This window comes from Ruegeria atlantica (assembly GCF_001458195.1).
GTDB lineage: Bacteria > Pseudomonadota > Alphaproteobacteria > Rhodobacterales > Rhodobacteraceae > Ruegeria > Ruegeria atlantica.
Genome location: NZ_CYPU01000074.1, coordinates 1 through 54,866 on the forward strand (window position 1 = coordinate 1; position 54,866 = coordinate 54,866).

Sequence of the window (54,866 nt, forward strand, 5' to 3'; positions counted from 1 at the left end):
CAGGTTGTGCCGGTGCAAGCCGATGACAAGGGCAACATCGACCTGAATGACTTCCGCGCCAAGGCGGAAAGGCATTCGGACCATCTGGCCGCCTGCATGATCACCTACCCCTCGACCCATGGCGTGTTCGAGACCACCGTTCAGGAGGTCTGCCAGATCACCCATGACCACGGCGGTCAGGTCTATATCGACGGCGCCAACATGAACGCTATGGTCGGCCTGTCGCGTCCGGGTGACATTGGCGGTGACGTCAGCCACCTGAACCTGCACAAGACCTTCTGCATCCCGCATGGCGGCGGCGGCCCCGGCATGGGCCCGATCGGCGTCAAGGCGCATCTAGAGGAACACCTGCCCGGTCACCCGGAATACGGCACCGCCGTGGGCCCGGTCTCGGCCGCGCCATTTGGCTCTCCGTCCATTCTGCCGGTCAGCTGGGCCTATGTGCTGCTGATGGGCGGCGCCGGTCTGACGCAGGCCACGAAAGTGGCAATCCTGAACGCCAACTACATCGCGGCACGCCTGCAGGATGCCTATCCGATCCTCTACACCTCGGACACGGGCCGTGTGGCGCATGAATGCATCCTCGACACCCGACCCTTGGACGAGGCGGCACAGGTCAGCGTCGACGACATCGCCAAGCGTCTGGTCGATTCCGGCTTCCACGCGCCCACCATGTCCTGGCCGGTGGCCGGTACCCTGATGGTCGAGCCCACGGAATCTGAACCCAAGGACGAGCTGGACCGCTTCTGCGACGCCATGCTGTCCATCCGGGCCGAAGCGCAGGACATCATCGACGGCAAGATCGACGCGGAGAACAACCCGCTGAAAAACGCCCCCCACACGGTGCGCGATCTGGTCGGCGACTGGGACAGGCCCTACAGCCGCGAACAGGCCTGCTTCCCCCCAGGCTCCATGGGCGTCGACAAATACTGGTCCCCCGTAAACCGCGTCGACAACGCATATGGCGACAGAAACCTAATCTGCACATGCCCCCCAATGGACGCTTACGAAGAAGCCGCAGAGTAAAATCAAAGCCCCCGTTGAAAAGCGGGGGTTTTTCTTAGGGTGCGAAGTCAACGGGTACGCCAAAGGGTGGCGTGTCCACGCTGGCCCCGGTCAGGGCGTGCAGAAACGAGACAAGGCTGCTGATTTCCGTTTGTGATAGTTTCACCGGAGCGATGTCGATCTTACTGCGCACGCGCTGCATCTCAAACTGGTCTTGCCAAACAACAAAATCTGCCTTTTGCAGCCATGGTACACTGGGTAATTGCGCCATTTCGGGTGCCCAGTTTGCGAAACTGGCCAAAGGGTCCAGGTGATGGCGGATCATGCTTTCAAGGTCAGGAAAGGCGCCGTTATGGCCGTAGGGTGCGGTCAAGGCAACGTTGCGCAGCATCGGAGTACGGAAGCGATAGGCATCCTCAAGCCGGTCACTTTCGCCCATCCGGCCCACGTCGCGAACATGGGGATCCCACTGCCGGGTACGGCCGGGACCAAATGGGGGTAGGGCCAAAGCGTGGAATTTCTGATCGGACATAAGCGGGCCAGAATGGCAGTCAGAGCATTGTGCTTTTTCGTAGAACAGGTTCATTCCGTTCTGTTGAGCCGGCGACAGGGCATTTGTGTCCCCGGCCAGATACCGATCAAATGAGCTGTCGGTGCTGCGCCATTCGGTGGCCATGAACGCTGCCAGCGCGTTGACGATTTGTGTGATCGAGATGTCTTCGGTCGTCTCGACCTCTTCAAACGCGGCGACCATTGCCGGGCCATAGCGCGGATCGGTGCGGACGCGTTTTGCCAAAATCGGCCAACCCTTGTCGATGCGATCATGGACCGCGCCCGTGACCTGGTTTTCGGCGACATTCCCGGCCATTTCGAATTGCGAGGTCAGTGGAAACAGCGCTTGCGCGGCCAGCAGCGAATTCAGACCGTCAGGCAACCATTCCTGCGCGGGTGAGTTGAACCCGTTGCCATACACGTCTGAAATACTCAGGCGGCCATCGTGGAATACCGTATGAATGTCTTTTGCCCCAAGGTTCCATAGACCCGGCGAATTGCGCGGAATACGTTTGCGGATTTTTTCCGCTCCGGTTCCAGGGGTTCGGTCTGGGCCGAGCCCATGACCACCCTCGCCAATACCCAGCGATAACCCGTCGGACGTGCCGAAATCCGGGTGATGGCAATGGGCGCAGGTGATGTTCTGATTGCCGGACAGGATCGGATCGTAAAACAGTTGATGACCGATGGCGGCCTGTTCCATATCAAAGGCGATGAAGTCATTATCCGTCAGCGGGCGCGGCAATTCCTGCGCCGCCGCCGCACCGACGAAAAGGAAAACAGCCCCATGCGCCAGTTTGTATTTGCCCTTTGCTGTCTTGCGACCCCGGCGCTGGCCGAACTGGAGCAGGCCCGCGATATGATGGAGGCAGGAGAATTCGAGGCCGCGCGCGAGGAGCTTTGGCCTGCCGCACGTTCTGGCAACGCCGAGGCCGAGGAGCTCATCGGTGTTATGTACGGCCTTGGATTGGGTGTCGAACAGGACTATGAGCGGGCTTTTGAATGGTATCTGCGCGCCTCGATGAAGGGGCATCCGGGGGCCCAATCCGGCGTTGGCTGGTACTATGAGTTGGGCCTTGGCATGCCCGCGCCTGATTTGGTGCGGGCTTACATGTGGTACACGCTCAGCGCCATTGGCGGCGATCCCGACGCGGCGATCAGCCTTGAGGAAGTGGTCAAGAAAATGTCGCCGGAGCAGATCGAAAAAGCGCATGTTCTGGTCAACGACTACAAAGGGTGGATGTACCCGTTTCGGTGAAAGGGCCGGGCCATAAGGCCCGACCCACAATCGATTAATTCAGGTCTGCATCGCGCGACGCATTGATCTCGCCTTCGGCGATGGACACGGCCTCGGTCAGCGCGGCAAAGATCTCATCCCCACGGGCCACGTTGGACTGGAACCACTCGTAAACCGGTGTTGCTGCGTCTTTGAACGCGGCTTTCTGTTCAGGTGTAGGAACGTACAGATCACCACCACCTGCGACGAAATCTTCATAGGCCTGGATCGATTTGCGTTTGGGCGATGCAAAAGTCGCTTGCTGCAGGGCATAGAACCCATCGACCACAACACGGCGCAGTTCTTCGGGCATCTCCTGGAACTTGGCGTTATTCATCCACCACAGTGCACCCATGTAGGCGTGGCCGTCCAGCGTGACGTATTGCAGACCGGCATCCGGGAACTTCATACCCATGATGTCGGTGATGCCGTTCTTGGAGCCTTCGACTACACCAGTCTGGAAGCTGGTGAACAGTTCCGGCCACGGGATCGGAGTAGGTGACGCGCCCAGAGCCTTGACGAGCTCCTGTGGCAGGTCGGCGACCACGGTGCGGATTTTCAGGCCTTCCATGTCGGCAGGTTCTGCGATCCGGCGTTGCGTGTTCGCGAAGTTCCGCCAGCCACCGGTATTGCCGATGGTCATCAGGCGGATCGCACCACCGGAATCCTCCAGCGCCATCTCGCGCATCGTGCGGGTGAAGTCACCGGACAGAACACGCTCGGCTACGCGATCATCCGCCATCAGGTAGGGCAGGTCGAGAACCTGCACATATGGGAAGATGCCCGACGCGCCACCAGAGGTGGAGATGTAGATGTCGATTGTGCCATCAGCCACACCCTGCAAGCATTCGGCGCCATTCGAACAGAGTTGCGTACCAATGAACAGCTCCACCTCGATCGCGCCGTTTGAGGCCGCTTCGACATAGTTCTTGAAGACGATCAGACCGTCATAGTCCTCGTCGTTTTCGTTTGAGTTTGCTGTCGCGCGAAGCGTGTAATCTGCTGCCGTGGCCGCGATGGCCGATGCGGCAACCAGCGACGTCGCTAAGGCTGCTGTTTTGATAAATCTTCCGAGCATGCGTTTCCTCCCTGTGATACTCAGTCAGTTTGCAAATCCCGTTATGCGCGGGATCGTCATGGATAGTGCGGGGATATAGGTGATCAAAAAGATCACTATGATTTCGACAGCCAGAAACGGCAGGATCGCCTTGGCGATTGTCTCGACCTTTTCGCGCGACACGGCGGCGGCCACGAACAGGACCAGCCCCATGGGCGGCGTGGCCAGACCAACGGTCAGGTTGACGCTCATGATGATGGCAAAGTGGATTGGATCGACGCCCAGGCTGGTGAAGATCGGCGCAAGGATCGGGCCAAGGATGATGATCGCGGGACCTGCGTCCAGGAACATGCCAACGACAAACAGCAGCAGGTTAATCAGGAACAGCAGGATCAGCGGGTTTTCTGACAGGCTGAGGATCAACTCGGCCAGTTGTTCGGGCGCATGGCTGAGACTGACCACGGTTTTGAAGGCCATCGCCGCGCCGACCAGCAACAAAACGACGGCCGAGGTCAGACCCGCATTGCTGAGAATTTCAGGCACCTCTTTCAGCGTCAGCGTGCGCAGGACAAAAAAGCCGATGAGGAACGCATAGCCGACGGCGACCGCCGCGGCCTCGGTTGGCGTGAAGATACCACCCAGAATACCGCCCAGAATGATGACAGGCGTCAGCAGTGGGAAGAACGCTTTGAGGCTGGCCTGTCGGCGCTCGCCCCACGTGTATTTCCGGCTGGCGACGGGAAAGTCGTACTTGTCAGCCATAACCTTGATCATCAGCATCAGGCCGACGCCGACCATCACGCCGGGCACGATGCCGGCCAGAAACAGAGCGGCAACGCTTTCACCCATGACATAGGCATAGATGATCATAATACCCGAGGGCGGGATGATCGGGCCGATCACCGAACTGGCCGCCGTGATCGCGGCGGCGAACTTGCGGGTATAGCCCTGTTTTTCCATCGCTGGGATCAGCATTGAACCCAGCGCCGACGTATCGGCCACGGCTGAGCCTGACAGCCCGGCAAACAGGATCGAACTCAGCACATTTACATGCGCCAGACCGCCCCGAAAATGGCCCATCAGGGCTTGGCTGAACTCAACCAGACGGATTGTGATGCCGCCGCGGTTCATCAACTCTCCGGCCAGCATGAAGAAGGGGATGGCCATCAGCGGAAAGCTGTCCATGCCGTTATAGACATTGCGATACAGCAGCGTGATGTCGGCCGTCTGACCGTTCAACCACAGAAGAATGCCTGGTGCAGCCAGCAATGCGAAAAAGACCGGCAGGCCGATCAGCAGAAACACCAGAAATGTGGGCAGGAACCATATCAGCATCTATTCGGCCCCCACAGGTGCATCGGCAATGTCTGGCAGCAGATGACCGCCGCCCAACAGGGTCACGACGGCGCGCAAGATCAGCTCGATATTGACTGAAATCAGCAGGATGACCCCAACCAACAGTGAGGCCATCATCCAGCTGCGCGGAATGCGGTACCACTCGTCAAACCCAAAGGATGTTGGCAGATACAGCGCCGCTGTCGCGAATTTGCCGCCAAACCCGGTCACCTCGGACCAACCGATTTTGACGGCCACCAGCAAAACGGCCAGCGAAACCAGCAGCAGCAGGATGTTCAGGGTTTGCCCAATCCCACGCGGCAGCATCAGGGGCACCATGTCGATGGCGACAAACCCGCCGCGCCGAAATGCCGTGGGGGCCATCAGGCCGGTCATCCACAGCATGCAGAACCGAGCGGCCTCATCCGGCCAGGGCAGCGCGTTGCCCAAAACGTATCTGAAGAACACCTGTATCAGGATTGCGATTACCATCAGTGCAATCGCAACGACACCAACCGCGCGGCCCAATCGCAGCACGGCTTCATTTACAAACGCGATCGGCGCAAGCACCGACGTCAATCCGCCCATGCGGATCCTCCCTTTTCAGCCGCGGGCTTTCACCGCGACAGTTATTCCGCGCTTACTGGTGCGCGAATTGGCCGAGCTTTCCGGCGTAGAAGGTCAATGCGTCTCCGTCCGCCATACTGGCACGCAGGACCTTTCCAATAACAATAACGTGGTCGCCGGCGTCGTGATAAGCGTGTTGCTCACATTCGAAACGGGCCAGACAATCGGGCAGCAGCGGGGTTCCGTTTTCACAGCGCTCGTGGTCGATGTCCTGAAGCGCAAACGCGTCTTTCGAGCATCCAAAGCAAAGCTCGGCCTGTTCTGCTGAAAGGACGTGAACACTGAAATGCCGTGCTTCTTGGAAATAACGGAACCGGCGCGAGTTGCGATCGCCTGCCCACATGACAAGTGGTGGGTCCAGCGAAAGGGACGAAAAACTGTTGGCGGTGATGCAGACCGGCCCGTCTGTGCTGTCGCAGGTGACAACAGTGACACCGGTGGCAAAACGACCAAAAGCGTCGCGCAAGGTTCGGGTATCGTCCCTGTGGGGAACGAATGTGCGGGTCATGTCCTTTGAGATTGCATTCATCATGGTACCTCATGCCCCAGTGCCGCCTCATACAGGCGGTACCAGCTTTCGCGATCCAAATTGACTTTCAGCGCGTCAGAGATGCGCTTGATCCGGTCCAGATTGTTGGTGCCCAAGACCGGAAGAATGCCTGCAGGGTGGGCCAGCAAAAACGCCACCGCCACGGCGGCGCGATCCACGCTGAATTCCTCAGCGATTTCGTCCGCTACAACCCCGACCGGAGGGTTTCCAGCCATCAGCAACCCGCCACCCAAGGGTGACCACGCCATCACCGGCTGGCCATGCTGCTGATGAAACGCCAGATCACCGTTGGTGAAGGGGCCGATTTCGCCCAGAGAAATCTCGATCTGGTTGGTCACCAATTGGGTTTTCATCGCCGATTGGAGCAGGCTCCAGTCCCAAGGGCGGAAATTGGACACGCCAACCGCGCCGACCTTGCCGCTGGCGACAACTTCGTCCAGCGCAGCACCGGTTTCGTGGTGGTCCATAAATGGATCCGGGCGGTGAATCAGCAGCAGGTCGATATGATCGATGGCCATTTCGGACAGCGATGTGTCAACCGATTTAAGTATATGCGCGCGCGACGTGTCATAGTATTTGCAGTTGGCGTCCGCATACCGACCCATCGGCGCGACGATGTCACATTTGGTGACGATTTCCATCTGCTGACGCAGGCCCGGTTTTGCGCGCAAGGCGTTGCCGAGGACAGCCTCGGCCGCGTAGCCGCCATAGATATCGGCCTGATCGAAGGTGGTGATGCCCTGATCCAGACACGCCTGTATCTTGGCTTCGACATGACCCGTCGAAGTGTCGTCGTCGTCGCCCAGCCGCCACATGCCGTACACAATGCGGCTCATGTCCAGCGAGTCAGATAGTTTCACACGTTGCATTAGCGACGAACTCCGTTGCCCAGCGGTGTGGCCGGGGTATTTGCAGGGACCCTTCCGTAGGCTTCGGGAAGGGAACAGGTTTTCAGATTAGGCATAACACGGCTGCCAAAATGGCGAGCTTCGTCCATGTGCGGGTATCCCGAGAAGATGAAGGCGCGGATGCCCATCTTTTGATATTCCTCGATCTTGGACATGACCTGATCGGTCGACCCGACCAGTGCTGCACCGCACCCAGACCGCGCGCGGCCAACGCCGGTCCAAAGGCCGGGTTCGACATAGCCATACTCATCAGCCAGATCGCGGTTCTTGGCCTGATGCGCGACGCCCAGTGATGTCGAATCCAAAGCACGCTCACGGATGGCGCGACCGTATTCGTCATCTAGTTTCGAGACGATGTAGTCGGCGTATTCCTGCGCTTCGGCCTCAGTATCGCGGACGATCATGTGGACACGCAGGCCGTAATCCAGTGTGCGGTTGTAGTTCTCGGCAACCGCATGGACGGCTTTCATCCGTTCGGCCAGTTGATCCTTGGTCTCGGGCCACATCAGGTAGACGTCGCAATGCTCGCCACACAGATCCAGAGCGGATGGGGAATAACCACCAAAATACAGCAGTGGGCCGCCGGTCTGATATGGCTTCGCCGGATCGGTCGTCAGCCCTGAGAAGTTATACACTTCGCCCGCATGATTGATCTCATCCTGCGTCCATGCCTGTTTCAGTATCTCCACCACTTCGCGCGAGCGCTGATAGCGATAGGCGCTGTCGGCTTTCTCACCCGGGAAATCGGATGAGATTATGTTGACAGTCAAACGCCCCTGCAGCATGTGATCCAGTGTTGCGATGGTGCGGGCCAGCATGATGGGCTGCATCTCGCCGCAGCGCACAGCGGCCAGCAAGTTGATCTTTTCGGTGATCGGCGCGCAGCCTGCCACAAAGCTAAGCGTGTCTTGCCCCACCTGATAAGATGACGGGCACAGGATGTTTCTAAACCCTTGCGCCTCGGCCTCTTTCACGATGCCTGAACAGTGATCCCAGCTGGATCGCAGGTCACCATCGGGAATTCCAAGAAACTGGTAATCGTCCGAACACAGCGCCGCGAACCATGAAACCTCGGCCGCATCCAGATTGGGTGAGGTGATGGGGACGATGGTCATCTGATTCGTTCTCCGCAGGACTGTGACTTTCCTCTTGCGTATCAATCACATTGATGTAGATCAATGGTGTATCAATTTTTCCTGCGACCGAGTGAAGCGCCAAAAGATGTCTTCTGCCAACCGAAACCCGAACGCCCTGCCGGTTTATGTTCAGATTGCCGAGCTTTTGATCCGCGACATCGCTGCCGGTCGCCTGATTGATGGAGAGCGTTTGCCGCCCGAACGGGACCTTGCCGCGGAACTGAAGGTATCGGTAGGGACCCTGCGAAAATCGCTGGCTGAGCTAAAGAAAAAAGGGATGCTGGAGCGTATTCAGGGTTCGGGCAATTATGTACGTGAGACTGGAACGCAAAACAGCGTCTATGCAATGTTCCGACTGGAGCTGCCTGAAGGCGGTGGGTTGCCGCGGGCGGATATCCTGTCAGTTGACCATCTGAAAAAGCCCGCAGATTTGCCGCGATTTGGTTCGTCGGACATGGGCTCGCGGGTGCGCCGAATGCGCTACCTGAATGATACAATTATCGCGGTCGAAGAAATCTGGCTGGATGAGTCTGCTGGTTTGATTGATCGACAGCTGCTGTCCGACTCGCTTTATCGGTACTACCAGCACCAGTTGGGATTCTGGATCACGCGTGCTGAAGACAGAGTTTCCCTCAGGATGTTGCCGGATTGGACGCCCCCTGATTTCACTAGGTCAGCCGGAGAAACGGTTGGCTACATCGAACGGTTCAGCTGGTCGGAAAAAACCGAACCGGTTGAGTTTTCAAAAACATGGTTCGACCCGGATCGGGCCACCTATGTCCAACGACTGAAGTAAAAGGAACTGCGTATGACCCGGACCATTCACTACGGGCTGATCGGATGCGGTATGATGGGGCAGGAACACCTGCACAATATTGCCCTGCTGGACGACACGCGCGTTTCAGCGATTTTTGAGCCTGACGCCGAGATGGCGAAGGCAGCGCAGGCGATTGCGCCTGATGCGGTGATGGTGTCTTCGGTCAAGGACTTGCTGGCGGTCAAAGATCTGGACTGCGTTGTCATCGTCAGCCCCAATCATGTGCACGTGGATCAGATCGAAGAAATCGCCCGGACGCGTCCCTTGCCGTTGCTGGTCGAAAAACCACTGTTCACCGATCCTGCAGATGTCGTGCGGCTAGAAGTGATCCTGCGCGACTATCCCCACCCGATCTGGGTTGCGATGGAATACCGCTATATGCCGCCCATTGCTGCGCTGATTGCTGAGGCTGAGGCCACGGGCGGCGTTAAGATGCTGTCGATCCGCGAGCATCGGTTTCCGTTTCTGGAAAAGGTCGGGAATTGGAACCGGTTCACCCGGAATACCGGCGGAACATTTGTCGAGAAGTGCTGCCATTTCTTCGACCTGATGCGTTTGATCCTGCAATCCGATCCGGTTCGCGTCACAGCCAGCGGCGGGCAGGCGGTCAACCATCTGGATGAGGACTATGAGGGCGAAACGCCCGATATCCTTGACCATGGCTATGTCATTGTGGACTTCGCCTCGGGCGCGCGTGCGATGCTAGAGCTGTGCATGTTTGCCGAGGGATCACGGTATCAAGAGGAAATCTCGGCCGTTGGGCCAGACGCTAAGATCGAAGCGTTGGTGCCAGGGCCGGGGCGGTTCTGGCCGGAACATCTTGGCACACCGCCGGTCCCGCAGATCATTGTCAGCCCACGCGCCCCAAAAGGTCCGGTCACCAAAGAGATCCCCGTCGATCCGCGCCTTTTGGCCGCCGGGGACCACAATGGTTCAACTTTCTACCAACATCAGGGTTTCTTAGCTGTGCTACGAGGCGAAAAGGCACAACCTGACGTCACCCTGAACGATGGCCTTTGGGCCGTGCGCATCGGTTTGGCGGCGCAACAGGCATTGGAAACCGGAGAGACTGTGCGCCTCTCGTCTTGATGCCGATAGGAAACCCGCGTTCCAGATACGCACATAATCGGGTGTCGTTTTTGGCACCCGATGCGTCTTTTCCGCTTGCTGGGCGTCGTTCGAGGCAATAGCTCTGTTCGTGGGACACCCCTCCCCAACGAGGGGCGTGTATCTGTAAGGGTAATACACATGAGCATTAAAAAACCGGCAACGCGGCCGGCAAATCCGCGTTTCTCCTCAGGCCCCTGCGCCAAACCCCCCACATTTGATCTGACCAAACTGGCCGATGCCGCGCTGGGCCGGTCGCACCGTGCTGCGGTCGGCAAGGACAAGCTGAAGGCCGCGATCGAAGGCACGCGCGAAGTGCTGGGCATTCCGGCGGATTACAAAATCGGCATTGTTCCCGCCTCGGACACGGGCGCGGTCGAGATGGCCCTGTGGTCGCTGTTGGGCGAACGGAAGGTCGAGATGCTGGCCTGGGAGAGCTTTGGTGCCGGTTGGGTGACCGACGTTGTCAAACAACTGAAGATCGACGCCGAGGTGAAGACAGCGGATTACGGTCAGATTGTCGATCTGGCCTCGGTCGATTTCGCCAATGACGTGGTGTTTACGTGGAATGGCACGACCTCGGGCGTGCGGGTTCCGAACGGCGACTGGATCGCCGATGGTCGTCAGGGTCTGACGATCTGCGATGCGACCTCGGCGGCCTTTGCGATGGACCTGCCCTGGGACAAGCTGGATGTGACCACGTTCAGCTGGCAGAAGGTTCTGGGTGGTGAGGCCGCGCATGGGATGCTGATCCTGTCGCCCCACGCGGTTGAACGGTTGGAAAGCTACACCCCTGCTTGGCCATTGCCCAAGATTTTCCGCCTGACCAAAGGCGGCAAGCTGATCGACGGTATCTTTACCGGGGCCACGATCAACACGCCTTCCATGCTGGCGGTTGAGGATTACCTATTCGCCTTGGACTGGGCGCGCTCGGTCGGAGGGCTTGAGGGCCTGATCGCCCGTGCTGATGCCAATGCCGGTGCTGTGCACGCGTTCTGCGACCAGAATGACTGGATTGCCAACCTGGCCGAGGATGCAGCAACGCAGTCGAACACGTCCGTGTGCCTGAAATTCACTGACGCACGCATTCAGAACGGTGCAACATTCGCCAAAGCTGTGGCCAAGCGGCTTGAGGCTGAGAATATCGCATTGGATATCGGCGCCTATCGAGACGCACCCGCAGGCCTGCGCATCTGGTGCGGTGGCACGGTTGAAACCTCGGATATCGAGGCGATGTTGCCCTGGCTGGCATGGGTCTTTGAGGCCGAGATCGTGGCGCAGACAGAAGCTGCCTGACCCTTTTTACCGGGCCGTCTCAGGCCCGCATTTTTCATGACATTCAAGGACCACAAACATGGCCCCCAAAGTACTCGTATCCGACAAACTCAGCGAAACCGCCGTGCAGATCTTCCGCGACCGCGGCATCGACGTGGATTTCATGCCCGATCTGGGCAAGGACAAGGACAAGCTGGCCGAGCTGATTGGCCAGTATGATGGTCTCGCCATCCGTTCGGCCACCAAGGTTACGCCGACCTTGCTGGAAAAAGCCCACAATCTAAAAGTGATCGGTCGCGCTGGTATCGGCACCGACAATGTCGACAAGGATGCCGCGTCGAAAAAGGGTGTGATCGTCATGAACACGCCGTTTGGCAACATGATCACCACGGCCGAACACGCTATCGCGATGATGTTCGCCGTTGCGCGGCAAATCCCCGAGGCCAGCACTTCGACCCATGCGGGCAAGTGGGAAAAGTCCAAGTTCATGGGGATCGAGCTGACCAACAAGACTCTTGGCGTCATTGGCGCGGGCAACATTGGCGGTATTGTCTGTGAACGCGCGCTGGGCCTGAAAATGAAGGTCGTCGCCTACGATCCCTTTCTTGGCGAAGAGAAAGCCGCCAAGATGGGTGTCGAAAAGGTCGAGCTGGACGAATTGCTGGCCCGCGCCGATTTCATCACACTGCACGTACCACTGACCGACCAGACGCGCAATATCCTGAGCCGTGAAAACCTGGATAAGACCAAGCCGGGTGTACGCATCGTCAACTGCGCCCGTGGCGGTCTGGTCGACGAAGAGGCGCTGGCCGAGATGCTGCAATCCGGCCATGTTGCAGGGGCCGCGTTTGATGTGTTCAAAGAAGAACCGGCAAATGACAATCCGCTGTTCAACTTGCCGAACGTCGTGTGCACGCCGCACCTTGGTGCTGCAACGACCGAAGCGCAGGAAAATGTTGCCCTGCAGGTGGCTGAACAGATCTCGAACTATCTGCTGACTGGCGCGGTGGAAAACGCGCTGAACATGCCCAGCGTCACCGCCGAAGAAGCCAAGGTCATGGGCCCTTGGATCAAGCTGGCCGGTCATCTGGGTAGTTTTATTGGTCAGATGACCGATGAACCGGTTAAGGCAATCAACATCCTGTATGACGGTGTCGCGGCTGAGATGAACCTGGCTGCCCTGAACTGCGCCGTGGTTGCCGGGATCATGAAAAAGTTCAACCCGGAAGTGAACATGGTGTCAGCCCCGGTTGTAGCGAAAGAGCGCGGGATTCAGCTATCGACCACCAATCAGGACAAGACCGGTGTCTTTGACGGCTACATCAAGGTGACTGTAGTAACCGATAAGCGCGAACGCTCGATCGGGGGTACGGTTTTCAGCGATGGCAAACCACGCTTTATCCAGATCAAAGGCATCAATATCGACGCCGAAGTCGGTGCCCATATGCTCTATACCACCAACGAAGACGTTCCGGGCATCATCGGCGCGCTGGGTCAGACCATGGGCGAGAACGACGTGAACATCGCTAACTTTACGCTAGGCCGTGCCGAAGCGGGCGGAGAAGCGATTGCTTTGCTGTACGTGGACGAACCTGTTCCGGCCGAAGCGCGGGCGAAACTGGCGGAAACGGGGCTATTCACTCAGATCAAACCGCTGGAATTTGACGTAGCATAAGATTCTGTCCGAAAATTGTGACCTTGGCGATGCCCGTGCAAAAAATGTGCGGGCATTGTCTTTTTTCTGCAACCGAGTTGTTGCACAAAGTGACTGACATATTCCAAGAGGTAGCGTTTTGAGCATCCCAATTTACGCGGTCGGCGATATCCATGGGCAAATGGGCATGCTGCAAAACGCGCTATCCCGGATCGAGGCGGATGGCGGGCCGGATGCGCGTGTTGTCTTTCTTGGGGACTATGTGGATCGTGGCCCGAACAGCCGGGAGGTTCTGGATCTGCTGATCGAAGGGCGCAAGGCGGGGCGGAACTGGGTCATGGCCAAAGGCAACCATGACAGGATGATGGTCCGTTTCGTGCAGGATTGCGAGATCGCAGACAAGCAGTTGCCGATCACTTTGAACTGGCTGAATCCCCGGCTTGGGGGCCAAGAGACGCTGGCATCCTACGGTGTCGAGGTCACGGACAATGACCGGATCTTTCAGGTTCACGAACGGGCCTGCGCCGCTGTGCCGCCGGAACATTTGGATTTTATCAATGCTCTGCCTGCCTATCATCAAGAGGGTGAGCTTTTGTTCGTTCACGCGGGCATCCGACCTGGTATCCCCTTGGCGCAGCAATCCGAGGATGATCTGGTTTGGATACGACAAGAGTTCTTAATCGAATCCAGCCCGTACCCTTGGCTGATCGTGCATGGGCACACACCCGTGGATACGGCGGAGCATTGCGGCAATCGTGTCAATCTGGACGCAGGGGCAGGTTATGGTCGACCACTGGCCACAGCAGTGTTCGAAGGGCGTCAGTGCTGGTTGCTGACGGAGGCCGGCCGGGTCCCGTTAGAGCCTAATCCGCGGTAAACATATCTTTGTAAAGCTCGCGCAAGGCGTTCTTTTGCACTTTCCCCATGGTGTTTCGGGGCAGTTCATTCAGCACGATCAGTTGGCTGGGGTGTTTGAACCGCGCCAGTTGGTTCTGAACGCGGGCCATAATGGCATCAAGGTCAGGCGCTCGGCCCGGTTCTGCAACCAGAATACCCAGAACGGTTTCGCCGAAATCAGCGTGTGGCACGCCAATTACGGCGCTTTCCAGCACACCGGGCTGGTCGTCCAGCACCAGTTCGACCTCCTTGGGGTAGATGTTGAACCCGCCCGAAATGATCAGGTCCTTGCCGCGACCCACGATGTGTACGTAACCATCCACGTCCACGCGCCCGAGATCACCGGTGATAAAGAACCCGTCTTCGCGCAATTCCGCGGCGGTTTTTTCGGGCATTTGCCAATAACCTTCGAAGACGTTTGGTCCGCGCACTTCGATCATTCCTATCTCGCCTTGCGGTAATGCCTCGCCGGTTTCAGGGTTGGTTACCTTTAGTTCGACACCCGGCAGCGGGAACCCGACAGTTCCTGCGCGACGTTCACCGTCATAGGGGTTCGAGGTGTTCATATTGGTTTCTGTCATCCCATAGCGTTCCAGGATGCGGTGTCCGGTCCGGTCCTCGAACCGTTCATGCGTCTCGGCCAGCAGGGGGGCCGAACCCGAGATGAACAGCCGCATGTGCCCGGCCAGATCACCGGTGAACCGATCATCCGCCAGCAATCGGGTATAGAAGGTCGGCACGCCCATCATCGAGGTCGCATTGGGCATCAGGCGCAGGACATCATCCAGATCAAACTTCGGCAGAAAGATCATCGAACCGCCCGAAGCCAGAATAACGTTCGTCGCTACAAACAGCCCGTGGGTATGAAAGATCGGCAAGGGGTGCAGCAGCACATCATCCAGCGTAAACCGCCATTCGTCCACCAGCGTCTCGGCATTGGACAGCAGGTTGGCTTGCGTCAGCATCGCGCCTTTGGAGCGCCCGGTCGTGCCAGAGGTGTAGAGGAATGCGGCAAGATCACCTTCGGTTCGCTTGACTGGTTCGAAGGCAGGAAGCATACCCAATGCCCGCCGCATCAAGCTGCCCGACCCATCTGCGTTGAGCGTCTCTAACCTTGCGTTTTGCGCCTCGGCGATAGGCGTCAGTTCCGCTTGTTTGGCGGCATCGCAAACCACCAGCGCAGCCCCACTGTTTTTGATGAAATAGCTGAGCTCGCCGGATGTATAGGCGGTATTCAGCGGCAAAAAAATCAATCCGGTTTGGGCGCAAGCCGCGTAGAGCGCCAGCGCTTCTGGTGACTTTTCCACCTGAACAGCAACTCGGTCTCCGGGCTCAAGCTCGTACCCGTTCAACGCGTTAGCGATTCGGGCTGCCGTGTCCAGAAAAGCCGCGTGGGTAATGGTCTGGCCGTCGGGCAGAAGAAGGAAAGGCGTATCCTTGCCTGCATGGATGCCAAACAACCGATCATAGAGTGGGTTACCCATCCCATATTTCCTTCGCGCAGGATCAGAATACGCTGAATCTGGCGTGGATTAGGGACACGGTAAAGCAGAAATCGCGGTCAGCTCAGAACTGAGTGGTCATCCGGTACCCTGCGGCGAAGTACATCTTTGCAAAGGTGACAGGCTCGCCCTCAAGCCATGTGATCCGTTCGCCCGTGAACACCGGCTCGCCGATGGGCAGATCCAGGAATGCGGCCACCGAGTCATCGGCGCGACTGGCCAGGAAACTCAGCTCGACATTGGTGAAGGGAACGGTCTGTATAAGCCATTCATTCGGGCCTATTGAGGCGAAGTCCGCATTCACCACCTGCGGAACCGAGTCTATAACGATCCACCGGTCTTCGTATTGAAACGGAGTATTGCCGTTAAAATGCATGCAGCGAACATGCATCACGCGTTGGTCCGGTTTCAGCGCCAGTCTTGCGCAAAGCCATTCGGGCGCTCGCTCGGCAACAGACGAGACCAGCGCATAGCGATAGATTCCGCCCAACGCCTCAACCTCGTCCCGCACCTTGGGTATCGTGAAACGGGCCTGCCTTTGCGGCGCGCTTAGAACCCGTGTACCGGCTTTGCGACGACGTTCCAGAAATCCTTCGTCCGCCAGCTCTCGCATTGCGCGGTTCACGGTCGTTCTGGTGCACGAGAATTCGACGGCCAGGTCCTGCTCGTTGGGCAGCAGCGAATCCGGCTGCCACTCACCCGACCGAATGCGCGCCAGCACGGTTTCCTTAATGTCCCTGTAGCTGGTGGTTTCGTTAGATTGGGTCATGGTGCCTCTGGTTACCTGAGTAGGTGCGTTTAGACGTCTGCCAAAAGATCGGCAATCGCCGACCGGTACGCGGGAATTATCCGATCTCGTTCGATGTGGCGGCCTTGCTGCACCATGTGGCGCCCTGCTGACCAAAGATCGGTCACCAATCCATCGGGTGCAGCAAAGCACAGACCGTCCAGCACCTGTTCGTCAGTTAGTGCGCAGATCGTGGGATGAGATCGGTCGATCGCCACAAGGTCGGCCAGCTTGCCGACAGTGATTTCCCCGGCATTTCGTCCCAATGCCTGTGCGCCGCCTTGTACGGCCCCTGTATATAACGCCTGGCCGACAGAGCCTTCGTTTTTGACCAAAACCGTCCGCGCATGGTCCCGCAGGCGTTGGGAATATTCCAAAGTCCGCAGTTCTTCAGGCAGAGAAATTCTGACGTTAGAGTCTGATCCCACGCCAAAGCGACCACCTTCTTCGACATAAACTGCACCGTTGAAAATACCGTCGCCCAAATTCGCCTCGGTAATCGGGCACAACCCGGCAACGGCGCCCGAACGCGCAACGGCGCGTGTTTCGGCATCTGTCATATGAGTTGCGTGGATAAGGCACCACCGGTTATCGACGTCGACATTGTCCAGCAGCCACTCGACCGGCCGCTGTCCAAGCGCGGCCTCTACATCGGCCACTTCCTTTAGCTGTTCGGCGATGTGGATGTGGACGGGACCATCAGGAGTGGCATTCAGAACCTTGCGCAAATTCGAAGGCGATGTTGCCCGCAGAGAATGCGGGGCGATACCGATCACAGAATCCGCATGCGGTGGGGCCAAGCGGCATTCGTCAACCAAATTCAGAAACTGATCCACAGAATTGCCAAAGCGTAGCTGACCGCCCGCCAAGGGTTGTTGTTCGACACCGCCGTAGGTGTAGAGAACCGGAAGGTGCGTCAGCCCGATTCCAGTTTGGGTGGCCGCGGCAAATATGCGCTGGCTCAGTTCCGATACGCGGTCGTAGCGTCCGCCGCCCGGCTGGTGATGGACATAGTGAAACTCACCGACCGAGGCATATCCGGCCTCTTGCATCTCCAGATAGACCAAAGCGGCAATGGCTTCGACGTGGCCTGGGGTCAATCTGTCCAGGAACCGGTACATCAAGGTGCGCCAGGTCCAAAAGCTTTCGCGCCCGGCGGCGCGCACTTCGGTCATACCGGCCATCGCGCGCTGAAAGGCGTGGCTGTGCAGGTTTCCCATGGCTGGCAGCAAGACATCAACCTGTGTGTCTCCGGATCGCGCGGTCGCTTGTGATTCCAGGCTTTGGATCTGACCGCGCGCGATTTCTACCCGCAAGTTACTGACCCAATCAGAGCCTAATAAAGCCGTTTTTGCATGGATGGTCATTGCATTTCCATTTTGTGTAGACTTTAAACTTTTATACGTATACGAAAAATCTAACGCCAAAGGGAGCCCAAAAGAATCGATATGGTCAAAAAATCTGTCCTTTTGAGCACGCGGGTGGCGACCATGGACGATGGCGTCGAACCTTATGGGATGGTTCAGGACGCAGCACTTGCTGTTGATGGTGAGAAAATTACCTGGATCGGACCACGGAATGCGCTGCCTGCTGACTATTCTGACTGGCCGACCGTGGACTATGGCGACCGGCTGATAACGCCGGCGCCAATCGACGCCCACACACATGTCGTCTTTGGTGGCAACAGGGCGGTCGAGTTCGAAATGCGTCTGAATGGTGCCTCGTATGAAGAGATCGCGCGCGCAGGTGGTGGAATTCTGTCGACTGTCACAGCGACCCGTTCGGCCAGCGAAGAGGCCCTGTTAGAGGATGCCTTGACGCGAGTGGACGCCCTGATGGCCGAGGGCGTGTCGTGCATTGAGGTCAAATCGGGCTATGGTCTGGACACCGACACAGAGCTCAAGATGCTGCGCGTCGTGCGCCGGATCGGCCAAGTGCGCCCGGTGCGAGTGAAAACAAGTTTTCTAGGAGCACATGCGGTGCCGCCTGAGTTTCAGGCGCGCGCCGATGCCTACATTCGCGATGTTTGCATCCCGACTCTGCGTTTGGCGCATGAAGAGGGGCTGGTGGATGCCGTTGATGGCTTTTGCGAGGGGATCGCCTTTGATCCGTCTCAGATCGCTAAGGTCTTCGATGTGGCGAAAGAATTGAACCTTCCCGTCAAGTTGCATGCAGAGCAGCTTTCGAACCTCGGAGGGGCAGCCCTGGCGGCTTCGTACGGGGCGTTGTCGGCAGATCATATCGAATATCTGGACCAGGCTGGCGTGGCCGCCATGGCACAGGCCGGAACCGTGGGTGTGCTGCTGCCGGGGGCGTTCTATACGCTGCACGAAACGCAGGCGCCGCCGGTTGAACTGCTGCGCCAGTATGGGGTGCCGATTGCGCTGGCGACGGATTGCAACCCTGGCTCGTCCCCTCTGACGTCGCTTCTGCTGACCATGAATATGGCTTGCACCTTGTTCCGTCTGACGCCGGAAGAGGCATTGGCTGGCGTGACCCGCAATGCGGCGCAAGCCTTGGGCCTGACCGACACTGGCACAATAACTGAAGGCAAACGCGCGGACCTGACGGTATGGGACATCACGCACCCAGCCGAGCTGTCCTATCGGATTGGCTTCAACCCGCTGCACGCCCGCATTTTCGGGGGTTTGTAATGAAGACCCTGTCGCTTGTGCCCGGTCAGGTCACGCTGTCGGATCTGTCCGAAGTGTATTGGTCGCAGCCCGCAGTATCGCTGGATGATGGGTGCAAACCCAAGGTGGAAGCTGCAGCCAAACGCATTCTCGAAGCGGCGGCCGGGGAAGACCCGGTTTATGGCGTTAACACCGGGTTCGGAAAGTTGGCCAGCCACAAGATCGCGGCCAAGGATACTTCGACCCTTCAGCGCAACCTGATCCTTAGCCATTGCTGCGGCGTTGGTTCTACCGTGCCTCGGCGTGTTACCCGGTTGATGATGACGCTAAAGCTGTTGTCTTTCGGACGCGGAGCATCGGGCGTGCGTTGGGAGCTGATCGACCTGTTGCAGCAGATGCTGGCCAAGGGCGTGACCCCGGTTATTCCCGCGCAGGGGTCGGTCGGGGCCTCGGGCGATCTTGCGCCCCTGGCGCATATGACAGCCGTAGTCATCGGTGAAGGTGAAGCCGAGGTTGACGGAACCATCCTGCCCGGGGGGGAAGCGCTAAAATCAGTTGGATTAGAGCCTATTCAACTCGGTCCGAAGGAAGGGCTTGCCTTTATCAACGGCACGCAATTCTCGACTGCTTTTGCGCTGGCCGGTCTGTTCGAAGCCTGGCGTGCAGCGCAAAGCGCGCTGGTCATCTCGGCCCTGTCGACGGATGCGATCATGGGGTCGACCGCGCCCTTGCAGCCCGAAATCCATACCCTGCGTGGGCACCGCGGCCAGACCGAAGCCGCCAGCGCCATGCGTGCCACATTGGCTGGGTCCGAGATCCGCGAAAGCCACCGGGATGGCGACACGCGCGTTCAGGACCCTTATTGCATCCGCTGTCAGCCGCAGGTCACCGGCGCGGCCATGGACGTCATGCGCCAAGCGGCCACCACGCTTGAGATCGAGGCGAACGCGGCCACCGACAACCCGCTGGTTCTGACTGAGGCGGGTGCCATCGTTTCAGGTGGAAACTTTCATGCCGAACCGGTCGGCTTTGCCGCAGACATGATTGCGCTGGCAGTGTCCGAGGTTGGCGCGATTGCGCAGAGGCGCATTGCCTTGATGGTCGACCCGACGCTCAGCTTTGATCTGCCGCCGTTCCTGACGCCTGATCCCGGGCTGAACTCGGGCCTGATGATTGCCGAAGTTACGACCGCCGCCTTGATGAGCGAGAACAAGCACCTTGCCAACCCTTGCGTGACTGACAGCACACCGACCTCGGCAAACCAGGAGGATCACGTGTCGATGGCTGCACATGGCGCGCGGCGTCTGACGCGGATGGTCGAGAACCTGAACTACATTCTGGGTGTTGAGTTGCTTTGTGCAGCTCAGGGGGTGGAGTTCCGCGAACCGCTGGCAACCAGCGAACCGTTGCAACGGGTCATAGATAGGTTACGGGCAGAGATCCCAACACTGAACGAAGACCGCTATTTGGCACCCGATCTAGAAACATCCAAGTGCTTGGTGGCTGAGGGTGACATCCTTGGGGCAGTGGGTGCCCAGATGCCGGGGCTGTTCTGATGCAGGTGTTCAGTGTTCAGCGCGGGGACGGTCCCATTGTGCTGGGCCAGCCTCATGGCGGAACTTATGTGCCAGACGAAACAGCGGTCCGTCTGAATGACAACGGGCGCGGTTTGGCCGATACGGATTGGCACATAAATAGGCTCTATAAAGCGATATTGGATGATGTCACTGTCGTGCAGTCGCATGTTCATCGCTACGTCATCGACGCCAATCGTGATCCGTTAGGCGCCTCGCTATATCCGGGCCAGAATACCACCACCCTTGTGCCTCTGACCGATTTCGACGGGCAGCAGATCTGGAATGACGGGCAATCACCATCCGAGGATGAAGTCGAAGATCGACGGCGCAAATACCACGCACCTTATCACGCTGCCCTTCTGGATGAACTGAACCGTGTGCGGGACCAGCACGGAGTGGCGATCCTGTTTGATTGCCACTCGATCCGATCGCTCATCCCGTTTCTGTTCGAAGGCGAATTGCCGGTGTTCAACACTGGAACCAATGATGGGCTGACGTGTGACACGGCCATTGAGCAAGCGGTGCACGACGTGGCGAGCAAGGCCCAAGGGTTCACTTCGGTACTGAATGGCCGGTTTCGCGGGGGATGGACCACTCGCCACTATGGTCGCCCTTCTGATGGCATACACGCTATCCAGATGGAGATCGCGCAGCGGGCTTACATGGACGAGACATCCCCGTGGACATGGCGCGAGGACCGCGCTGCGAAACTGCGCCCCCATTTGATAACCATGCTGACCCGCCTCAACGATCTTGCCCTCTCGGGCGCATTGACCAGACAAGGAGCCCAGAAATGAGCGATCCGCGCAAAAACACCCGCGATATCTATCCACCGACCGGCCCGGAGTTGAACGCCAAAAGCTGGGTGACCGAGGCCCCGCTGCGGATGCTGATGAACAACCTGCACCCGGATGTGGCCGAGAACCCGCATGAGTTGGTGGTCTATGGCGGCATCGGTCGCGCGGCCCGCACGTGGGAGGATTTCGACACTATTGTTGCCGGTTTGAAGGATTTGGAGGAAGACGAAACGCTGATCGTCCAGTCCGGCAAGCCGGTCGCGATCATCCGCACGCACAAGGATGCGCCGCGGGTGCTGATCGCCAATTCCAACCTCGTGCCCCATTGGGCGACTTGGGATCACTTCAACGAGCTCGATAAGAAGGGCCTGATGATGTACGGCCAGATGACCGCTGGTTCGTGGATCTATATTGGGACGCAGGGTATCGTTCAGGGCACCTATGAGACCTTTGCCGAGGCAGGGCGTCAGCACTACGACGGTGACCTGACAGGCAAGTGGATTCTGACCGGAGGTCTGGGTGGAATGGGCGGCGCGCAACCGCTGGCGGCCGTGTTCGCAGGCGCCTCATGTCTGGCTGTTGAGTGTAACCCGGACAGCATCGATTTCCGCCTACGGACCAAATACCTCGACGAAAAGGCCGAAACGCTGGACGAAGCGCTGGAGATGATGGACCGCTGGACCAAGGCTGGCGAAGCGAAGTCGGTTGGTCTGCTAGGCAATGCGGCAGAGGTTTTCCCCGAGATCTATGCTCGGATGCAGGCGGGCGGGATGCGTCCCGATATCGTCACCGACCAAACCAGCGCGCATGATCCGATTAACGGTTATCTGCCATTGGGCTGGACTATGGGAGAGTGGCGCGAGAAGCGTGAAACAGATCCTAAATCGGTGAAAAAAGCCGCTCGCGCTTCGATGAAGCAGCATGTCGCGGCGATGGTGGATTTCTGGAACGCGGACGTTCCTACGCTGGATTACGGCAACAACATCCGGCAGGTCGCTCAGGATGAGGGGCTGGAGAACGCCTTTGCCTTCCCCGGCTTTGTACCCGCCTATATCCGCCCGCTGTTTTGCAAAGGCATCGGCCCGTTCCGCTGGTGTGCTCTGTCGGGCGACCCCGAGGACATCTACAAAACCGATGCCAAGATGAAGGAACTGTTCCCCGAGAATGAGCACCTGCATCGCTGGATCGACATGGCGCAAGAGCGGATCGCGTTTCAGGGTCTACCTGCGCGTATCTGCTGGATTGGATTGGGTGACCGACACCGGGCTGGGCTGGCGTTCAATGAGATGGTCGCCAATGGCGAGCTAAAGGCGCCGGTGGTGATCGGACGCGACCATTTGGACTCGGGGTCTGTGGCCAGCCCCAACCGCGAGACTGAGGCGATGCTGGATGGCTCGGATGCGGTCAGCGATTGGCCGTTGCTGAATGCGCTGATCAACACAGCGAGCGGGGCGACATGGGTGTCTCTGCATCACGGTGGTGGCGTCGGAATGGGCTTCAGCCAGCACGCGGGCGTCGTGATCTGTGCCGATGGCACCGAAGATGCCGCGCGTCGGTTGGAAAGGGTTCTCTGGAATGACCCGGCCTCGGGCGTTTGGCGCCATGCGGATGCTGGGTATGACGTCGCGAAGGATTGTGCGCGGGCCCACGGGCTGCGTCTGCCGGGTATTTTGGGCTAGTTCGAAACAGACTCTGGCGAAAATGCTGCACCTGCGATATGCGCAGGTGAGCTTGCCGGAGATCGAATATGTACGTTGCCACCCTGTTGACCAACCCCGATGTGTCTAATCTGGATTTGGCGTTGGTCAATTCCTTGCGGAACGCATGGGGCGGTGGTGAGATCGTTTGGCTCAGCCCGGATGAAACTGCAGAGTTTTCCCTGGCCGAAATGCCGGGCAACCGGTGGGATGTCTGGGCGGACCTGCAGCAAATGGGCGTGGATCTGGTTGTCCAACAGTCTGAGGGTCGCCGTAGCAAGATGCTGTTGGCCGATATGGACAGCACCATGATCCAACAGGAATGTATCGACGAACTTGCGGATGCGGCCGGCGTCGGCGAACGCGTCAAGGACATTACCGCACGTGCGATGAATGGCGAGTTGGACTTTGAGGGCGCGCTGACCGAGCGGGTCGGCCTGCTGAAAGGTCTGGATGAGGCGGTGATCGGCAAAGTACTGGACGAACGCATCACTCTGATGCCGGGCGGCAAGGAACTGGTCGCGACGATGCGCCAGAACGGAGGCTATGCCGCCTTGGTCTCGGGCGGTTTCACGGCGTTTACCGCAAAAGTGGCCGAGGTGCTGGGCTTTGACGAGAACCGTGCCAACACCCTGCTGGCCCAAAACGGAAAACTGACCGGGGATGTACTGCGGCCCATTTTGGGGCGTCAAGCCAAGGTGGATGCCTTGGAACAGATCACCGCGCGACTGGGCTTGCGTGAAGAAGACGTTATTGCCGTAGGCGACGGGGCCAACGATCTGGGGATGCTGCACCGCGCGGGAACAGGGGTGGCCCTGCATGCCAAGCCCACGGTTGCCGAGCAATGCGAGGTTCGGATCAACCATGGCGATCTGACGGCATTGCTGTACGTTCAGGGCTATAGCCGCTCGGAATTTGTGTCCGCTTAAAGGTCTTCCCTTTATTTAACTTACGTGTTAAATAAAGACTATGAACACTCTGATAAATGCTTTTTCTGCTTTGTCCGATTCCACTCGGTTCTCGATCGTTGAGCAACTGATGCAGGACGGAGAGCTGCCTGCCGGTGACCTGATCCAAGGGCGCGGTATGTCGGGCGCAGCGATTTCGCGTCATCTGAAAGTGCTGCGCGAGGCCGGATTGGTGCAACAGCGCGCCCACGGCACCCAGCGGATGTATTCTATCCAGCCTGACGGGCTGCGGGCGATTGCGGAATGGACGATCTCGAAACGTCAGTTCTGGGAAAACAGCCTCGATCGTCTGGGCGACCTGATTGAAAGGGAAAACTCATGGCCGACCTGAAACTGGAACGCGAGTTCCCGACCACCCCCGAAAACCTGTTTGCCTGGATAAGTGACGGGGCGAAGCTGTTGCAGTGGTGGGGGCCCGAAGGGGTGCATGTGCCCGAGCATGACCTGAATTTCTCACGTACGGGGCCTTGGTATTCGATAATGAAGAATGCAGAAGGCCAGACTTTCAAAGTGTCCGGTTATGTCACCCATGTTGATCCGCCCAATTCGGTTGGGTTCACTTGGGCCTGGCATGACAATCAGGATCAGCGCGGGGCGGAAAGCCACGTGACGTTTTCGGTCGTTGCGACCGAAAACGGCGCGCGGTTGGTTCTGGACCACCGCGAACTGGCAGATGCCGAGGCTGCAGCGAACCACAACATGGGCTGGACATTGTCGCTGGCCAAGCTTGAGGCGCAGTTTCGATAAGTTTTCATTAGGGAGGAAATAAAATGCCACAATATTTGTTTGTCTATCACGGCGGAACCACACCAACCGACCCCGCTGAAGTAGAAGCAACTATGGCTGCCTGGGGTGCATGGTTTCAAGGCATGGGTGAGGCGCTGGACATACCCGGCAATCCGGTTGGTCAATCCTATACGGTCAGCAACGGAAGCGTTGTTGACAATGGCGGTGCAAATCCGGCGTCCGGTTTTACCGTCATTAAGGCCGACAGCATTGATGCCGCGACCGAAATGGCCGAGGGCTGTCCCATGGTGGTCAACGGTTCAGGCTCGGTCGAGGTGGCCGAGGTGCATGAAATCGAAATGTAACCTTTAGCCGGGGAACCCCGGCGCAGGTCTGATCTCGCCACATTCCAGCCCGCGACGGCTGTATTGCATGGCATTCATGAATTTGCGGGTGGCCGGGTGATCGGCCTCCAGCACACCAAGGCTTACCAGAATCGCGGCGATTGCGCATTCGCTGGCGCGGGTGGTGCCATCAGTGATTTTCAGCGCAACACCCATTCGTTTCTCCGGGATGATGGCAATGAACACCGCCTCAGCCCCGGTTTTGATTGCGGCGCGACCGTCCATAGCGCGCATCAGTTCTGTACAGGCGCGGCTTTCGCCCGCCACAAGTTCGGGGTGCTTGATCATAGCCGCCGAAAGCTGTTGCGCTGCGTCGCTGGCACGGTCCGACCGATCTGCGGCCGAGGCAAACCACGCCATCGAACGCGCCAGTCCGACCAGTGACGTCGCAAAGTTCGGGGCCGAACATCCGTCGATTCCAAAGGCAGGGCTGGTTTCCCCAGTGGTTTCTTCCAGCGCGGACAGGCAGGCTTGCTGTACGGGGTGGTCGATCTCAAGGTATTCCGGTCCCGCACCCATGTGCTGCGCGACCGTCAGAAACCCGCAATGTTTGCCCGAGCAATTGTTGTGGATCTGGCAGGGCGTGTCATCGGCAAGTATCAGCCCGTCGCGCGCGGCCATGTCCTGCGGTTCTTGCGGGCCGCAGCGCAGATCGTGTTCGGTCAAGCCCAAGTGATCCAGCCAGGCAGTAACCCTGTCGGTATGGATATGTGCGCCGCTATGCGAGGCACAGGCGAGGGCCAGATGCTCGGAGTTCAGGCCATATTTGGCGGCTGCACCCGATGTGATCAGCGGCAGCCCCTGGATCATTTTTGCAGACGACCGAGGGTAAATCACCGCGTCCGGATCGCCCCAACTGCGTACAATTTGACCGCTGTCGTCGCAGATCACTGCATGGCCAAGATGCAGGCTTTCCAGTAAGGGGCCTCGCCATAGTTCTGTCATTGGTACCGGCTGCGTCATCTGGCCCCTCCATTATATGCGCAAAAATCTGCCAATCGCCCTTTCGCCTGTGGCGAAACCTGCGTTAGTGTGTGTATGTCGACAATCATCGGAATACGCAACTTACAGACGAACCGACAGAGTTCGTATGCGGTCTCGATGGGTATGAGGTATTAGGTCGAGCTAGGAGGCTGGACAGATGGGATTAAAACTCGTCCGCACAATTGCGGGTCTGTGCGTGGCAGGAATGGCCACAACCGCAATCGCTCAGCAGGCGACCAGCACCAATCGGGTTGCTGCGAAGACCGACTGGAGCGTTTTTGTGGAGAAAGATCCCACAGAGTGCTGGAGCGTATCCGCGCCCAAAGAGACTGTGAACACCAAAGGCGGACGCGTGGTTTCGGTGCGCCGCAGCGACATCCTGTTGTTCGTGTTCTACCGCCCGAATGCCGAAGTCAAAGGTCAGGTGACCTTTACCGGCGGCTATCCTTTCGCGGCAGGATCGACGGTCACCCTTGAGATTGACGGCACCGAGTTCGCTTTGATCACCGAAGGTGAATGGGCCTGGCCGGCAACCGAAGGCGAAGACCTGAAGGTCGTCGCAGCGATGAAGCGCGGCACCGAGGCCGTTCTGACCGCCCGGTCCGAGCGCGGAACCCAGACCAAAGACACATTCTCGCTGTTGGGTTTCAGTGCTGCGATCGAAGACGCCGAAAAGCGCTGCACCCAATAAGCCAGGACAATAGGTTTACGCAGCCCCGTCATTTGGCGGGGCTTTTTCGTGGGCGACCATACGTGTCATCCGATCTTTACGCCACGTCCACCACCCCAAATTGATCCGCATCAAGGCAAGCGATCCATCTTTCTGAACCAATCAGTTCAAATTTATGGAAGGAGCTTATCCATGCTGAACAAACCTCTTGCTGTCGTGTTGGTAGTCGCCGCCGTGTTTTTGAGTGCATGTGAAAAAAACAACGAAACATATCCGGTTTCTGGCGAGCAATGCGGCCCGAAAGACCCCGTGCAAACTTTGGACGCGGATGATTGCGACATCCTACCTGCAGGTATCTGACATGTTCACCTGACCTGATTCCTCGCAATCGTAATGCAGATAGTTCGGTCGCATCGGTTTGGCCTTTGCGGCCGACTTGCAATTGGGACTACGGCGCAACGCGTGCTACGGTGGCCACATACAAGGGTTCATATGTGGAAACGGATAATGCGTTACGTCTTGATTGCAGTGCTTTTCTCTTCGGCCGCGTGGGCAGATCCCAGTCTGGAATGTTTCGACGCAGGTTCGCAGGTCGAAATCGGAGCCTGCGTTGGGGAGATGGAGAAACGCGTGAATATGGCTGTTGAGACAAGCTATGGCTTCGCCATGCAGTCCGCAGTTGAGTTGGACGAGGTCACAGACCGTGTGGTCGCACAACCGGCACTTGAGGCTGCACAAGAGGCATGGAGAGGATATCGCGATGCGCAATGTGAAGCAGTGGGGGCCTCATACGGTGGCGGCTCTGGTACCGGTATTGCCATTGCGTCCTGCCGCGTTGATCTGGGCCGGGCGCGTGCGGACGAATTGCTGCGCATGGCAAATTAAATGATACGAATTCTTTTGATCTTTGCACGCGATCCTATATAGAGGCGCATCCCAAGCCCGAATTCGTTGAGATAGCAACATGTCGCCCAAAGCGCCGATCACTCAAGATGTCATGACCATCCCCCGCAAATTGCCCGAGGGGAAGATCAACCTTGTCGGGTTAACCCGTGATCAGTTGCGTGACGCTCTGATCGAACATGGCACGCCGGAAAAGCAGGCCAAGATGCGGACCGGGCAGATCTGGCAGTGGATCTATCAATGGGGCGTGCGCGATTTTACCGAGATGACCAACCTCGCCAAAGCGTATCGTGCGCAACTGGCTGAGAATTTCGTTGTGGAAATCCCCGAAGTCGTGACACGGCAGGTGTCCGAAGACGGCACTCGCAAGTACCTGTGCCGTATCGCGGGTGGCCATGAGGTTGAGGTTGTCTACATCCCCGAAGAGGATCGCGGGACGCTGTGTATCTCGTCTCAGGTGGGCTGCACGCTGAACTGTTCCTTCTGCCATACGGGCACGCAAAAACTGGTGCGCAACCTGACGGCTGCAGAAATCGTCGGTCAGGTGATGATGGCCCGCGACGATCTGGACGAATGGCCGACCCCTGGTGCGCCAAAGGACGAAACACGCCTGTTGTCGAACATCGTTCTGATGGGCATGGGTGAGCCGCTTTACAACTTCGAAAACGTGCGCGACGCGATGAAGATCGCCATGGACCCCGAAGGCATTTCTCTGTCACGCCGTCGGATCACCCTGTCGACGTCCGGCGTGGTGCCGGAAATTGCGCGCACAGCTGACGAGATCGGCTGCTTGCTGGCGATCTCGTTCCACGCGACAACGGATGAAACCCGCGATTTTCTGGTGCCCATCAACAAGCGCTGGAACATCCAAGAGCTGCTGCAGGCGCTGGCAAGCTATCCCAAGGTGTCCAATTCCGAGCGGATTACTTTCGAGTACGTGATGCTGGATGGTGTGAATGATAGCGACGAAGATGCGCATCGCTTGATCGACCACATCAAAAGCCACAACATTCCCGCCAAGATCAACCTGATTCCGTTCAACGAATGGCCCGGCGCGCCTTACAAGCGCAGCTCGAACAACCGCATCCGCGCGTTTGCGAACATCATTTATCAGGCAGGATATGCCTCTCCCATTCGCAAGACGCGTGGCGAGGACATCATGGCAGCTTGTGGTCAGTTGAAATCGGCCACAGAGCGCGCCCGCAAGTCGCGCAAGCAGATCGAAGCCGAAGCGGGATTGCAGAGCTGACAAGCCCAAATTTCGTGCAAACTACGCCAAGAAATTAATTTTCTGGCCGCTGTTATTTGTATGCACAATTTGATATGTTTTGGGGGCTGAAACCGGCTGCCTAGGCCTCACGCTTGCGCACAAAGCAGTGAGAGTCGCATTCCGGTCGTGGCGCGTTTGTTCATGGTCGCTATCATTTTACACGTAACTTGCGGCGTTCAGGCGAACCTTTTGAAGCAGGTGGGCCAAATACATGTTTGTACGATTTATAAGACTGTTTCCGACATCTCTTGCGGCTTTGTTTGTGGTGGGGCTTGCTGCGCATCAGGCTGGCGCTCAATCCAGTGGTGAGGATGCTCACCTTGCCATTGAAAATCCTGCCGAGCTGTCCAAAGAAGAAGCCTTAAGCATCTACAAGTCTCTGCAGCGACGGATGGAGCGTGGCTATGCCGCCGCGCAGTTGGATTTGCTGATGAACTATCAGGCATGGCCGCTGTTCAACGACGCGCCTTACATCTCGGCAACCCATGGGCAGCGCTATGTGAACAGCTATGCCAACCGTATGGCGCACAACTATGGCACTTTGGCCGAGGGTGAAAAGCTGCCGATGGGGTCAGTGCTGGCCAAGGACAGCGTCACGGTAACCGACGAGGGCAACGTCCATCCCGGTGCCCTGTTCGTGATGGAAAAACTGGCCCAAGGTACGAGCCCGGAAACAGCGGACTGGCGTTACATCATGGTGATGCCGGATGGGTCCCTGTTTGGTGACACGATGGGCGCGCGTTCGGACGCTGTCGTCTATTGCCATGATTGTCACGAAGCGGTGGCTGATCGGGACTACACGTTCTTTGTTCCCGAAGAGTATGTTGTCGGCAACTAAGCGCAGGTTACTTGCGACCGAACCGGGCCGTTCCAATTACCTCGATCAATGTCTGACGCACCGGCTCCGGTTGCGTTTCTACCGCATTCAGTACCTCTCGTAACTCGGCCCGAAGGCCGTGCATCTGGTCGATCAGTGAGATCATCATCGACAGCGCATCAGGCTCCATCTCGTATTGGTCGTGCAGCTCGCACGCCAGCTCCAACCGCGCCACGTCGAGGGTGTGATACACCAGCCCCTGCTCGGTTTGCTCGGGAATGACGATTTCGGCAGCCAGGTATTCGGTCAGGCGGGTCGAGGTCAGGCGGGTGACGGTTGCGATCAGCTGCTCTTCGGTCAGGGTGCGGGTCATGACGGCATTCCTTTCCGCGGATCATAGCTGTGGGTTTCGCGCCATGTCTCCATGAATTGCTTCAGATCATCATCAATCTGGTCCGGCATGGACACGGTCAGTTCGATCAACTGATCGCCGCGATCGGACGAGCCGCGCTTCCTGACTCCCTTACCACGCAAACGCAGGGTTTTACCGCTGCTGGTGCCTGCGGGGACACTGACATTGACGCCACCGTCAATGGTGGGCGCGGGCACCTTGCCACCCAGAATGGCCTCATCAATCGTGATCGGTAGGGTGATATGAATGTCATCGCCCTGACGATCAAAGACCGGGTGTTTAGCCACTGACACAGTGACCAAAGCATCGCCGGGCGGGCCTTCGCCAAAACCCGGATCGCCTTTGCCACGCAGGCGGATGGTTTGTCCATCGGTGATGCCCGCAGGAATCTTCACTTCGATCCGGTCACCATCTGGCAGCGTCAGCTTTTGGCTGGCGCCGAACACCGCATCCAGGAAACTGATCTGCAGGTTGTAAGCGCGATTGTGGCCCGGCGCGTGAAATTCGTGCGTGCGCTGCTGGTATCCTCCGCGGCCACGCATGAATTCGGCAAAGATGTCTGACATGTCATCCGGGTCTGCTGCGCGCCCACGATAAGGGTTCCCGGCGGCCTCGGCATATTCGCGATAATACTGCTGCTGGGGACGTTCCTGACCCGAGGCATCAATTTCGCCACTATCGTAACGCGCGCGTGTGTCCGCATCTTTCAGCAGGTCATAAGCCGAAGCGGCGGCCTTGAACTTGGCTTCAGCCTCGTCATCCCCGGGTTTCAGGTCCGGGTGGCACTCTTTGGCGATGCGCCGATAAGCCTTCTTGATCTCGGCGGCGCTGGCGTCTTTGGCGACACCAAGAACGGTATAGGGATCGTCGCTCATCACATCTCTCGTCGATGGGGGTGGGTCTGATCTTTATGAATGTGTTTTATCATGCGATTTCAATGACCCAAAAGGAAGTGGCTTTTGAAACCGCTCGCAAATTCCTTCGAGTCTGTTAACATCTGCATGTTTCTAATTGATCATTCACGGAGAACCCCATGACGCGCAGAATAAAATCCGCACTGGCCCTGTTGGCCGGGAATGCCATCGGGTTGTTGCTTTCGACGCTATTGTTGTCGGGGTTTGCGATCAAACCGATATCATTCATCGTCGTGGTGATCGTGTTCACTCTGGTGCAGGTGGTGGCCGAGCCGCTGATCCTGAAGCTGGGTGAGAAAAAAGCCCCCTCGATCAAAGGTGGGATTGCCTTGATCGTAACGTTTGTCGGTCTGTTGGTGACGGATCTGATTACGGCAGGGCTGACAGTTGGCGGCGTTGCCAACCTGTTAGCGGCGACCCTGCTCGTTTGGCTGGGCGCGTTGATCGCCAGCGTTCTGCTGCCGATCTACGTGTTCACCGAATTGCGCGAGCCAAAGAAGTAATCACAGCGCGTTCAGGCTGCTCTCAAACGACTGCCACAATTCCTCTATTGGTTCACAGCCGACAGACAATCGGATAAAGGCCGGATCGACGTCATCGCCCCAGCGTACGCGTCTTTCGGCAGAACTGTGAACACCGCCGAACGATGTGGCCGGTCGCAGCATCGGGCAGGTGTTGATAAAAGTTTCGGCCTTTTCCTCAGTCTCTAACGTGATCGACAACAAGAACCCAAACCGGGACGTCTGCGCCTTGGCTAGAGCATAGGAAGGGTCATCCGACAGGCCGGGATAGCGGATCTGTTTCACGGCCTCATGGTCTGCCAACCGTTCCGCGAGCACTTGCGCCGATGCACACATCCGGTCGAAACGAACGTCCAGCGTTTCCAACCCGCGATGCAGCAGCCATGCCTCATGCGGGCCGGGGATCGCGCCGGAAACGCGCCGCCATTCTTCGACCCGTTCCATGATCTGCGCGTTGCGGCTGGCGACATGACCCATTAGCAGGTCCGAATGCCCGCCCATTGCCTTGGTATCCGAAGCGACCACCATGTCGATGCCCAAATCCAACGGGCGTTGACCTAATGGGGTCATCGTTGTGTTGTCGGCAATCGTGAGACCGCCCGCCGCGCGAACGGCAGTGGCGATCGCAAGCAGGTCCATCATATCCAGACCGGGGTTCGAGGGGCTTTCCAAAAAGACCACGTCAAACCCGTCGAACCCGCCTTCTGCGAACGCCGTCGTTGGACGCTCAGTAACCGAGACGCCCAGATTGGACAGGAACCGATCGGCCAGCAATCGCGTGACATAATACCCGTCCGAGGGGATCAGGATATGGGATCCGGCTTTGATCGTCGCGAACAAAGCGGCAGAAATCGCCCCCATGCCCGAAGGAAAGGTCAGGCAGGGCGCGTCTTCCAGATGTGTCAGAACATGTTCCAGATGCACCCATGTCGGGTTGTCGACCCGGCCATAGGTCGGATGCCCGTCCGGTGCGCCGGGCAGGTGGTACATGCTGCTTTGCGTCAGCGGCAGGGCCACCGGATCGCCCTTGTTCAGTGCGTTCCCACGCAGGTGCAGCATCTCACCGGTTTTTGGCGGCTTCATGTTTCAGCGCCCCGGTATTTCGTCGCGCGGTGGGGCCGGTTCCCAGTTATCGATAATGTCGACCGCCTCTTGTGCGGTGTCGACAAAGCGGAACAAATCGAGGTCCTCGTCAGAGATCGTGCCCGCATCAGCCAGCGCCTCCCAGTTGATCACTTTTTCCCAGAAAACGCGACCGAACAGCAGGAACGGTACACGTTCCATCCGGCCAGTCTGGATCAACGTCAGCGACTCGAACAGCTCGTCCATCGTGCCGAAGCCGCCGGGGAAGATGGTGATGGCGCGGGCGCGCATCAGGAAATGCATCTTGCGGATGGCGAAATAGTGGAAGTTAAAGCTGAGATCGGGCGTTACATACAGGTTCGGCGCCTGCTCGTGCGGCAGCACAATGTTCAGGCCAATCGAACAACCGCCAGCATCCTGGGCACCGCGATTTCCGGCCTCCATCACGCCCGGGCCACCGCCGGTGACGATCACGTTCTCGCGGCAACCGGTTTCATTGGATTTTTCGGTCATCAGACGGGCGAATTCCCGCGCTTCGTCGTAATATTGCGACAGGTTGGCCAGCGTCTGGGTTCGCGCGGTGTGTTTCTGCGACGGCTCAGGAATGCGTGCGCCGCCGAACATGACGATGGTCGAGGTGATCTCACGCTCGGTCATGATCATCTCGGGCTTCAGCAACTCCAGCTGCAAACGCACTGGGCGCAGCTCATCCCGGCACAGGAAATCATCGTCTGCAAAGGCAAGGCGATAGGCGGGTGAGCGCGTCTGCGGCGTGTCCGGCACCTCGCTCGCGGTCGAGCGGTCAGTCTGGGCGTCGCGGAAAGGGCTGAGGCGGTCTTCTCTCATGGGTGATGGTTCCCTGCTTGCGTGTTCATAAAACAGCTATAGGGTTCGCAGGCAGAGTGCCAGTCACGGAAGAACAAGAATGAATTGGAAGAGTGAAATTTCGGCCGCCGCCGAACGGATCAATGGGTATGCGCAGGTGACCCCGGTGATTGAAAGCCGCGTGCCCGGATTGGATTATCCGGTCGAAATGAAGCTGGAGCATATGCAGCACACGGGCAGTTTCAAAGCGCGCGGGGCGTTTAATACGCTGCTCAGCTTGGACGTGCCCGAGGCTGGCGTTGTGGCGGCTTCGGGCGGCAATCACGGTGCGGCGGCGGCGTATGCGGCACAAACGCTGGGATATCCGGCCAAGATTTTCGTGCCAGACCTTGCCGGACCATCCAAGATCGCCCTGATTGAACAGACGGGCGCAGATCTGACAGTTGTACAGGGTGAATACGCGAACGCGCTGAGCGAGGCCAAAGCGCATGAGGCAGCAACCGGGGCGATGCAAATCCACGCCTATGATGCACCGGCAACCGTAGCAGGGCAGGGCACGTGTTTTGCCGAATGGGAGGCACAGGGGCTGCAGGCTGACACCGTTCTGGTGGCCGTGGGTGGCGGTGGCCTGATTGGCGGAGCTTTGGGTTGGTTTGATGGGGCACGCAAGATCGTAGCAGTCGAACCGGAAACCTCCTGCGCGCTGAACGCGGCGCTGCAGGCGGGTGAACCGGTGGATGTCTCGGTCTCGGGGATAGCAGCCAATGCGCTGGGCGCGCGGCGGATCGGAGGGATTTGTTTCGATCTTGCGCAAGGAATGACATCTGTTCTTGTCTCAGACGAGGCGATTGCAGCCGCGCAAAAGGCGCTGTGGCAGACCCATCGCATATTGGTCGAACCGGCCGGGGCGACCGCGTTGGCGGCTTTGACCTCAGGTGTATATAAGCCAGAACCAGACGAACGCGTGGCGGTTCTGGTGTGCGGGGGAAATATTGCCCCGGACCCGCTGATGGGGTGAATTATCGACTTGTGGAAGGTGGTTAAGGATTTTATCGATAATCTATGACCACTACGATCGCCGACACAATTTACCAAAACCTCAGACAGAAGATTATCACCGGCGAATTGCTTGCCGGTGAAAAGTTGCGTCAGGATCACATCGCGCGGGCCTTTGAGACCAGCCATGTACCGGTGCGCGAGGCATTGCTGCGTCTGGAAGCGCACGGGTTGGCCCAAAGTGAGCCGCGCCGCGGTATGCGTGTTTCGGCGCTGGACCCGGCAGAAGTGCGCGAAGTGGTTGAAATGCGTGTCGCGCTGGAATCCCTGGCCTTGCAGCATTCGGTACAGAATATGACGCCTGGCGCGCTCAAAGAGGCGGATGACGCTCGGATCGCCTGTGATGCTGCGCAAACGATGCCCGAGTGGGAAGCGTGCAACCGTACCTTTCATCGCTCGATCCTGACGCCGTGCGGGTTGCCACGCCTGCTGCATGCAATCGATGACCTTCATATCGCCGGCGCGCGCCACCTGTTTGCCCATTGGCGTCCCAAGTGGGTACACCGTGCGGATGGTGATCACGCAGCCATCGTTCAGGCGCTCAAGCGCAAGGACGCGGCCACGGCGACGGCCATTCTGACCCGCCATATCCGCCGCGCAAGCTGAACACAGGTCAAGCTAGCCGCAAATCGTACCTTCTGCGTCGCATTGCACCGCGAGATGCAGTTGCGTATAGGCCAAACAAACGTGAACAGATTCTGCAGGGAGCCATCCGATGTCCAACGCGCAACTGGAAACCGCTATCGAAGCCGCCTGGGAGGCGCGCGACACCATCACGCCCGCCACCACCGGCGAACAACGCGAGGCGATCGAGGATACGCTGGCCGCGCTGGACAGCGGTTCGCTGCGGGTTGCTGAAAAGCTGGAAAGCGGTGATTGGCATGTGAACCAGTGGGCCAAGAAGGCAGTTCTGCTGGGCTTTCGCATCAAGGATATGGAAATCCAGACCGGCGGTCCGCAGGACGGCGGCTGGTGGGACAAGGTGGACAGCAAGTTCGCCGGTTGGGGTGAAAACCAGTGGCGTGCCGCTGGCTTCCGCGCGGTTCCGAACTGTGTTGTGCGCAAATCGGCCTATGTCGCACCCGGCGTGGTTCTGATGCCGTCCTTCGTGAACCTGGGCGCCTATGTCGACGAAGGCACCATGGTCGATACTTGGGCCACCGTTGGTTCCTGTGCGCAGATTGGTAAAAACGTACACCTGTCAGGCGGTGTTGGCATCGGCGGAGTTTTGGAGCCAATGCAGGCTGGCCCGACCATCATCGAAGACAATTGCTTTATCGGCGCGCGCTCCGAAGTGGTCGAAGGCTGTATCGTCCGCGAAGGTTCGGTTCTGGGCATGGGTGTCTTTATTGGCAAGTCCACCAAGATCGTGGATCGCGAAACCGGCGAAGTCACTTACGGCGAAGTGCCGCCATATTCGGTGGTTGTCGCGGGCTCGATGCCGTCCAAGAACAACGTCAACCTGTATTGCGCCGTGATCGTAAAGCGTGTGGACGAGAAGACCCGTTCGAAAACGGGGATTAACGAACTGCTGCGCGACTAAATCAAGTGCGGATTTGAAACGGGGCTGTAGCGTATCTCGCTGCAGCCCTTTTTTTGTTTATCCTTTGACTGGATAGCGGTCGGGTTCCTCAAACACGTCGATCACGCGGCTTCCGGCTTTGATTTTCCCGCCGTGTTCAACACCAGACGGGATCGAGTAACTGTCGCCGGGGCGATAGGTCTTAATTTCTCCGCCTATTGTCAGTTCAACCTCGCCCTCGACCACCGTGCCCCATTGCGCCTTGTGTGAATGCGGTGGCAGTTCGAAATCCTTGAGGAAGGTGAAGAACGCGACCAAACCCGCATCTGACCGGATGACGGCGGTTTGCACCACGTCCTCGGGGAATGGGACGTCGAGGCTAGGGAAGTCTGTAATAAAATTTGGGTAGGCCATGAAAAATCCTTTGCAGTTTGAAATGGGTTTTCGCGGGTACTATGGACGTGCTGGGGGCTTCCCGCAATTCCCGGCTGCTTGACCACGGACAGGCGCGCGGCTATGGCCCCCTGCATGGAAAAGCAAAAGAAACCGTCCCGTCAGCAAGTTTATACATTGCTCGTTCAGATTGGCCGCAAAGAAGGCGACGGCTTGCCCGAAGGCGCGACCGGAGCAGCGCTGATGTGTTTTGCTAGCGGCGTGGATGAGGCTGAAGCGGTGCGTGAAACCGTGGCGATCCTGAAACAGGCCGACACTGCGCCACTGGACGTTACCGGTTATGGAACTCTGGCCGAGCGTGAGGCGCAGGGGCACGACATCGACCCGGACGAACGCGACTTGATGCAGCGGGCCTTAGACGAAAACGCCGTTATCGTGGCGCAAATGACGCCGTTTTTCGGGGATGAAGAACCGGCTTAGTTTCGCACCCCGAACCATTTGCGGTAAATTTCATCATAGGTGCCGTCTTCGCGCAGCGCGAGCAGAGCCTGGTTCACGTCCTCGACCAATGGCGAGCCGGTTGGGAACGCGATCCCGTAATTCTCTCGCAGAAAAACACCGCCAGTCATCGATGCGATCCGACGTCCTTCATGCGCCGCGTAATAGGACAGGATCGGCGCGTCAAAGACAACGGCGTCCAACTCCTTATCCTGGAATGCGGTCAGCACATCATCCAGGTTTTCATAACCGGAAAATTCAATCTCGCGCCGGTTCAGGAAGTTTGCGGCAGTTGAGTTCGAGATTGTGCCCACCTGCTTGCCGTAAAGATCGTTGACTGAGTTCACGTTGCCGCTGATGGCATCCACGGTCATGACCGACGTGATGCGCGCTGTGAAGACCGATACGATGAACAGTGAGGACACCACCAGTACCACGCCCAGCAACCGTCCGAACGGAGTGCGCGGCATGCGTTCCTCGAAACCGCCATTGACCACAAGATTCAGCGCCCACCAGAATGACGGGAACCATGCCTCATTCAGCTTACGGTCGAAATAGGGCTGGGCTCGACGCTCAAACCCCCACATCAGCATCCCGCCGCCAAGCAGGATCGCAAAGGCCAGTCCGATGGCGATGAACAATTCAACGGACAGCAAAGCGTGCAGCAGCGATGGTCTGCGCGCTGCATCCGATGGCACCATGATCTGCAGACCGGCCTCGAATATGGGCTGGCTGAAATCCATCTGCGTTTCACGCGCAGCCGTGATCGAGATATTGGCCACAGCCAGGTCCGCGGTTCCTTCCTGCACGGCACCCAGCATATCGCTGAAGGCCTCGACCCTTGTGACCGAGTAGTCCCAATTCAGTGCCTCGGACAGGGCTTGCAGCAGGTCCATTGAAAAACCGGTTTGGGCCCCGTACTCGACATAGGAAAACGGGGGGCGGGTCACGGTCGTGACCGAAAGCGTCTGCGCCTGGCTTTGCTGTGCAAGAACGGCGAAAGTCAGGCAGATCCAAACGAGAAGCGCACGTATCATCGTCAATTCACCTGTTTCGCGGCCCTCTAACGCAGATTTGAAAGGCACGGCAAGGTGGCCGCAAGGTAAACCGCCATGTTTTATTGGGGTGTCATTTCAAGACTCGCGAAAAAAAGCGCCCGGAATCCGGTGGCGAGGGGTTGGCAATTGGTCCAATTCGTTGAATCTGTGCACGATCCCGCGATTAAACCAACCAAAAGGGCCCAGAAATGACAGATCCGGTGAAGTTGACGGCGGACCTGATCCGTTGCCCATCAGTCACACCTGAGGAAGGTGGCGCGCTTGTGTTGTTGGAGAAGCTTCTGTCCGACGCAGGCTTCGACTGCACCCGCGCGGACCGGGGCGATGTCAGCAATTTGTACGCGCGCTGGGGGGCGAAAGCCCATCCGCGCAGCTTTGGGTTTAACGGGCATACTGACGTTGTCCCAGTGGGAGACGAAGCAGCCTGGACGATGCCCCCCTTTGGTGCAGAAATCCGCGAAGGTGTGATGTATGGGCGCGGGGCCACAGACATGAAATCCGGCGTGGCGGCCTTTGCGGCGGCCGCTGTGGATTTCGTGCGCGACACCTCCCCGGACGGGGCGATTATTCTTGCGATCACTGGCGATGAAGAAGCGGACGCGGTGGACGGAACCACGGCACTGCTTGATTACATGTCCAAGGCCGGAGAACGCATGTCTGCCTGTTTGGTGGGCGAGCCGACCTGCCCAAACACAATGGGCGAGATGATGAAAATCGGGCGGCGTGGTTCGATGACCGCCTGGTTCACGGTGACCGGTGAGCAGGGGCATTCGGCCTATCCGCACCGGGCCAAAAACCCTCTGCCCGCCATGGCGCGTTTGATGCATCAGCTGGCCAGCCACGAACTGGACCAGGGATCGGACCATTTCGATGCCTCAACCCTGGCCGTTGTGAGTATTGACACGGGCAACGCAGCTACCAATGTGATCCCGGCGCAATGTACCGGGGCGGTGAACATTCGCTTTAACGATCTGCATTCGGGTGCCAGCCTCAGCGATTGGCTGAAAGCGGAAGCCCAAGCCGTGGCTGAAACCTACGATGTCGCGATCAACGTTCGGATCAAGATCTCAGGCGAGAGCTTTCTGACCCCACCCGGCCCCCTGTCTGATCTGGTCGCGAAAGCGGTCGAGACCGAAACCGGTGTGCGCCCCGAGTTGTCGACAACAGGTGGCACCTCGGATGCGCGGTTTGTCAAAGACCATTGCCCAGTGGTTGAGTTCGGCCTTGTCGGCCGAACGATGCATCAGGTCGATGAGTGCGTCGCGGTGGCGCAGATCGAACAGCTCAAGGCGATCTACACGCGCATCCTTCGGGACTATTTCGCCTGAACCATGCAGCGCACATTGGTCATCATGGTGAAAGAACCTCGCCCGGGTCGGGTCAAGACGCGGCTGGGGCGCGACATCGGCATGGTTGGCGCGGCGTGGTGGTTCCGTCACCAGACGCGTGTGCTGATCCGGCGATTGCGGGACCCACGCTGGCAGATTGTGCTTGCCGTCGCCCCGGATCGGGAAGGTCTGACCAGCCGCATCTGGCCCGTTGATCTGCCCCGCGCGGCGCAAGGGCGCGGTGATCTGGGCGACCGCATGGGACGCATGTTGCGCGGCATGCCGCAGGGACCGGTTTGTCTGATCGGCGCGGACATTCCCGGGATCACATCCCAGCATATCGCACGAGCCTTCAAGGAATTGGGACAGTCGGAATTTGTATTTGGCCCTGCGCCGGACGGTGGCTATTGGTTGGTAGGGGCTCAGCGGTACAAGGCGTTGCCGACAAGCCTGTTCCGTAATGTACGCTGGTCTACTGAAACTGCGCTGGCTGACACTCTGGCCTCAGTTCCGGGGTGCCGCGTAGGATTGCTGGACCATCTGCGCGACGTTGATACGGTGGCTGACTTGACGCCCTGAACTTTTTGGTCATGACGCGGTCGCATACCCGTGATAGGCCGGAGATATGACTCGCATACCTACCAAGCAGGAGGTCCTCGATTGGATCTCGGCGAACCCCACCCTGACCTCGAAACGCGATATCGCCAAAGCCTTTGGTATCAAGGGCGCGGACCGGATCGATCTGAAGCGCATCCTGAAAGAGCTAGAGGCCGAGGGGCATCTGGAAAAGCGCAAGCGCAGCTATCGCGATCCGGACCGCCTGCCACCGGTCAGCGTGCTGCAGGTGAAGGCTCCGAATGCGGATGGCGACCTGTTCGTGCGGCCCTTGGAATGGCATGGCGAAGGGGTCGAGCCGATCATTCTGCTCATCACCCGTGCCAGCGATCCTGCGCTGGGCGAGGGCGACCGCATTCTGGCCCGCCTCACGGTTGTGCATGAAGAAGACCACAATTACGAAGCACGACTGATCCGACGTGTCGGGACGAACCCGCGCAAGATCGTGGGCATCTTTCGCAAAGGGGCGGAAGGCGGACGGATCGTGCCCATCGACAAAGCCGGTCAGACCGAATGGCTGGTTGCTGATGGGGCCGTATTGGGTGCAAAGGATGGAGAATTGGTCGAGGCTGAACAGGCTGGGCCAAAGAACCGAATGGGCCTGCCGCGCGCGCGCATTGTGGAACGGCTGGGTGATCCATCGGCGCCCAAGGCTGTGTCACTGATTGCAATTCATCAGCACGGTATTCCGGATGATTTCCCCGACAAGGTGATTGCCGAAGCCGATAAGGCCAAACCGGTTGGTCTAAAAGGCCGCGAAGACCTGCGGGATATACCTTTGCTGACCATCGATCCATCAGATGCGCGGGATCATGACGATGCCTGTTATGCCCATGCCGACGATGACCCCAAGAACCCTGGCGGGCATGTGATCTGGGTCGCCATCGCCGACGTTGCCGCCTATGTGCAGCCCGGTACGGCGCTGGATCGTGAGGCGCGCAAGCGCGGCAACTCCAGCTACTTCCCGGACCGGGTGGTGCCGATGCTGCCGGATCGCCTCTCTGGAGACCTGTGTTCGCTGCACGAAGGCGTTCCGCGCGCCTGTATCGCTGTTCGAATGCAGATCGATGCGAATGGAAACAAGATTGGTCATCGCTTTGTACGTGGTCTGATGCGCTCGGCCGCCTCGCTGCACTATGCCGAAGTTCAAGACGCTATCGACGGCAATCCAAACGACCGCACAGGGCCTTTGTTAGAGCCTGTGTTGAAGCCGCTCTATGATGCCTATGCCGCGCTTAAGAAAGCGCGGGCGGAACGGCAGCCACTGGAGCTGGACCTGCCCGAACGCAAGATCGTTCTCAGCGACGCGGGTGAGGTCCAAAGCGTGGCCTTCCGCGACCGGCTGGACGCGCACAAGCTGATCGAGGAGTTCATGATCCTCGCCAATGTCGCCGCCGCCGAGACATTGATCGCCAAGCGACGCCCGTTGCTGTTCCGTGTGCACGAGGAACCGGCGCAAGAAAAGCTGGAAAGCCTGCGGGAAACCGCGCAGGCTGCGGGCCTAAATTTGGCCAAGGGTCAGGTGCTGCAGACCCGGCACCTGAATGCATTGCTGAACGCTGCCGCCGGGACCGAGGATGCAGAGTTGATCAACCTTTCAACTCTGCGCTCGATGGCACAGGCTTATTACAATCCCGAAAATTTCGGCCATTTCGGCTTGGCGTTGCGCAACTATGCGCATTTCACCTCGCCCATCCGCCGTTACGCGGACCTGATCGTGCACCGGGCGCTGATCACGGCGCATGGCTGGGGTGACGACGGGTTGACCGAGGATGAAATCGCGCGGCTCGATGAAACGGCAACGCATATCTCGGACACCGAGCGCCGCTCGATGATGGCCGAGCGGGATACGACGGATCGCTATCTGGCCGCTTATCTAAGCGAGCGTGTGGGCAATGAGTTCAGCGGTCGTATCAGCGGCATTGCCCGGTTCGGTGCATTTGTGAAGATGGACGAAACTGGCGCGGACGGCCTGGTGCCCGTCCGGTCACTGGGGCGCGAGTTTTTCCATTTCGACCGCGAAGCCGGCACGCTGATGGGATCAGACACCGGTTTGATCATCGCCATCGGTCAGCGTGTCACCGTGCGCCTGACCGAGGCCACGCCCGTTACCGGCGGGCTCGAGCTGGAGCTGCTGTCTATCGATGATCAGGCCTTACCGCGGGGGCGGGGCGGACCCGCCAAGCGGGGTACACGGCGCAAGGCGGTCAGTACCAAGCGCAAGAAGGACAAGATCAAGCGCAAGGTCGAACGCAAACGTCGTCAAAGGTGATAGGTCAGCGCCAGTGCGATCAGCCAGCCATGCCGGGTTTCATCAATCTGACCCGGGTTATCAAACAGAATGGCCCGGTTGCCGTCCAACCTATCCTCGCCCGGAAAGGCAGTGGTGAAATCACCGATTAGTCGGCTCTGACAATGCACGAACAGTGCAAAGGAAGCCGCTTTGTGCCCGCCCAGCCGGATGGTTGACCCTTTGGGCGCCAGGTAGGCGGGTTGACCCCACCGCAGTGCTTCATTCAATGGCTGGGCATTAGGCAAAGTCCCGGCTGTTGAAAACACCAGTTCACGCAAAGCAATCACGCCCGAACGCGTATATTCGGGGAATGCTTCAAGGGCGGCCTGAACGGCGGGATCATTAAATGGTGTCATGCAGCGGTATCGCCTGTTCCATTCGGTCGATGTAATCGTTGAGCAGCCTATCCTGTTTGATCCGCCGGGTCAGCGGGGTTTCCGCTGGTGTCGCGCGCATTGCGGCCAGCATTGGCCCAACGCTCATATCTGCCGAGGTCGGCTTGTCACCCAGAAGGTAGGGTGATTGCCACAGATAGGCGGATACCGCTTCAAGGTCTTGCTCTAGCCGATCCCGTCGCTCGACAGGTGAGAAACGGGCGACACCCTGGAACCCCAGCCCCTGAACAACCTTTTTCCGGATGGAGTTCGAAACAGGTGTGCGGATCAAAGCGGGAATGACCGAAAAGAAATTGTCGCGCAGAATTGGCCAGACCTCGTCATTGGCCCATCTGTCCATCACGACCTGAAAATAGATATGTTCCTCTGCCATGCGGATCAGCGTCCGTGCCTGCGCCTTTTGTATGTCGCTTAGCCCAGCGTCGAAGTTTGCGCCCTGCGCCTCAAGCCAATCGCGAATCAGGTCGCTGTCCGGGACAAGACGCCCTGGTGTGCGCAGAACCGGCAGTTTCTGGTGGGGCATCTTGCGAGGGTCCAACATATCAGACCGCTGCCAACGCTGGCCCGCGTGTTCCAGCATGTACGCGGCCTTGACGCAGAAGGGGCTAGCGCTGAACAGGCCAAAGGCCGATGGGTAGATCAGAAGGGTCAGCATTGGGGGCTCCGTATTTGGGACACCCAAAGAATAGCGTTGTCTGATGACAGTTTCTGTCATCAGGTGTAGTCTAACCTGTATTATGTCCCGTACCGCCCGCCTGTTCCAATTGATGCAAGCCCTGCGCTCTGGTCCGTCACCCAAGACGTCCCAACACCTGGCGCAGGATCTGGGCGTCTCGCCGCGCACCGTCCATCGCGACATTGAGTCGTTACGCGGGCTTGGGGCGGTGATCGACGGTGAGGCCGGTTTTGGCTTTACTCTGATCGAAGACGCAACACTGCCACCGCTTGGATTCAGAGATGATGAGCTTGAAGCGCTGGTGTTGGGGTTGCGAGAGGTTCAGGCCATTGGCGACTCCGGTTTAGCAGATGCGGCGGGCAATGCGTTACGAAAACTTCAGGGACGCCTACCCCAGCGCCAGTCGCACCGCCTGACCCATGCCGTGTTGACAGCGACGCGGTTTGATCGCCCAGCCAAGCCCACCATCGCGGTGGCTGACCTGCGGCAGGCCACATGGGACGAACGCACGATCGAGTTTGCTTACACCGATGCCAAGGGCGATGACACGCGCCGCAAGGTAAAGCCGCTGAGTATCGTCTATATGGACCGCGCCAGCGTTTTGATTTCCTGGTGCCATCTGAGACAGGATTTTCGCGTCTTTCGGTTGGACCGAATACACGAAATGTCCGTGACAGGCGAAAGCTTTAGACCAAACCGCATCCCTTTACTGCGTGAGGCACTTGCCGGAATTCGTGCGGAACACAAAGCAAAAGATCGCGAGGGGTCAAGCTGAACGCTTTGGAAAACGCGAATTTTGAGGTATTCTGAAGTCGAGCAGTAACCAGGAAAATTCGGAATGCGTAAATGCATAGGTGGCGTTATGACCGCCGCATTATGGGCATCCATTGTGCAGGCGGAATCTATCAATACTCTGGGCGGATCACAGGCCATACAGCTGGCGTCAGCTGGCGTGGCGATATCGATCCGGCCAGCTTTACGACCCTCAGCTAAGGAGTACCGGGTGTCGACGGAAGGAAACGCGCGGTTTCAGGCGTGGCTTGGAGCATTTCGTGAACGGGCGGTAGAGCAGGGCATTTCCACCGCTACACTGGACAGGTCGCTGGCGGGTTTAACCTACGATAAGGACGTGATCAGGCGCGACCGCAATCAGGCGGAATTTTCGAAACCAATTTGGGAGTATTTGGATTCTGCCGTCTCAGACACGCGCATCAGGAACGGCCGGGCGGGGTTGGAGCGACATCGTGATACGTTGGCCCGCATCGAAACCAAGTACGGCGTTGAAAAAGAGGTGGTAACGGCGATTTGGGGGCTTGAGACCTCATTCGGAACATTTCGGGGCAGCGACCACACCATCCGATCTCTGGCAACTTTGGCGTTTGACGCACGGCGCGCGCAGTTTTTCGAAACCCAGTTGATCGCTGCCTTGCAGATCATTCAGGCAGGCGACGTCAGCCCGCGCAACATGAGGGGCAGCTGGGCCGGGGCGATGGGGCATACGCAGTTCATGCCAACCTCGTTTCTGGACCATGCGGTTGATTTCGACGGGGACGGGCGGCGCGATATCTGGTCGGACGATCCAACCGATGCGCTGGCCTCGGCCGCCGCCTATCTGGCGCGGCATGGGTGGACCAAGGGGCAGCCGTGGGGCGTTGAGGTGACCCTGCCCAAAGGGTTCGACTATTCTACCGCAAGGCGGGATCACACATTGATGCCCTCACAATGGGTCGCACGTGGCGTGGTGGCGGCGAACAGCGCGCCTGTATCGGATCACGGGCAGGCGGCGATCCTGTTGCCTGCCGGAGGGCAGGGCGTCGCGCTGATGATCTTCGATAATTTCAAAGTCATCGAGAGATACAATGGTGCCGACGCCTATGTGATCGGCATCGGCCATCTGTCCGACCGTCTGGCTGGACGGGGGTCGTTCCAGACCGAATGGCCGTGTGGTGACCGGGTGTTGAGTTACACCGAGAAAAAGGAACTGCAATCCCGACTGACAGAGGCTGGATTTGATACCCAAGGCGTCGACGGGCGCACAGGGCCAAACACAGTCAAAGCTGTTCGGGCTTATCAATTGGCGCAGGGGTTACTGCCAGACGGATATGCCAGTCTGAACCTCTTGGAAGCGTTGCGGTGACAATGGAAAGGCGTTGATCTATTGCCTGGGTATGCGCCGCGGATACTCTCTCAGTTATTGGCTGTGCAACCTCCCGACTACCGGCACTCACTACGATAGACGGGAGGTGGACCCAGCAGAAGAGCGGGTCGCGACGCCGGTAGAGGTAATACAAATAACCGACTCGCATTCGCATACTTGAATCTGAGATACATTAAATCAAGATATTTTTCGCGCGATAGATTTTTAGTTGCCGCGCGATACAAGATTACTTCTTTTTGTCGATCGATTTGATTGGATCTAGCTGTGTTCAGCAATTGAGCTGGATCGATTGACGTGCAAATGCGATTTGGAAAGTGAAAAGGGGCGCATTCTAGTGCGCCCCTTAAATCCGGAAAGTAGCAATCTGGACTATGACGCTGCTTTCATCAGCCCCTGCGCGATGATCTCGGCCTGCGCCTCGTCTAGTGACTTGTGAATCCGCACGAACATCTCATCGATTTCCGCAGGAGTCAGGACCAGCGGGGGTGAGATGATCATCCGGTCGCCAACATGGCGCATGATCAGGTTGTTGGCAAAGCAGCGGTCGCGGCAGATGTAGCCGACCGTGCCGGGCTCGGAGGCGAATTTGGCGCGGCTGGCCTTGTCCGGCGTCAGCGCGATCGAGGCCATCATGCCGACGATTTTGGCCTCACCGACCAATGGATGATCGGCCAGGGCCTCCCATTTCTCTTTCAGATAAGGGGCGGCCACGTTGCGGACATGGTCGACGATGCCTTCTTCTTCGAGGATGCGCAGGTTCTCCAATGCGACTGCCGCAGCGACCGGGTGGCCGGAATAGGTATAGCCGTGATTGAACTCGGTGCCGCCGATCACCTCGGCAATCTCGTCATTCACGATGGATCCGCCGATGGGCGCATAACCCGAGCTGAGGCCCTTGGCGATCGTCATGATATGCGGTTTGATACCAACAGTTTCGGACCCGAACCAGTTGCCTGTACGCCCAAAGCCGCAGATCACCTCATCGGCGATCAACAGGATATCGTATTTGTCGCAAATGCGCTGGATCTCGGGCCAGTAGGTATCGGGGGCAACGATCACCCCGCCCGCACCCTGCACGGGTTCGGCAATAAAGGCCGCGACGCGGTCTTCGCCCAGTTCCAGAATGGTTTCTTCCAGCTCACGCGCGCGGGCCAGGCCAAACTCTTCCGGCGCCATGTCGCCGCCTTCTGCCCACCAGTTCGGCTGGTTTATGTGGTGGATGTTCGGGATCGGGATGCCGCCCTGCGCATGCATGCCCGCCATACCGCCCAGAGAGGCCGAACCGACGGAGGACCCGTGATAGGCATTGTGGCGGCTGATAATGATATTCTTGTCCGGCTGACCCTTCTCAGCCCAATAGGTGCGCACCAGGCGAATGTTGGTGTCATTTGCCTCGGACCCACCGGCCGCGAAGAACACGTGATTCAGATCCCCCGGCGCCAGTTCTGCGATCTTGGCAGCCAAAGCGATGGCCGGAATATGGGTCGTTTTGAAGAACGTGTTGTAATACGGCAGTTCACGCATCTGACGAGCAGCAACCTCGGCCAGTTCATCGCGACCGTAACCGATATTGACGCACCAAAGACCGGCCATGGCGTCCAGAATCTCTTCGCCTTCGCTATCGGTCAGGTACACGCCTTTGGCACGAGTGATGACGCGCGCACCTTCCTCGCCCAATGATCCGTTAGCCGAAAACGGGTGCATATGATGCGCCGCATCCAGCGCCTGCAATTCGGCGGTCGGCATGTGATTGGTGATGGTCGACATCAGATAAACTCCTGCATAAGGCGGTCACCTGTCACAATATGATCAAATTTTTTCGTGTCAATCGAATCGATCTGAATCAGGCGGAGATCAAAGCGTCCGACATCAATTCCATACCCTGCTCAATGTCCTGAGCGGTTGCTTTCGCGACCTTTTCCGCATCTTTCGCCCGCAAGCTTGCGATGATGTCTTTGTGCCGATCCGGCAGGCTATGTGTTCCGAACCGTCCGCAGACAACGCGTAGTGAGGGGCCGAACCGCAGCCAAAGCCGCTCGGCCAGATCGTTGAGAATCGGGGCATCCGCATGCGCATAGAGCGTTTCATGAAACTGGTGGTTCAAGCGCAAATAACCACTGACGTCGCCGTCTGTGATGGTCTGATCCAATCGCTGATCAAGCTTTTCGAGCTGATCGATATCAGCAGGTTTTAGATTCGCGGTTGCCCGTCTGGAAAGCTCTGATTCTATTGATATTCTGGCAAAAATCATCTGCTCGACATCGGTGCCCGACAACAAAGGCACGGAGACGCGCCGATTGCCCTGAAACACCAGCGCGCCGTCCGAAATCAGTCGCCGGATCGCCTCGCGGACGGGGGTCATTCCAACCCCGAGCGATTCGGTCAAACCCTGTATCGTGACGGGTTGTCCCGGGACCAGATCACCGTACATGATCTGCGATCTCAGGGTTTGGTACACCTGTTCATGCGCCGGTCTTTTTCCCTCATTCATCTTCGAGCTGGATGCTTTATTTTTGATCAAATCCAAGTGGTTTACCCTGTTTCGCGTGGTGTCGACTTGCCAGACGCCTGACCTCGTGAAACCATACGATGGATCGGGGGAAAACGCAAAACTTGATCAAATCAAAAAAAACGGGAGAATACCCGTACACTTGCAGGGAGAGAAATATGTCAATCAAAACGCTGACGATGACAGCGATTGTCGCGCTGGGGACTTCGGCGGCTTTTGCCGAAGAGGTGCGCGTCTACAACTGGTCCGACTATATCGACGAGGATCTACTGAAAAAATTCGAAGAAGAGACAGGGCTGACCCTGATCTACGACGTGTTTGACAGCAACGAAGTTCTGGAAACCAAGATGCTGGCCGGTGGATCAGGCTATGACGTGGTTGTGCCGTCGGGCACGTTTCTACAGCGTCAGATTCAAGCTGGCGCCTTTCAGGAACTGGACGTAGCAAAGCTTTCGAATTCAGGAAACCTATGGGACGTGATTCAGGAACGTACTGCAGGCTATGACCCGAACAACGCCTATTCGATCAATTACATGTGGGGGACGACCGGCCTCGGCGTTAACGTTGGTAAGGTTAAGGAAGTGCTGGGCGATGACGTTGCTCTGAACAGCATGGACTTGGTTCTGAAGCCGGAGAATATGGAAAAGCTGGCCTCATGCGGCGTCCATTTCCTGGACGCTCCGGCCGAGATTATTCCGATGGTGCTGCAGTATATCGGTGAAGATCCGGACAGCCATGACACCGATGTGATCGGTAAAGCCGAAGAAATCCTGGCTGGCGTTCGCCCGCATATCCAGAAATTCCACAGCTCGGAATACATCAACGCGCTGGCAAATGGCGATATCTGCATAGCTGTCGGTTGGTCAGGTGACATCCTGCAAGCGCGGGATCGCGCGGCCGAGGCCGAAAATGGCGTGGAAATTGAATACCACCCCTTCGCTGAAGGTTCGCTGATGTGGTTCGACCAGATGGCCATCCCGGCAGATGCTCCGAACCCGGAAGGCGCACACCAGTTCTTGAACTTCATTCTGGACGCCAACAACATGGCTGCCGCATCGAACTATGTGTACTATGCCAATGGCAACAAGGCTTCTCAGGAGTTCCTTGAGGAAGACGTGATTGGTGATCAGGCAATCTATCCGAGTGATGCCACGATGCAGAATCTCTACATCACGACGCCTTATCCCGTCAAAACGCAGCGGAGCGTGACCCGCCTGTGGACCAAAATCAAATCGGGCACCTGAACCGAAGTATCTGAGCAAGGCGGCCCGACCGCCTTGCCCTTTCAATCAGACCGTCGAACGGGGGCCGCCTTGAACACAAACGTCTTTGCGCCGTGGGAAGATCCACAGGCGAAACCATTGATCCAATTCCAGAATGTGACCAAACGTTTTGGCGGATTCACGGCGATCGACAACCTGTCACTGGACATATTCGAACAGGAATTCTTTGCTTTGCTCGGTCCATCCGGCTGCGGTAAGACGACCATGATGAGGATGCTGGCAGGGTTTGAAAAGCCTACCGAAGGGCACATCATGCTGGGCGGGCAGGACATCGACCCGATCCCGCCAAACAAGCGGGCTGTGAACATGATGTTCCAGTCTTATGCGCTGTTTCCTCACCTCAGCATCTGGGAGAACATCGCCTTCGGTTTGCGCCGGGACAACATGCCCAAGCGGTATCTTGAAGACCGCGTGGAAGAGATGTTGCGCCTGACCCGGCTTGAGCAATTCGCCCGCCGTAAACCGCACCAGATTTCGGGTGGCCAACGGCAGAGGGTCGCGTTGGCTCGGTCACTGGCAAAAGCGCCAAAACTGCTGTTGCTGGACGAACCCTTGGGTGCGCTGGACAAAAAACTCCGGCAGGACACTCAGTTCGAGCTGATGGACATTCAGGAAAAGACCGGCACCACCTTTGTGATCGTGACCCACGATCAGGAAGAGGCGATGACTGTCGCCAGCCGCGTCGCCGTGATGGATCAAGGCAAGTTGATGCAGGTATCGACGCCGGACAGGATCTATGAAAACCCCAACTCAGTCTATGTCGCTGACTTTATCGGGGATGTGAATATCATCGAAGGCCGGGCGACCGCGAATGGCGATGAAGTCTACCAAATCGACTGGGCCGAGGGGCAATCGCCGCTGACCGCAACCTCGTCGACAGAATTCTCGAACGGGCAAAGCTGCCATCTTGCGATCCGCCCCGAGAAAGTGACGATCTCGGCCGATCGCCCGGCGGATGCCATCAACGCGGTTCAGGGCAAGGTGCTTGACATCGCCTATCTGGGCAACCTGTCCACCTACTACGTCGAATTGCCGAATGGCACGATTATAAAGGCGCAATCGGCCAACACGCGCCGAATCTCGCGCCGTTCGTTTACATGGGAAGACCCGGTCTGGTTGTCATGGACGGCAACGGCTGCGGTTTTGTTGGCAAACTGATGCGCCGCGCCCTTCTGATCGCTGTTCCTTATGTCTGGCTGCTGGCCCTGTTTCTGATACCGTTTTTCATCGTTCTGAAGATTTCGCTGTCGGATGTCGAACTGGCGATCCCGCCATATACGCCGACACTGGATCTGTCGCAGGGTTGGTCTGGGATAACCGACTTTTTCAGCCAGTTGGATTTCGAAAACTTCGTCTGGCTGACCGAAGATGACCTTTACTGGAAAGCCTACCTGTCCAGCGTCAAGATCGCTCTGATCTCGACGGTTCTGACGTTGCTGGTGGGTTATCCGATTGCCTATGGAATGGCCCGTGCGCCAGCCGAATGGCGCCCGACGCTGATGATGATGGTGATCCTGCCTTTCTGGACCTCGTTCCTGATCCGCGTTTACGCGTGGATGGGAATTCTGAGCAATGAAGGCTATCTGAACCAGTTTCTGTTGTGGTTGGGTATCATTTCGACCCCGCTGACCATTTTGAACACCAACACTGCCGTCTACATCGGTATCGTCTACACCTATTTGCCCTTCATGATCCTGCCGATTTATTCGTCGTTGGAGCGCATGGATGAATCCCTGATCGAAGCAGCCGAAGATCTGGGCTGTTCCCGTCTGAAGGCGTTCTGGCTGGTGACTATACCGCTGTCGCGCCCCGGCATCATTGCCGGCTGTTTTCTGGTGATGATCCCGGTGATCGGTGAATTCGTGATCCCGTCGCTGTTGGGCGGGTCCAGCACGCTAATGATCGGCAAGGTGCTGTGGGAAGAGTTCTTCTCAAACCGCGATTGGCCGGTGGCCAGTGCCGTTGCCGTTGTGTTGTTGCTTATCCTCGTGATCCCGATTGTGCTGTTCCAGCGCAACCAGCAGAAACAGACGGAGGCCGAGCAATGAACAGGCTGAGTTGGTTCAACGCGGTGTCTCTGACACTGGGCTTTGCGTTCCTCTATATCCCGATGGTCATCCTGATCATATTCAGCTTTAACGAAAGCAAGCTGGTCACAGTATGGGCAGGGTTCTCGACCAAATGGTACGGTGAGCTTGCCCAGAATGAGGCATTTCTGAACGCGGCCTGGGTGACAATACGGGTTGCGGTGTTCTCATCCACATTGGCCACGGTTCTTGGCACCGCTGCCGCATATGTTCTGGTCCGAGGCGGGCGGTTTTTTGGCAGGACACTGTTTTCCGGAATGATTTACGCGCCTCTGGTAATGCCCGAAGTGATCACCGGCCTGTCGTTGCTGCTGCTGTTTATCGGCATTGGGCTGGACAGGGGCATTCTGACCATCGTTCTGGCCCACACAACCTTTTCGATGTGCTTTGTGTCGGTCGTCGTGTCCTCGCGTCTTGTGACCTTTGACAAATCGCTGGAAGAGGCCGCTTTGGATCTGGGATGTTCGCCAGCGCAGGCGTTCCGTCTTGTGACACTGCCGATCATTGCGCCCGCGGTGATTTCAGGATGGCTGCTGGCTTTTACCCTATCGCTGGACGATCTGGTTATCGCGTCCTTTACCTCGGGCCCGTCGGCGACAACGCTGCCGATCAAGATATTCTCGGCGGTGCGTCTGGGCGTCAGCCCCGAGATCAACGCGCTGTCTACCATCATGATTGCAGTCGTCACGGTTGGCGTTATCACCGCCTCGCTGGTGACGAAACGCGCAATGGTTCGGCAAAAGCAGGATGAACTTGCCGCTGCGCGCACCGAATGAAACGTCTTTGTCCGGACTACACCTATGGGCCTGGACCCCGTCAGAACTGCTGGTGGGATCAGACAATTTCGGCACCTGATTGGCCGACCCATAAAGGTGATCTGAACGTTGACGTCGCAATCGTCGGCGGCGGTTTCACGGGGCTTTCGGCAGCCCTGCATCTGGCCGAGGCAGGTGTGAAAGTTGCGGTTCTTGAGGCCGCAACCCCGGGGTGGGGTGCCTCGGGCCGGAATGGCGGATTTTGCTGTCTCGGAGGGTCCAAGCTAAGCCATGGGTCTTTGGTCCGTGGGTTTGGCGCTGAGGCTGCGCAGTCCTACGAACAAGCGGAAGAAGATGCAGTTCAGCTTGTCGCGGATTTGCTGGAACAGCATCAGATCGACGCCGATACCCATTCGAAAGGGGAAACCCAACTGGCCCATTCGGTGCGGGCGATGGAAAAGCTACGTCGTAACGCAGAAGCATCAGGTGTCTTGCACGGTTCTGATGACCTGCAGCACCTGGGTCTGGGCGGTTCCTTTCATGGTGCCTATACAAATCCGGTTGGTTTCGCTCTTAACCCTCGAAAGTATCTGTTTGGTTTGGCAAGTGCCGCCAAGGCGCGGGGCGTACAGGTTTTCCAGAAATCGCCGGTTGAAACCATCAGGAAAACTCAGGCCGGGTTCGATATTGAATCCGGATCAGGTCACATCCGCGCCACGAACGTGCTGATTTGCACGAACGGGTACTCCAGCGAGGATATGCCGCCTTGGTTGTCGGGACGCTACATGCCCACGCAATCCACGGTTCTGGTGACCCGGCCCCTGACAGACGCTGAGTTGCATGCGCAGGGGTGGACCTCGGAGCAGATGTGTTATGACACCCGAAACCTGCTGCACTATTTCCGCCTGATGCCTGATCGGAGGTTCCTGTTCGGCATGCGCGGAGGGTTACAGTCGTCCCCTCGGGCCGAGGCGGCCATTCGCCGGACAATGCGTCGGGACTTTCAGGCCATGTTTCCAGAATGGAAAGATGTGGATGTGACCCATATGTGGTCCGGAATGGTGTGCCTGTCGCGCAAGCTGACGCCTTATGTCGGGCCGGTTCCCGATCAACCCGGAATGTTTGCCGCCTTTGCCTATCACGGGAACGGCGTTGCCATGGGGACGTATTGCGGGCGCGCCCTTGCCCGCGTGGTTTTGGATAGACAGACCGAGTTGCCCGCGCCGATTGCACAGCCGCCGGGACGGTTTCCTCTTGGGTTCTGGCGGCGCGCCTTGATGCCGCCCGCCTATGCTGCGATGGCAATCGCGGATCGGTTATCGCTCTAAAGCGCGGCGACTTCCAGTTCGAGCGTTTGGGCATAATCCGCAGCCCCGTTTTCGATGCGCCACAAACAGTAGGCAGCCATGCGCCACGCATACCACGGGCGCAAATCCCGGTATCGCGCGATAGTTTCATCGTGACCATATGCAGCCAGAAACCGCTCTTCCTCGGCGCCGCTTAGGGGTGCGCCCCGGTAAAGCCGTTGCATGGCCGGGGACAGGAACATTGCAATGTCCTCGCACGGATCGCCCCAAGCCGGGCACTGCCAGTCGATCAGGGTTATGCCAGTCGGCGCGACAAGGATGTTTCCGGCCACGGTATCGCCATGGATCAGGCATGTGTGTGCGGTCGCGGGCACATGGCCTTTGGGGCGCAACTGCGCGAGCCGTGCGCGTGTATCAGAGGTGCAGACGCTGAGAATACGTTCGGCATGTTCAGCCAGATCCCTGCTGCCATTGCAGCCATCCGGCGCTTGGACCGAAACATCAAGCCTATGCAATTCACGCAGCAAACCGGCAACACTCTCAGGCCCTTCTTGCCACGGTGACCCGGGGGCGTGATCGTAGAACACCCAATGGCCTGTATCATGTGTTCCGGTCGCACGCAGCCGGGGAACAAATCCGGTGGGCTCAAGGGCGCGCAGGCATTGCGCTTCGAGTTCGGGATCGTTGCGAAACAGTGGATTGCGCGGTGTAGCGCGATACAGCTTCAGAACCTTGTCACCGCTGCCACCCAGTACTTTCCAGACCTGATTTGTTCGCCCGCCATACAACGTTTGAAACTCTGCGCCGGGCTGAATAAGGCCACGGGCGCGCAGATCGTCGATCAGATCAGAAGGGGGGTGGTTTGGGGCAGGCAGGAGTTTCACCAATGCAGTTAGCGAGTCGAATCTGCCAAGGTGTGAACTGTCCTGCCCGGCAGATCAAGTTCCGGCTCTGACCCCGGTTACCGTCGTTGCAGCGACAACCTGCCCGCTTTCGAGGGTCAGCATGACCTGATTGTCCGTAACCTGAGCTTCGCCAACTTCGCCATAGGTCTCTGCCAGCTGTGTCGATAACAGCTCGTCGCCATCATAACTTTCCAGTGTGGCCGAGTAACTTCCCGCCGCCAGAGGCTGCCCATCGCTTCCCTGACCAGTCCAAACTGTATTATTGTCGGTCGTGGAAACAGCCACACGATCGACAACGGCTCCGTCACTGTCGCGGATGACCATGACCGCTTGTCAGCATCT

58 protein-coding genes and 1 pseudogene are annotated in these 54,866 nt (G+C 58.1%); 36 read left to right on the forward strand and 23 right to left on the reverse strand.

Going from position 1 to position 54,866, the window contains the following annotated elements:
• Positions 1-1,026 (forward strand): annotated as a pseudogene (locus RUA4292_RS22725) (glycine dehydrogenase (aminomethyl-transferring)); the annotation flags it as partial.
• A gap of 34 nt (positions 1,027-1,060) precedes the next feature.
• Here RUA4292_RS22725 and RUA4292_RS22730 read toward each other — a convergent pair.
• Positions 1,061-2,260, reverse strand: coding sequence for a cytochrome-c peroxidase (locus RUA4292_RS22730; RefSeq protein ID WP_306346080.1), 1,200 nt, complete (start codon positions 2,258-2,260; stop codon positions 1,061-1,063).
• An 84-nt stretch (positions 2,261-2,344) separates the two neighbouring features.
• On the opposite strand from RUA4292_RS22730, the gene RUA4292_RS22735 reads away from it, so the two are divergent.
• On the forward strand, positions 2,345-2,815 hold the full coding sequence (locus tag RUA4292_RS22735; RefSeq protein WP_058279677.1) for a tetratricopeptide repeat protein: 471 nt from the start codon (positions 2,345-2,347) through the stop codon (positions 2,813-2,815).
• A 34-nt stretch (positions 2,816-2,849) separates the two neighbouring features.
• On the opposite strand, the gene RUA4292_RS22740 is transcribed toward RUA4292_RS22735, so the two are convergent.
• The 6 genes from RUA4292_RS22740 to RUA4292_RS22765 are packed head-to-tail and all read right to left on the reverse strand — an operon-like array spanning position 2,850 to position 8,425.
• Positions 2,850-3,911 carry a TRAP transporter substrate-binding protein gene (locus tag RUA4292_RS22740; RefSeq protein WP_058279678.1) on the reverse strand — a complete coding sequence of 354 codons (1,062 nt, stop codon included), beginning with the start codon at positions 3,909-3,911 and terminating at the stop codon, positions 2,850-2,852.
• A gap of 24 nt (positions 3,912-3,935) precedes the next feature.
• A complete protein-coding gene (locus tag RUA4292_RS22745; RefSeq protein ID WP_058279679.1) occupies positions 3,936-5,225 on the reverse strand; it encodes a TRAP transporter large permease in 1,290 nt (429 codons plus the stop codon).
• Positions 5,226-5,813, reverse strand: a complete 588-nt coding sequence (locus tag RUA4292_RS22750; RefSeq protein WP_058279680.1) for a TRAP transporter small permease — start codon at positions 5,811-5,813, stop codon at positions 5,226-5,228.
• Between the two features lie 52 nt (positions 5,814-5,865).
• Complete coding sequence (locus tag RUA4292_RS22755; RefSeq protein WP_058272664.1) at positions 5,866-6,381, reverse strand: flavin reductase family protein; 516 nt, start codon at positions 6,379-6,381, stop codon at positions 5,866-5,868.
• Positions 6,381-7,271, reverse strand: a complete 891-nt coding sequence (locus tag RUA4292_RS22760; protein WP_058279681.1) for an aldo/keto reductase — start codon at positions 7,269-7,271, stop codon at positions 6,381-6,383. Before RUA4292_RS22760 ends, RUA4292_RS22755 begins: the two co-directional genes overlap by 1 nt.
• Positions 7,271-8,425 carry an LLM class flavin-dependent oxidoreductase gene (locus RUA4292_RS22765; RefSeq protein WP_058279682.1) on the reverse strand — a complete coding sequence of 385 codons (1,155 nt, stop codon included), beginning with the start codon at positions 8,423-8,425 and terminating at the stop codon, positions 7,271-7,273. The genes RUA4292_RS22760 and RUA4292_RS22765 overlap by 1 nt, the downstream gene beginning before the upstream one ends.
• 106 nt (positions 8,426-8,531) lie before the next feature.
• On the opposite strand from RUA4292_RS22765, the gene RUA4292_RS22770 reads away from it, so the two are divergent.
• The 5 genes from RUA4292_RS22770 to RUA4292_RS22790 all read left to right on the forward strand — a co-directional run bounded on the left by RUA4292_RS22770 (position 8,532) and on the right by RUA4292_RS22790 (position 14,176).
• Positions 8,532-9,242, forward strand: a complete 711-nt coding sequence (locus RUA4292_RS22770) for a GntR family transcriptional regulator (protein WP_058279683.1) — start codon at positions 8,532-8,534, stop codon at positions 9,240-9,242.
• Positions 9,243-9,254: 12 nt separating this feature from the next.
• On the forward strand, positions 9,255-10,352 hold the full coding sequence (locus RUA4292_RS22775) for a Gfo/Idh/MocA family protein (RefSeq protein ID WP_058279684.1): 1,098 nt from the start codon (positions 9,255-9,257) through the stop codon (positions 10,350-10,352).
• A 159-nt stretch (positions 10,353-10,511) separates the two neighbouring features.
• The gene (locus RUA4292_RS22780) at positions 10,512-11,666 is read left to right on the forward strand and encodes a phosphoserine transaminase (RefSeq protein WP_058279685.1); all 1,155 of its coding nucleotides are present in this window, start codon (positions 10,512-10,514) and stop codon (positions 11,664-11,666) included.
• 58 nt (positions 11,667-11,724) lie between these two features.
• Entirely contained in the window at positions 11,725-13,320 is a 1,596-nt protein-coding gene (gene serA / locus RUA4292_RS22785) for a phosphoglycerate dehydrogenase (RefSeq protein ID WP_058279686.1), read from the forward strand.
• 118 nt (positions 13,321-13,438) lie between these two features.
• Positions 13,439-14,176, forward strand: a complete 738-nt coding sequence (locus RUA4292_RS22790) for a metallophosphoesterase family protein (protein WP_058279687.1) — start codon at positions 13,439-13,441, stop codon at positions 14,174-14,176.
• On the opposite strand, the gene RUA4292_RS22795 is transcribed toward RUA4292_RS22790, so the two are convergent.
• The 3 genes from RUA4292_RS22795 to RUA4292_RS22805 form a co-directional block, all read right to left on the reverse strand.
• Entirely contained in the window at positions 14,163-15,680 is a 1,518-nt protein-coding gene (locus RUA4292_RS22795) for a malonate--CoA ligase (RefSeq protein WP_058279688.1), read from the reverse strand. The two genes, RUA4292_RS22790 and RUA4292_RS22795, sit on opposite strands and share 14 nt — an antisense overlap.
• 82 nt (positions 15,681-15,762) lie before the next feature.
• Positions 15,763-16,467 (reverse strand): histidine utilization transcriptional repressor HutC, encoded by a 705-nt coding sequence (gene hutC, locus RUA4292_RS22800; protein WP_058279689.1) that lies wholly within the window; start codon positions 16,465-16,467, stop codon positions 15,763-15,765.
• Positions 16,468-16,496: 29 nt separating this feature from the next.
• Positions 16,497-17,852 carry a formimidoylglutamate deiminase gene (locus RUA4292_RS22805; RefSeq protein ID WP_058279690.1) on the reverse strand — a complete coding sequence of 452 codons (1,356 nt, stop codon included), beginning with the start codon at positions 17,850-17,852 and terminating at the stop codon, positions 16,497-16,499.
• Positions 17,853-17,933: 81 nt separating this feature from the next.
• Here RUA4292_RS22805 and hutI point away from each other — a divergent pair, with 81 nt between their 5' ends.
• The 8 genes from hutI (at position 17,934) to RUA4292_RS22845 (ending at position 25,248) form a co-directional block, all read left to right on the forward strand.
• Positions 17,934-19,139, forward strand: coding sequence for an imidazolonepropionase (hutI, locus tag RUA4292_RS22810; RefSeq protein ID WP_058279691.1), 1,206 nt, complete (start codon positions 17,934-17,936; stop codon positions 19,137-19,139).
• Complete coding sequence (hutH, locus tag RUA4292_RS22815) at positions 19,139-20,674, forward strand: histidine ammonia-lyase (RefSeq protein ID WP_058279692.1); 1,536 nt, start codon at positions 19,139-19,141, stop codon at positions 20,672-20,674. Before hutI ends, hutH begins: the two co-directional genes overlap by 1 nt.
• Positions 20,674-21,492, forward strand: coding sequence for an N-formylglutamate deformylase (hutG, locus tag RUA4292_RS22820; RefSeq protein ID WP_058279693.1), 819 nt, complete (start codon positions 20,674-20,676; stop codon positions 21,490-21,492). The genes hutH and hutG overlap by 1 nt, the downstream gene beginning before the upstream one ends.
• Complete coding sequence (hutU, locus tag RUA4292_RS22825) at positions 21,489-23,171, forward strand: urocanate hydratase (RefSeq protein WP_058279694.1); 1,683 nt, start codon at positions 21,489-21,491, stop codon at positions 23,169-23,171. Before hutG ends, hutU begins: the two co-directional genes overlap by 4 nt.
• Before the next feature lie 68 nt (positions 23,172-23,239).
• A complete protein-coding gene (gene serB, locus RUA4292_RS22830) occupies positions 23,240-24,118 on the forward strand; it encodes a phosphoserine phosphatase SerB (RefSeq protein WP_058279695.1) in 879 nt (292 codons plus the stop codon).
• Positions 24,119-24,158: 40 nt separating this feature from the next.
• Complete coding sequence (locus RUA4292_RS22835) at positions 24,159-24,488, forward strand: ArsR/SmtB family transcription factor (RefSeq protein WP_058279696.1); 330 nt, start codon at positions 24,159-24,161, stop codon at positions 24,486-24,488.
• Positions 24,476-24,904: an SRPBCC family protein gene (locus RUA4292_RS22840; protein ID WP_058279697.1), complete on the forward strand. Its 429-nt coding sequence runs from the start codon at positions 24,476-24,478 to the stop codon at positions 24,902-24,904. Before RUA4292_RS22835 ends, RUA4292_RS22840 begins: the two co-directional genes overlap by 13 nt.
• 23 nt (positions 24,905-24,927) lie before the next feature.
• On the forward strand, positions 24,928-25,248 hold the full coding sequence (locus RUA4292_RS22845; protein WP_058279698.1) for a YciI family protein: 321 nt from the start codon (positions 24,928-24,930) through the stop codon (positions 25,246-25,248).
• A gap of 3 nt (positions 25,249-25,251) precedes the next feature.
• On the opposite strand, the gene RUA4292_RS22850 is transcribed toward RUA4292_RS22845, so the two are convergent.
• Positions 25,252-26,250, reverse strand: a complete 999-nt coding sequence (locus tag RUA4292_RS22850; protein ID WP_058279699.1) for an asparaginase — start codon at positions 26,248-26,250, stop codon at positions 25,252-25,254.
• 178 nt (positions 26,251-26,428) lie between these two features.
• On the opposite strand from RUA4292_RS22850, the gene RUA4292_RS22855 reads away from it, so the two are divergent.
• From RUA4292_RS22855 to RUA4292_RS22870, 5 genes are all read left to right on the forward strand, one after another.
• Positions 26,429-26,962 (forward strand): invasion associated locus B family protein, encoded by a 534-nt coding sequence (locus tag RUA4292_RS22855; RefSeq protein ID WP_058272619.1) that lies wholly within the window; start codon positions 26,429-26,431, stop codon positions 26,960-26,962.
• A 171-nt stretch (positions 26,963-27,133) separates the two neighbouring features.
• Positions 27,134-27,301 (forward strand): hypothetical protein, encoded by a 168-nt coding sequence (locus RUA4292_RS25045; protein WP_199520039.1) that lies wholly within the window; start codon positions 27,134-27,136, stop codon positions 27,299-27,301.
• Positions 27,302-27,448: 147 nt separating this feature from the next.
• Positions 27,449-27,826 carry a lysozyme inhibitor LprI family protein gene (locus RUA4292_RS22860; protein WP_058279700.1) on the forward strand — a complete coding sequence of 126 codons (378 nt, stop codon included), beginning with the start codon at positions 27,449-27,451 and terminating at the stop codon, positions 27,824-27,826.
• A gap of 79 nt (positions 27,827-27,905) precedes the next feature.
• Positions 27,906-29,093 carry a dual-specificity RNA methyltransferase RlmN gene (gene rlmN / locus RUA4292_RS22865; RefSeq protein ID WP_058279701.1) on the forward strand — a complete coding sequence of 396 codons (1,188 nt, stop codon included), beginning with the start codon at positions 27,906-27,908 and terminating at the stop codon, positions 29,091-29,093.
• 232 nt (positions 29,094-29,325) lie between these two features.
• The gene (locus RUA4292_RS22870) at positions 29,326-29,952 is read left to right on the forward strand and encodes a cytochrome P460 family protein (RefSeq protein ID WP_058279702.1); all 627 of its coding nucleotides are present in this window, start codon (positions 29,326-29,328) and stop codon (positions 29,950-29,952) included.
• A gap of 7 nt (positions 29,953-29,959) precedes the next feature.
• Here the strand turns inward: RUA4292_RS22870 and RUA4292_RS22875 are convergent, their stop codons facing one another.
• Both RUA4292_RS22875 and RUA4292_RS22880 read right to left on the reverse strand, forming a co-directional pair.
• Positions 29,960-30,304, reverse strand: coding sequence for a hypothetical protein (locus tag RUA4292_RS22875; RefSeq protein WP_058272615.1), 345 nt, complete (start codon positions 30,302-30,304; stop codon positions 29,960-29,962).
• Positions 30,301-31,218, reverse strand: coding sequence for a DnaJ C-terminal domain-containing protein (locus RUA4292_RS22880; RefSeq protein ID WP_058279703.1), 918 nt, complete (start codon positions 31,216-31,218; stop codon positions 30,301-30,303). The genes RUA4292_RS22875 and RUA4292_RS22880 overlap by 4 nt, the downstream gene beginning before the upstream one ends.
• Before the next feature lie 158 nt (positions 31,219-31,376).
• Here RUA4292_RS22880 and RUA4292_RS22885 point away from each other — a divergent pair, with 158 nt between their 5' ends.
• Positions 31,377-31,760, forward strand: a complete 384-nt coding sequence (locus tag RUA4292_RS22885) for a hypothetical protein (protein ID WP_058279704.1) — start codon at positions 31,377-31,379, stop codon at positions 31,758-31,760.
• Here RUA4292_RS22885 and RUA4292_RS22890 read toward each other — a convergent pair whose 3' ends face one another.
• Entirely contained in the window at positions 31,761-32,861 is a 1,101-nt protein-coding gene (locus RUA4292_RS22890; protein WP_058279705.1) for a cystathionine gamma-lyase, read from the reverse strand.
• Positions 32,862-32,864: 3 nt separating this feature from the next.
• Positions 32,865-33,707 carry an LOG family protein gene (locus tag RUA4292_RS22895; protein ID WP_058279706.1) on the reverse strand — a complete coding sequence of 281 codons (843 nt, stop codon included), beginning with the start codon at positions 33,705-33,707 and terminating at the stop codon, positions 32,865-32,867.
• Between the two features lie 79 nt (positions 33,708-33,786).
• Here RUA4292_RS22895 and RUA4292_RS22900 point away from each other — a divergent pair, with 79 nt between their 5' ends.
• The 3 genes from RUA4292_RS22900 (at position 33,787) to dapD (ending at position 36,285) form a co-directional block, all read left to right on the forward strand.
• Positions 33,787-34,704: a threonine/serine dehydratase gene (locus RUA4292_RS22900; protein WP_058279707.1), complete on the forward strand. Its 918-nt coding sequence runs from the start codon at positions 33,787-33,789 to the stop codon at positions 34,702-34,704.
• A 44-nt stretch (positions 34,705-34,748) separates the two neighbouring features.
• Entirely contained in the window at positions 34,749-35,348 is a 600-nt protein-coding gene (locus RUA4292_RS22905; protein WP_058279708.1) for a GntR family transcriptional regulator, read from the forward strand.
• 109 nt (positions 35,349-35,457) lie between these two features.
• Positions 35,458-36,285 carry a 2,3,4,5-tetrahydropyridine-2,6-dicarboxylate N-succinyltransferase gene (gene dapD / locus RUA4292_RS22910; protein WP_058279709.1) on the forward strand — a complete coding sequence of 276 codons (828 nt, stop codon included), beginning with the start codon at positions 35,458-35,460 and terminating at the stop codon, positions 36,283-36,285.
• A 57-nt stretch (positions 36,286-36,342) separates the two neighbouring features.
• Here dapD and RUA4292_RS22915 read toward each other — a convergent pair whose 3' ends face one another.
• Positions 36,343-36,678 (reverse strand): cupin domain-containing protein, encoded by a 336-nt coding sequence (locus RUA4292_RS22915; protein WP_058279710.1) that lies wholly within the window; start codon positions 36,676-36,678, stop codon positions 36,343-36,345.
• Positions 36,679-36,792: 114 nt separating this feature from the next.
• On the opposite strand from RUA4292_RS22915, the gene RUA4292_RS22920 reads away from it, so the two are divergent.
• Positions 36,793-37,137, forward strand: coding sequence for a DUF8846 family protein (locus RUA4292_RS22920; RefSeq protein WP_058279829.1), 345 nt, complete (start codon positions 36,793-36,795; stop codon positions 37,135-37,137).
• Here the strand turns inward: RUA4292_RS22920 and RUA4292_RS22925 are convergent.
• On the reverse strand, positions 37,134-38,192 hold the full coding sequence (locus RUA4292_RS22925) for a transporter substrate-binding domain-containing protein (RefSeq protein WP_058279830.1): 1,059 nt from the start codon (positions 38,190-38,192) through the stop codon (positions 37,134-37,136). The genes RUA4292_RS22920 and RUA4292_RS22925 overlap by 4 nt on opposite strands.
• A gap of 209 nt (positions 38,193-38,401) precedes the next feature.
• On the opposite strand from RUA4292_RS22925, the gene dapE reads away from it, so the two are divergent.
• From dapE to rnr, 3 genes are read left to right on the forward strand one after another with little or no spacing between them, the layout of a single operon-like run.
• Entirely contained in the window at positions 38,402-39,541 is a 1,140-nt protein-coding gene (dapE, locus tag RUA4292_RS22930; RefSeq protein WP_058279711.1) for a succinyl-diaminopimelate desuccinylase, read from the forward strand.
• A 3-nt stretch (positions 39,542-39,544) separates the two neighbouring features.
• Positions 39,545-40,120, forward strand: a complete 576-nt coding sequence (locus RUA4292_RS22935; protein ID WP_058279712.1) for a TIGR04282 family arsenosugar biosynthesis glycosyltransferase — start codon at positions 39,545-39,547, stop codon at positions 40,118-40,120.
• A 46-nt stretch (positions 40,121-40,166) separates the two neighbouring features.
• Positions 40,167-42,428 (forward strand): ribonuclease R, encoded by a 2,262-nt coding sequence (gene rnr / locus RUA4292_RS22940; RefSeq protein ID WP_058279713.1) that lies wholly within the window; start codon positions 40,167-40,169, stop codon positions 42,426-42,428.
• Here rnr and RUA4292_RS22945 read toward each other — a convergent pair.
• On the reverse strand, positions 42,419-42,805 hold the full coding sequence (locus tag RUA4292_RS22945; RefSeq protein ID WP_058279714.1) for a DUF1801 domain-containing protein: 387 nt from the start codon (positions 42,803-42,805) through the stop codon (positions 42,419-42,421). The two genes, rnr and RUA4292_RS22945, sit on opposite strands and share 10 nt — an antisense overlap.
• Positions 42,792-43,499: a glutathione S-transferase family protein gene (locus RUA4292_RS22950; protein WP_058279715.1), complete on the reverse strand. Its 708-nt coding sequence runs from the start codon at positions 43,497-43,499 to the stop codon at positions 42,792-42,794. Before RUA4292_RS22950 ends, RUA4292_RS22945 begins: the two co-directional genes overlap by 14 nt.
• Before the next feature lie 82 nt (positions 43,500-43,581).
• Between RUA4292_RS22950 and RUA4292_RS22955 the strand changes: the two genes are divergently transcribed.
• From RUA4292_RS22955 to RUA4292_RS22960, 3 genes are all read left to right on the forward strand, one after another.
• Positions 43,582-44,295: a helix-turn-helix transcriptional regulator gene (locus tag RUA4292_RS22955; protein ID WP_058279716.1), complete on the forward strand. Its 714-nt coding sequence runs from the start codon at positions 43,582-43,584 to the stop codon at positions 44,293-44,295.
• Between the two features lie 71 nt (positions 44,296-44,366).
• Entirely contained in the window at positions 44,367-44,513 is a 147-nt protein-coding gene (locus RUA4292_RS25435; RefSeq protein WP_233493530.1) for a hypothetical protein, read from the forward strand.
• A 10-nt stretch (positions 44,514-44,523) separates the two neighbouring features.
• Positions 44,524-45,657: a lytic murein transglycosylase gene (locus RUA4292_RS22960; RefSeq protein WP_233493531.1), complete on the forward strand. Its 1,134-nt coding sequence runs from the start codon at positions 44,524-44,526 to the stop codon at positions 45,655-45,657.
• A 390-nt stretch (positions 45,658-46,047) separates the two neighbouring features.
• Here RUA4292_RS22960 and RUA4292_RS22965 read toward each other — a convergent pair whose 3' ends face one another.
• The gene (locus RUA4292_RS22965; protein WP_058279718.1) at positions 46,048-47,445 is read right to left on the reverse strand and encodes an aspartate aminotransferase family protein; all 1,398 of its coding nucleotides are present in this window, start codon (positions 47,443-47,445) and stop codon (positions 46,048-46,050) included.
• A 76-nt stretch (positions 47,446-47,521) separates the two neighbouring features.
• Entirely contained in the window at positions 47,522-48,169 is a 648-nt protein-coding gene (locus RUA4292_RS22970; RefSeq protein WP_082637235.1) for a GntR family transcriptional regulator, read from the reverse strand.
• 176 nt (positions 48,170-48,345) lie between these two features.
• On the opposite strand from RUA4292_RS22970, the gene RUA4292_RS22975 reads away from it, so the two are divergent.
• From RUA4292_RS22975 to RUA4292_RS22995, 5 genes are all read left to right on the forward strand, one after another.
• Positions 48,346-49,431 carry a polyamine ABC transporter substrate-binding protein gene (locus RUA4292_RS22975; RefSeq protein ID WP_058279720.1) on the forward strand — a complete coding sequence of 362 codons (1,086 nt, stop codon included), beginning with the start codon at positions 48,346-48,348 and terminating at the stop codon, positions 49,429-49,431.
• Between the two features lie 69 nt (positions 49,432-49,500).
• Positions 49,501-50,628 carry an ABC transporter ATP-binding protein gene (locus RUA4292_RS22980; RefSeq protein ID WP_058279721.1) on the forward strand — a complete coding sequence of 376 codons (1,128 nt, stop codon included), beginning with the start codon at positions 49,501-49,503 and terminating at the stop codon, positions 50,626-50,628.
• Positions 50,628-51,518 (forward strand): ABC transporter permease subunit, encoded by an 891-nt coding sequence (locus RUA4292_RS22985; protein WP_058279831.1) that lies wholly within the window; start codon positions 50,628-50,630, stop codon positions 51,516-51,518. The genes RUA4292_RS22980 and RUA4292_RS22985 overlap by 1 nt, the downstream gene beginning before the upstream one ends.
• Complete coding sequence (locus RUA4292_RS22990) at positions 51,515-52,333, forward strand: ABC transporter permease (RefSeq protein WP_058272596.1); 819 nt, start codon at positions 51,515-51,517, stop codon at positions 52,331-52,333. The genes RUA4292_RS22985 and RUA4292_RS22990 overlap by 4 nt, the downstream gene beginning before the upstream one ends.
• A complete protein-coding gene (locus RUA4292_RS22995) occupies positions 52,330-53,640 on the forward strand; it encodes an NAD(P)/FAD-dependent oxidoreductase (RefSeq protein WP_058279722.1) in 1,311 nt (436 codons plus the stop codon). The genes RUA4292_RS22990 and RUA4292_RS22995 overlap by 4 nt, the downstream gene beginning before the upstream one ends.
• Here the strand turns inward: RUA4292_RS22995 and RUA4292_RS23000 are convergent.
• Positions 53,637-54,503 carry a phosphotransferase family protein gene (locus tag RUA4292_RS23000; RefSeq protein WP_233493532.1) on the reverse strand — a complete coding sequence of 289 codons (867 nt, stop codon included), beginning with the start codon at positions 54,501-54,503 and terminating at the stop codon, positions 53,637-53,639. The genes RUA4292_RS22995 and RUA4292_RS23000 overlap by 4 nt on opposite strands.
• 54 nt (positions 54,504-54,557) lie before the next feature.
• Positions 54,558-54,848 carry a FlgD immunoglobulin-like domain containing protein gene (locus RUA4292_RS25440; protein ID WP_233493533.1) on the reverse strand — a complete coding sequence of 97 codons (291 nt, stop codon included), beginning with the start codon at positions 54,846-54,848 and terminating at the stop codon, positions 54,558-54,560.
• Positions 54,849-54,866: the final 18 nt, after the last annotated feature.

What these genes read in the sequence shown, in the direction of transcription:
- RUA4292_RS22945 (WP_058279714.1), bottom strand. Translation starts at nt 42,805, where the DNA reads ATGACACCATTTAATGATCCCGCCGTTCAGGCCGCCCTTGAAGCATTC.
- hutU (WP_058279694.1), top strand. Translation starts at nt 21,489, where the DNA reads ATGAGCGATCCGCGCAAAAACACCCGCGATATCTATCCACCGACCGGC.
- RUA4292_RS22855 (WP_058272619.1), top strand. Translation starts at nt 26,429, where the DNA reads ATGGGATTAAAACTCGTCCGCACAATTGCGGGTCTGTGCGTGGCAGGA.
- RUA4292_RS22875 (WP_058272615.1), bottom strand. Translation starts at nt 30,304, where the DNA reads ATGACCCGCACCCTGACCGAAGAGCAGCTGATCGCAACCGTCACCCGC.
- RUA4292_RS22995 (WP_058279722.1), top strand. Translation starts at nt 52,330, where the DNA reads ATGAAACGTCTTTGTCCGGACTACACCTATGGGCCTGGACCCCGTCAG.
- serB (WP_058279695.1), top strand. Translation starts at nt 23,240, where the DNA reads ATGTACGTTGCCACCCTGTTGACCAACCCCGATGTGTCTAATCTGGAT.
- rlmN (WP_058279701.1), top strand. Translation starts at nt 27,906, where the DNA reads ATGTCGCCCAAAGCGCCGATCACTCAAGATGTCATGACCATCCCCCGC.
- hutC (WP_058279689.1), bottom strand. Translation starts at nt 16,467, where the DNA reads ATGACCCAATCTAACGAAACCACCAGCTACAGGGACATTAAGGAAACC.
- RUA4292_RS22925 (WP_058279830.1), bottom strand. Translation starts at nt 38,192, where the DNA reads ATGATACGTGCGCTTCTCGTTTGGATCTGCCTGACTTTCGCCGTTCTT.
- RUA4292_RS22735 (WP_058279677.1), top strand. Translation starts at nt 2,345, where the DNA reads ATGCGCCAGTTTGTATTTGCCCTTTGCTGTCTTGCGACCCCGGCGCTG.
- serA (WP_058279686.1), top strand. Translation starts at nt 11,725, where the DNA reads ATGGCCCCCAAAGTACTCGTATCCGACAAACTCAGCGAAACCGCCGTG.
- RUA4292_RS22840 (WP_058279697.1), top strand. Translation starts at nt 24,476, where the DNA reads ATGGCCGACCTGAAACTGGAACGCGAGTTCCCGACCACCCCCGAAAAC.
- hutI (WP_058279691.1), top strand. Translation starts at nt 17,934, where the DNA reads ATGGTCAAAAAATCTGTCCTTTTGAGCACGCGGGTGGCGACCATGGAC.
- RUA4292_RS25435 (WP_233493530.1), top strand. Translation starts at nt 44,367, where the DNA reads ATGCATAGGTGGCGTTATGACCGCCGCATTATGGGCATCCATTGTGCA.
- RUA4292_RS22955 (WP_058279716.1), top strand. Translation starts at nt 43,582, where the DNA reads ATGTCCCGTACCGCCCGCCTGTTCCAATTGATGCAAGCCCTGCGCTCT.
- dapE (WP_058279711.1), top strand. Translation starts at nt 38,402, where the DNA reads ATGACAGATCCGGTGAAGTTGACGGCGGACCTGATCCGTTGCCCATCA.
- RUA4292_RS25440 (WP_233493533.1), bottom strand. Translation starts at nt 54,848, where the DNA reads ATGGTCATCCGCGACAGTGACGGAGCCGTTGTCGATCGTGTGGCTGTT.
- RUA4292_RS22740 (WP_058279678.1), bottom strand. Translation starts at nt 3,911, where the DNA reads ATGCTCGGAAGATTTATCAAAACAGCAGCCTTAGCGACGTCGCTGGTT.
- RUA4292_RS22775 (WP_058279684.1), top strand. Translation starts at nt 9,255, where the DNA reads ATGACCCGGACCATTCACTACGGGCTGATCGGATGCGGTATGATGGGG.
- rnr (WP_058279713.1), top strand. Translation starts at nt 40,167, where the DNA reads ATGACTCGCATACCTACCAAGCAGGAGGTCCTCGATTGGATCTCGGCG.
- RUA4292_RS22890 (WP_058279705.1), bottom strand. Translation starts at nt 32,861, where the DNA reads ATGAAGCCGCCAAAAACCGGTGAGATGCTGCACCTGCGTGGGAACGCA.
- RUA4292_RS22970 (WP_082637235.1), bottom strand. Translation starts at nt 48,169, where the DNA reads ATGAATGAGGGAAAAAGACCGGCGCATGAACAGGTGTACCAAACCCTG.
- RUA4292_RS22780 (WP_058279685.1), top strand. Translation starts at nt 10,512, where the DNA reads ATGAGCATTAAAAAACCGGCAACGCGGCCGGCAAATCCGCGTTTCTCC.
- RUA4292_RS22990 (WP_058272596.1), top strand. Translation starts at nt 51,515, where the DNA reads ATGAACAGGCTGAGTTGGTTCAACGCGGTGTCTCTGACACTGGGCTTT.
- RUA4292_RS22880 (WP_058279703.1), bottom strand. Translation starts at nt 31,218, where the DNA reads ATGAGCGACGATCCCTATACCGTTCTTGGTGTCGCCAAAGACGCCAGC.
- RUA4292_RS22860 (WP_058279700.1), top strand. Translation starts at nt 27,449, where the DNA reads ATGCGTTACGTCTTGATTGCAGTGCTTTTCTCTTCGGCCGCGTGGGCA.
- hutG (WP_058279693.1), top strand. Translation starts at nt 20,674, where the DNA reads ATGCAGGTGTTCAGTGTTCAGCGCGGGGACGGTCCCATTGTGCTGGGC.
- RUA4292_RS22915 (WP_058279710.1), bottom strand. Translation starts at nt 36,678, where the DNA reads ATGGCCTACCCAAATTTTATTACAGACTTCCCTAGCCTCGACGTCCCA.
- RUA4292_RS22920 (WP_058279829.1), top strand. Translation starts at nt 36,793, where the DNA reads ATGGAAAAGCAAAAGAAACCGTCCCGTCAGCAAGTTTATACATTGCTC.
- RUA4292_RS22745 (WP_058279679.1), bottom strand. Translation starts at nt 5,225, where the DNA reads ATGCTGATATGGTTCCTGCCCACATTTCTGGTGTTTCTGCTGATCGGC.
- RUA4292_RS22895 (WP_058279706.1), bottom strand. Translation starts at nt 33,707, where the DNA reads ATGAGAGAAGACCGCCTCAGCCCTTTCCGCGACGCCCAGACTGACCGC.
- RUA4292_RS22765 (WP_058279682.1), bottom strand. Translation starts at nt 8,425, where the DNA reads ATGACCATCGTCCCCATCACCTCACCCAATCTGGATGCGGCCGAGGTT.
- RUA4292_RS22950 (WP_058279715.1), bottom strand. Translation starts at nt 43,499, where the DNA reads ATGCTGACCCTTCTGATCTACCCATCGGCCTTTGGCCTGTTCAGCGCT.
- RUA4292_RS22795 (WP_058279688.1), bottom strand. Translation starts at nt 15,680, where the DNA reads ATGGGTAACCCACTCTATGATCGGTTGTTTGGCATCCATGCAGGCAAG.
- RUA4292_RS22975 (WP_058279720.1), top strand. Translation starts at nt 48,346, where the DNA reads ATGTCAATCAAAACGCTGACGATGACAGCGATTGTCGCGCTGGGGACT.
- RUA4292_RS22835 (WP_058279696.1), top strand. Translation starts at nt 24,159, where the DNA reads ATGAACACTCTGATAAATGCTTTTTCTGCTTTGTCCGATTCCACTCGG.
- RUA4292_RS22755 (WP_058272664.1), bottom strand. Translation starts at nt 6,381, where the DNA reads ATGAATGCAATCTCAAAGGACATGACCCGCACATTCGTTCCCCACAGG.
- RUA4292_RS22850 (WP_058279699.1), bottom strand. Translation starts at nt 26,250, where the DNA reads ATGACGCAGCCGGTACCAATGACAGAACTATGGCGAGGCCCCTTACTG.
- RUA4292_RS22770 (WP_058279683.1), top strand. Translation starts at nt 8,532, where the DNA reads ATGTCTTCTGCCAACCGAAACCCGAACGCCCTGCCGGTTTATGTTCAG.
- RUA4292_RS22965 (WP_058279718.1), bottom strand. Translation starts at nt 47,445, where the DNA reads ATGTCGACCATCACCAATCACATGCCGACCGCCGAATTGCAGGCGCTG.
- RUA4292_RS22730 (WP_306346080.1), bottom strand. Translation starts at nt 2,260, where the DNA reads ATGGAACAGGCCGCCATCGGTCATCAACTGTTTTACGATCCGATCCTG.
- RUA4292_RS22935 (WP_058279712.1), top strand. Translation starts at nt 39,545, where the DNA reads ATGCAGCGCACATTGGTCATCATGGTGAAAGAACCTCGCCCGGGTCGG.
- RUA4292_RS22885 (WP_058279704.1), top strand. Translation starts at nt 31,377, where the DNA reads ATGACGCGCAGAATAAAATCCGCACTGGCCCTGTTGGCCGGGAATGCC.
- RUA4292_RS22845 (WP_058279698.1), top strand. Translation starts at nt 24,928, where the DNA reads ATGCCACAATATTTGTTTGTCTATCACGGCGGAACCACACCAACCGAC.
- RUA4292_RS22985 (WP_058279831.1), top strand. Translation starts at nt 50,628, where the DNA reads ATGCGCCGCGCCCTTCTGATCGCTGTTCCTTATGTCTGGCTGCTGGCC.
- RUA4292_RS22905 (WP_058279708.1), top strand. Translation starts at nt 34,749, where the DNA reads ATGACCACTACGATCGCCGACACAATTTACCAAAACCTCAGACAGAAG.
- RUA4292_RS25045 (WP_199520039.1), top strand. Translation starts at nt 27,134, where the DNA reads ATGCTGAACAAACCTCTTGCTGTCGTGTTGGTAGTCGCCGCCGTGTTT.
- RUA4292_RS22760 (WP_058279681.1), bottom strand. Translation starts at nt 7,271, where the DNA reads ATGCAACGTGTGAAACTATCTGACTCGCTGGACATGAGCCGCATTGTG.
- RUA4292_RS22870 (WP_058279702.1), top strand. Translation starts at nt 29,326, where the DNA reads ATGTTTGTACGATTTATAAGACTGTTTCCGACATCTCTTGCGGCTTTG.
- RUA4292_RS22750 (WP_058279680.1), bottom strand. Translation starts at nt 5,813, where the DNA reads ATGGGCGGATTGACGTCGGTGCTTGCGCCGATCGCGTTTGTAAATGAA.
- hutH (WP_058279692.1), top strand. Translation starts at nt 19,139, where the DNA reads ATGAAGACCCTGTCGCTTGTGCCCGGTCAGGTCACGCTGTCGGATCTG.
- RUA4292_RS22900 (WP_058279707.1), top strand. Translation starts at nt 33,787, where the DNA reads ATGAATTGGAAGAGTGAAATTTCGGCCGCCGCCGAACGGATCAATGGG.
- RUA4292_RS22805 (WP_058279690.1), bottom strand. Translation starts at nt 17,852, where the DNA reads ATGACCATCCATGCAAAAACGGCTTTATTAGGCTCTGATTGGGTCAGT.
- dapD (WP_058279709.1), top strand. Translation starts at nt 35,458, where the DNA reads ATGTCCAACGCGCAACTGGAAACCGCTATCGAAGCCGCCTGGGAGGCG.